Origin of the sequence: Burkholderia sp. KJ006 (assembly GCF_000262695.1) — a bacterium.
GTDB classification, from domain to species: Bacteria; Pseudomonadota; Gammaproteobacteria; order Burkholderiales; family Burkholderiaceae; genus Burkholderia; species Burkholderia vietnamiensis.
The window spans coordinates 1,720,419-1,777,539 of record NC_017921.1 but is presented as its reverse complement, the minus strand read 5'-3'; the positions used below and the strand labels follow the sequence as shown (position 1 = coordinate 1,777,539).

Genomic DNA, 57,121 nt, shown 5'->3' with positions numbered 1-57,121 from the left:
TTGTCCGCTGTCGACCGTGACGGGCAGCTACTGCTGGTCGAGAAACCGTTTCGGGGAGGGTTTGCTATATCGCGCGCGACACGCAGGTCGTCGGCGCGTTACTTGACGCGCTCCATCGCGGCGGGCGAATACCAGAAGGTCCGGTACGTGTCGATTCCGTACGACTTGCCGTCGTATTTGACGACGGTGCGCACGGTGTGCTCTCCCGTGTAGGAGGATTTGGCGCTGTCGCTCTCTGCCTTCGTGACGTGTGCGGTGATCGATAGGGCCGCAAAGCCGGTTTGCTCGATGCGGCTATGCCGGCAGAAGACCAGCGATGCGATAACTTTCAATCAATCCGTCATAGAGAGAAATGTCCGAGCGACTCCTGGCAACGAGCTGAGCGCCGACGACGGCCGCGTAGATGGCGCGAGCACGCCGCTCGATATCCTCGGGGCTGACCACGGCCGCGGCGGACAGCACCTTGCTCAGCCACGCAACATTGACATCCGCAAAAGTCTGAATCTCTTTCACCACCGTTTCCGGTAGGTCATCAGATTCGGCAGCCAGGAAGCTACACAGGCATATGCGATTGCCGCGCTCAAGCGCCTTGCGAAACGTATCGGGATAGTGGCGCAGGCAATCGAGCGGATCTGCGGATTCGGCCAAAAGCGCATCCAGAGTCGCTGCTGATTCCTCCCAATACCGCCTTGCCACTGCTGCGCCGAGATCGGCCTTGCTTGCGAAGTGGTGGTAGATGCTCGCAGCCTTGATGCCGACAGCTTCGGCGAGATCACGGAAATTCAAGCCGCTGTAGCCATGGGCCTGCGCAATCTTTGTGGCTGCCACCAGGATTCGCTCCCTGGAGCTCAGGCCTGAATCATTCTTCACTGCTACCGCCTCCGCGACCGTTGACACGAGCAATTATACGCTCTAACGTAAACCTAACTAACGTTAGGTTGGATGTAGGTGACAGGCCGGATATCGTCCGCCCCCCGTGTGACAGACCGCTTAGAGAGAGGCACGCATGGCTTCCAGCAGCATGAACTTCGACGTAACCAAACTTCCGATCATGACGATCTACGATTTCCCCAAAGGACCCTATCCGACACGCGTCCGTATCGCCCTGGCCGAGAAAGGTCTGCGATCGCGCGTCGAGTTCGTGATGGTCGACCTTTACAAAGGGGAGCACAAAAGGCCCGAGTTCATCTCCGAGAAAAACTACTCGGGAACGCTGCCGGTCCTCGAGCTCGAAGACGGAACGTGCATTGCCGAATGCACCGCCATTACCGAATACCTCGATACGCTCGATGGTGCGCCCACGCTGACCGGCCGGACACCACTCGAAAAGGGTGTGATCCACATGATGAGCAAGCGCGCCGAGCTGGAGTTGCTCGACGCAATCAGCGTCTATTTCCACCATGCCACGCCAGGGTTAGGACCTAACGTCGAGCTCTATCAGAACGCCGAATGGGGGCTTCGTCAGCGCGACAAAGCCCTGAGAGGCATGCACTACTTCAATGACGTTCTGAAAAGGCAGCCATTTGTCGCTGGGGATGCGTTCTCTATGGCCGACATCACCGTTATCGGCGGACTGGTCTTTGCGTCAATCGTGAAGTTGCCCGTGCCTACGGAGTGCGAGGCCCTTGTAGATTGGTACATGAGAATGCAGGAGCGCCCAAGCGTGAGGAACCAGCCGGCGTTCGCGTGAAATAGCAGCCGCGCCCGACCGTCATCGATGATCGGCCAATCTTTGGTTGCAATCGGGGACGGCCTGCCTACGCGACATCGGCGACTCGTCTATTCAATCGATACCGGATCAGACGACGCCAGTGTTGCGCAGTAAATCTGTCGATCGTAACGGTTCCGAGGCCTGCGCGCGGTGGTCGCGTTGCAAAAGCGGGGTGGCAGGACGCGGTGGCGGCACGTGCGTCTACAGATTGCTTGCTCACCCAACCGGAAAACCCGCTTTAGCCACCCGTTCACCAACCGGCCCTCAGCGTCCACATCGCATTCGCCGGTTGGCAAATCAACCAGACGCGTCGCGCTACGCACCAGCCCCCGCCCTGATCACATGCTCGAGCCCCACTGGCCCGACCGGCGCCTCCGCGAGCCACGGAATCAGCGCGGTGCGCTGCGCCAGATCGTCCGCCACGCGGCGCACGAACGGGACCTCGTACGTGCCGCGCTGACACAGCATCGGATCGGTCGTGCCGCTCGCCAACAGCGACTGGTTGATGACCCAGGCATATGGCGTGATCCCGGCACGGGCGAGGTCGGCGCTCAGGCGTTCGGCTTCGTGAACCGGCGTCGCTTCAGGCAGCGTGACGATGAGGATGCGGCTGTAATCCGGATCGCGCAAACGCGGCAGCAACTGGCGGACCGACTCCGGCATGTCGCCCTGCGTGCGCATCACTTCGCGGTGATAAGCCTCGGCGGCGTCGAGCAGCAGAATGGTATGCCCGGTCGGCGCCGTATCGAGCACCACGAAGCCGGACTTGCCTTGATCCACCGTCCGTGCGAACGCGCGAAAGACCGCAATTTCTTCGGTGCACGGCGAGCGCAAGTCTTCCTCGAGCATGGCCCGGCCGCCCGCATCGAGGTGCGATCCCGCTTTCGCCAGCACCTCTTCGGTGTACTGCTGTACTTCGCGCGCCGGGTCGATGCGGGTGACGCTCAGCCGCGGCACCACGCCGTCGACCGTGGCAGCCACGTGCGAAGCGGGGTCGGTGGTCGACAGGATCACGTCGTGTCCGCGCCCCGCGAGCGCGACGGCGATGGCGGCCGCAACGGTGGTCTTGCCCACGCCGCCTTTGCCCATCGTCATGATTACGCCGTGGCCCGTAGCCGACAGCGCGTCGACGAGCCCGCCGAGGCCGGGCGGCAATGCGGTGTCGGGCATGCGGCGCTCGGTCGGCATGCGCACGCGTTCGGGGTGCGCCATGTCGCGCAGCGCGTCCAGTCCGACCGTGCCGCGCGGCAGAAACGGAATGCGCGTCTGCGGCAGCACCGACAGCTCGCGCGGCATGTCGGCCAGTGCCTGTCGCGCGCGCTCGGCCATCGCGGTTGCAATCGCGTCGTCATGCCGCTCGGTGGCAAAGAGGCCATTGATCGCCAGCACCTGGTTGCGAATGCCGAGCTCGGCCAGTTCGTGCCGCGTGCGATTCGCTTCGCGCAACGCGGCGACTTCCGGCCGGCTCACCAGGACGACGGTGGTGTCCACCGCGCTCGACAGTCGTTCGACGGTCGCCGCGTACAGCGCCTTCTGCTTCTCCAGTCCGGCTAACGGCCCGAGGCAGGAGGCGCCCCCGGTCGACGACGAAATGAACTCGTTCCACGCGGAAGGCAACGTCAACAGACGCAGCGTATGGCCGGTCGGTGCCGTATCGAAGATGACGTGATCGAAATCGGCCGTCGCGGCGGGATCGCCGAGCAGTTTGGAGAATTCGTCGAAAGCCGCGATCTCGACCGTGCAGGCACCGGAGAACTGCTCCTCCATGTTGCGGATCGCCGCGGCAGGCAGGACGCCGCGATACGGTCCGACCATGCGCTCGCGGTACGCCTGCGCGGCCGCTTCGGGATCGATGTTCAAGGCGAACAGACTGGACGCGCCGGGCACGGCCGTCGGCGATTGGCTCAGGCCGACGCCGAGTACCTCGTCGAGATTGGACGCCGGGTCGGTGCTGACGATGAGCACCTTCTTGCCGGCATCCGCCATCGCCAGCCCGGTCGCACAGGAAAGCGAGGTCTTGCCGACGCCGCCTTTGCCGGTGAAGAACAGATAGCGGGTCTGCGTGTCAGGGAGGGACATGTGCGCTCCCTAGCAGCAGCCGGAGCCGGGCGAGCAGCAACTGCCGGCCTTGACATGAGGCTTGTCCGCCGTCGTCAGCGCGATGCCCAGCTTCTGCGCAAGCTGCTGGCGGGACGGATACATGCCGGTCGATACGATGTGGCCGTCGATCGCGAGGATCGGCAGCCGCTCCATACCCGCTTCCATTTCCTTGACCACCGCCGCGTTGGCGGCGAATGCCTGCGGCTGCTGACCCAGGTTGTAGCGGGCCACGGTCACGCCGTGCGCCTCGACCCACTTCAGATCGGCGGCGAATTGCGCCAGCACCGGGTCGACGTCCACACCGCAAACGCCCGTCGAGCAACACATCGCCGGATCGAACACTTCGAGCTTCTTCATGGCACTTTCCTCAAGGCAATCGAAATTCAGCGCTTTCCACAGGCACGGATGCGTCTGTGGGCACAGGTGCGTGAATTCGGGCAGACCGCGAATCGCCTCGGGAAGGTGGCGTCGCTCGATCTGCGTGAAGCCGCGCCGCACAAAGAACGCGAGCGCAGGTTCATCGTTCGGAATAAGGTAGAGCGCGCGCAGCGATCGCGTTTGCGCTAGCGCAATGGAGGCGTCGATGAGGCGGCTCCCCAGGCCGGATTGGCGCATTTCCGGCCGAACTGCGACCGAGCGCAACAGGGCCGCATCGCCGGATTGTTCCAGTCCTGCCACTCCGACGATCTCACCGGCGAGTATGGCGACATGGAAGCCGTCGAGGCTCTGTGGTGTGAGATCGCTGGCCGGCAGCCCGCACAGGTTCAGCAACGCGACGATGCGGTCGAAGTCCGTGGCGACTGCCCGGCGAATTTCGTCAACGGGCGTACTCATGACCGCGCTCCTTCAAGTGTGCCGTGATGATTCGTATGCGGAATGGCGATGCATCGCTCGCGATCGTGCCGCTCATCGGGCGCGTGTCCTGGGCGGCGAGATTGGCATCGTTCTGCCCCTCATGTTCGACCGCTTCAGCATCTATCACCCCGCTCGTACCAGTCCTTCGTCCGGTTGACGATACGGACCACGAGCAGCATGACCGGCACTTCGATGAGCACGCCCACCACGGTGGCCAGCGCCGCGCCCGAATTGAAGCCGAACAGGCTGATGGCCGCCGCGACCGCCAGCTCGAAGAAATTGGATGCGCCGATCAGCGCGGACGGGCACGCCACGTTGTGCTTTTCACCCACCGCGCGATTGAGCCAGTACGCGAGCGCCGAGTTGAAGAACACCTGAATCAGGATCGGTACCGCGAGCAGCGCGATCACGAGCGGCTGGTCGAGGATGGCCGCGCCCTGGAACGCGAACAGCAGGACGAGCGTCGCGAGCAGCGCCGTGATGGACCAGGGGCCGATCTTCGCGATGGCTGCGTCGAATGCTGCCTGTCCTCTTGCGAGCAGCGCCTTGCGAAGCAACTGCGCCACGGCTACCGGGATCACGATATAGAGCACGACCGAAGTGAAGAGCGTCGCCCAGGGCACCGTGATGGCCGAGATGCCGAGCAACAGGCCGACAAGCGGCGCGAAGGCCACCACCATGATGCTGTCGTTGAGCGCCACCTGCGACAGCGTGAACAGCGGATCGCCGCCGGTCAGCCGGCTCCAGACGAACACCATCGCCGTGCAGGGCGCGGCGGCCAGCAGGATGAGGCCCGCAACGTAACTGTCGAGTTGCGCTGCAGGCAGCATCGGAGCGAACAGGTGCTTGATGAACAGCCAGCCGAGCAACGCCATCGAAAAGGGTTTGACGAGCCAGTTCACCACCAGCGTGACGCCGATGCCCTTGAGGTGCTGGCGTACCTCGTGCAACGATCCGAAGTCGACCTTCACGAGCATCGGGATGATCATCACCCAGATCAGCAGGCCCACGGGCAGATTGACCTGCGCGTACTGCATGCGGCCAATCGTCTGGAACATCGCAGGGAAAAACTGGCCGGCCAGGACGCCGGCGACGATGCAGAGCGCGACCCAGACGGTGAGGTAGCGCTCGAAGAAGCCGATGGGCGGCTTCGCGGGCGGCTTGTTCGAAGCGGTAAGGTCGGTAGCGGTCATGGGGCGATTCGCAAAAGGAGCGCTCAGCTTTTCAGGATGCCGTCGAGCGCGTGCAGGAGTTCGGCATCGCTCAGACGGTCGAGCGGAAGGGCGAGCAATTGCAGCATGCGATAGCCGATGGCCTCGCGCGTGAGTTCGAACGCCTGCCGCTTGCCGTCATCGCCGCCCGGCGCATTCGACGGATCGGCATAGCCCCAGTGGACCTTGACCGGAGCGCCCGGCCAGAACGGACATTGTTCCGCGGCTGCGCTGTCGCACACCGTGATGACGATGCGCATGCGCGGTGCGTCGTCGGCTGCGAATTCGTCCCAGCTTTTGCTGCGATAGTCGCGCGTATCGACGCCCGCGTTCGCGAGCGCTTCGAGCGCGAACGGGTTGACCCGGCCGCTCGGTGCGCTGCCGGCGCTATATGCGCGCACATCCTTGCCGAGCTTCTGCGCCCAGTGGTTCAGCATGCCCTCGGCGAGCACGCTGCGCGCGGAATTGTGGGTGCAGAGAATGAGTACGTTGGTCGTCGTCACGGGCGTGCCTTATCGCTTGCTGATGTCGCGCACAAGTTGGCGCAGAGCTGCCGCGACGCTGGCCGCCGGATCGCGGATGTCGGCGCGAATGTAAAACCGTCTCATGAACGTGATCCTTCAGCACTTGCAGGAATCGGCGGCCGCGGCGACGCACGGCTCGCCGCGGCAACAGTTCTCGGTGAGAAAGCCGAGCAGCGCGTTCATCTGCTCGAAGGCAGCTCGGTAGATCAGGCTGCGGCCATCGCGCTCCTGCGTGACGAGCGCCGCGTTCGTCAATTCCTTCAGATGGAACGAGAGGGTGGCGTTGGGAATGTCGAGTTGCGCCGCGATGGCGCCGGGCGTCAATCCGGCCGGGCCTGCGACGACGAGCATCCTGAATACGTTCAGGCGCAGTTCGTGAGCAAGCGCGGCGAAAGCGCGGACAGCATCTTTGTTTTCCATATTTCGAATATAGTCGAAATGATGGGCGGGAGCAACAAGGTATTTGTCCGGTCTGCTCGATTCGTTCAAGATCGACTACCCAACAAAAAGGCCCTCACGGGCCTTTTCCTTGACGCAACCTGCAACCACCACTCACCGCGTCAACGCCGTAAACCCCTCCAGCAACCGCTCGACATCCGCGGCCTCGATCGCGCCCATCGTCGAGATGCGGAACAGCTCCTTCGACAACCCGCCTTGCCCGGCATAGATGACGAACCCGCGCGCCTTCAACCCGTCGTGCAGCGCTTCATACGCCACGCCCTGCGGCAACCGGTACGCACGCAACACGACCGACGATTCACCGTCAGGCAACACCAGCGGCATCCCTCGTGCGGCGAGCCCGGCCTGAACCTGATCGGCGAGCGCCTTGTAACGCGCATGCCGCGCGCGCCAGCCGCCGGCTTCGTCGAACTCGCGCAACGCTTCGACGAGCGCGTAATACGCATGCACCGAAGGCGTAAACGGCGTATTGCGCTGATCCTGCAGCTTCGCCAGCCGGCCGAGATCGAGATAGTAAGTCCGGCTCGCGGCCTTCGTGAGCGCGCTGCGACGCACGATCACGAATGCGGCACCGGGCACGCCGTGCAGGCACTTGTTCGCGGTCGCGGCAACGGCATCGATCACGCCGCCGCCGAAGTCGATCGCCTCGGCGCCGAAGCTGCTCACGCCATCGACGAGCATCCTCACGCCGCGCGCACGGCACACGTCGGCGATCGCACCGAGATCGTTCAACCGGCCCGTCGTCGTCTCATGATGAATCACCGCGACGTGCGAATAGCCGCCCGCGTCGAGCCGCGCGGCGACTTCCGCGACATCGGGCGCCTGCATCCATTCGTGCTTCAGCACGTCGTGCGCGATCCCGTACTGCGTCGCGATCTGCGTGATGCGCTCGCCATATACGCCGTTCTCGATCACGAGCAGCTTGCCGTCCTGCGGCACGAGCGCCGCGATCATGCTTTCGACGGCGGCGGTGCCCGAGCCGGTCATCAGCACGGCGGCCCATTCGGCCGGATCGAGCTCATACGCGGCGACGAGCCGCGCGCGCGCCTCGTCCTGCAGATCGAAGAATTCGCTTTCGCGATGGCACAGGTCCGGTTGCAGCAGGCTGCGGCGCACGCGTTCGCTGAGCGTGACCGGGCCGGGATTGAGCAGCAGCATCAATGGGCTCCTTCAACGTGGGCTTCGGTCCGTGCGGCGCCGATATGCCGCATCAGGCGCGTCTTCACTTCGACTGGCGTGACGGTCGGGCGGGGCAGCCCGTCGGGCACACCGGTGCGGATCGCGACCCGTACGAACTGTGCGCCGTCGGCCTGCGCCGCGAGCGTCGCATCGAGCACGTCGAGCGTGTCGCCCTCGACGGCCGACGCGTAACCGCACGCGGCAGCCACGCCCGCGAACGACACATGCTGCGAGACGGTCGCCTGACCGCCCGTCGATTCGTGCGCGCCGTTGTCGAGCAGCACGTGCGTGAGGTTCGACGGCCCATAGGTGCCGAGCGTCGCGAACACGCCCATGCGCATCAGCGCGGCGCCGTCGCCGTCGACGGCCACCACGCGCAGGTCCGGGCGCGCGAGCGCAAGACCGAGCGCGAGCGGCGTCACGCAGCCCATCGAGCCGACCATGTACAGCTGGTTCGGCCGATCGTCGATCGCATACAGCTCGCGGCCGCAGAAGCCGGTCGACGCGAGCACGACGGTCGAATCGACCGGCGTATGCGCGATCACGCGCTGCAATGCGTCGTGGCGCGTCGGCCACGCGGCCGGCGATGCGGCGCGCGCGCCCGACTGCGCGGCGACGTGCGCGCGCGGCGCGGCCGCCGGGTTCGCCTTCAACTCATACGACGCGACGCTGCCTTTCTGCATCACGAGCGCGTACGGACGGCCCGTCGCGTCCATGTGCGCGACCGCGCGGTCGAGCGCCGGGCCGACCTGTTCGGGGTCGGTCGGGAACGTCTCCCACGGAATCTCCATGGTGTCGAGCATCGCCGGCGTGATCGGCCCCATCAGCGCATGCTGCGGCTCGTCGGGCACGCCCGGCTGGCCGCGCCACGTGACGATCAGCAGCTGCGGCAGCCGGAACGTCCACGTCAACGACGTGAGCGGGCTCACGGCGTTGCCGAGGCCCGAGTTCTGCATCATCGCGATGCCGCGCTTGCCGCCGAGCGTCGCGCCGGCGATCAGTGCGACCGCGTCGCCTTCGTTGGCCGCCGACAGGTAATGCAGCGTCGGATCCTGCAGCACGTAGTTGATGAACGGCGTCAGGTAGGAGCACGGCACGCCCGCGTACCAGTCGAACCCGCGCTCGCGCGCGGCCTCGACGAACTGCGCCGCTTCGATCATTGCGCGCCTCCGTTGGTGGTGCCCGGCTCCGACAGCGGCGTCTGGCCGTGCGCGAAGTCGCCCGCGCGACGGAAGTCTTCGAGATCGTTGACGCCGCGCCAGTGGCCGTGCACGTACTGCACTTCGATCTTCTCGCCGGCGGCGATCAGCTCGTTGAGCAGCGACGGGATGTCGAGCGTGTCGAAGTCGGCGCGCGCCTGCAGCGTTGCGAGCATCGCCTTCAGCCGCTCGACGCCCGCGCCGCGCACGTTCAGCAAGCCGATCCAGCGGCCGTGCGGCGCGCCGGCGGCAACGTCGCTCGACACGCGTTGCAGATACGTCTTCTGACCGAACAGCCCGCGATCGTCGGCCGCCGAGCACAGCGCGAAGTCGCGCACGCTCTGGTTGGTTTCGGTCAGCGACGAATCGACGACGACGCTGAACTCCGCCTCGCTCTCCGCGAGGTCGCGCAGGATGTAGCTGCGGAACAGCAGGTCGCCGTACGAGATCACGGTGTCGCCGGTCAGGCGTTCGGCCGCGCATGCGAGCGACGCGAGCTCGCCCGTCTGTGCATGGCGCTCGTTCACGACCAGCTTGATGCCCGACGTGTCGATCGCGTCGGCGCGATAGCCGCCGACCACGGTGATGTCGTTCACGCCATGCTTCTTGAAGCCGTCGACGAGCCAGCGCAGCAGCGGCTTGCCGGCGACCGGCAGCATGACCTTGGGCTTGTCCTCGGTGACGGCCTCGAGCCCCTTGCCGCGGCTCGCGGCGAGCACGATCGCGGCGTTCGACGCACGCGACGACGACGACAGGTAGATGCGCTCGGCCGCCGAGTATTCGTCGGCGTCCTGCAGGCGGAAGATCTCGTTGACCGACGCGACGCGGTCCTCGACGTTGATCAGCGTTTCGTTCTCGTGGATCTCGCGTGCGACGGCCTGCATCGCGGAGGCCGACGCGCGGATCAGATGGTTCGCCCAGATCACGGTGCTGATGCCGGCCTGGCGGAACACGTCGGTCGGCGTGCTGTAGTACTTGGTCGGCACGATCACGAGCGGGGCCTTGCCGCTCCATTCGCGCGCGAACTGCAGAATCTCGTCGGGGCGCGACAGCTTGCTGTGGATCAGGATCGCGTCGGCGCCGGCTTCGGCATACGCGTTCGCGCGGCGCAGCGCCTCGTCCATCCCCCAGCCGGCGATCAGCGCCTCGACGCGCGCGACGATCGAGAAGTCGGGGTCGCTCTGCGAATCCTTGCCGGCCTTGATCTTGCCGCAGAATTCGTCGATCTCGGCGAGCGGCTGGCGTTCGCCGTCGATGAAGCTGTTGGTCTTCGGGAACTGCTTGTCCTCGATGCACACGCCGGCGATGCCGCGCTGCTCGAGCTTCTTCACGAGGCGGCGCACGTTGTTGAAGTTGCCGTAGCCGGTGTCGCCGTCGAGCAGGATCGGCAAGTCGCTCGCATCGGCCATGAACTCGAGCACGTCGACGACCTGGGTCCAGCTCGCTTCGTTGTTGTCGCGCACGCCGAATTGCGCGGAGATCGCGAGGCCCGACGCCCAGATTCCCCTGAAACCGGCTTCGCGCACGATCCGCGCCGACAGGCCGTTGTGCGCTTCCATCAGGAACTCGAGCTGGTCGCTGACCAGCATGCGGCGCAGGCGCGCGCTGCGCGATTCGGAGAAGTTGGGTTCGCGTGCGTTCATCGTGCGGCTCCTGCGGTCGTGCGTTGGATCAGGGGAAGGATGTCTTGGGTCGCGCGTGCGACGTCGTTCGGGAAGTCGATCTCGATCCACGGCATGCCGGTGACGTCGGCGACGTCGAACGAATGGCCGCCCTCGAGCAGCAGATCGCGGACGGCTTCCTCGTGCGGCAGGTTCGCGCGGCCGCTGTCGACGTAGCCGGCGACGATCGTCGCGAGGCGGCGGGCGGTGGCCTCGGTGAAGCGGAAGAAGCCGACCGATTCGCCGATCGTGTCGTAGTCGAGATCGACTGCGAGCTGTTTGCGCAGTTCCACCGGCACGCCGTTCTTCAGGCACAGCTTGACGGGCTCGTCGCCGGCCTCGAAGTCGCGATCGATCAGCAGGCGATCGACCGGGCGGTCCGCGTTCGCCACCAGCGCGTGCAGGATGTTCTCGTCGTACAGCACGTCGGCGTCCATCAGCAGCACGTCGCCGCCGCGCGTCATCGCGTCGGCGACGGTGTGCACGGTCAGCACGCTGCCGAGGTCGTAGCGCTCGTTCAGCACGATCTCGGCGCTGCGGCCGAGGCGCTTCAATTCCTGCTCGACCTTCGCGGCCTGGAAGCCGAGCCCGAGCACGATTTCATCGACGCCCGCGGCGTCGAGCACGCGCAGATGGCGCTCGAGCAGCGACACGTCGTCGAAGCGCAGCAGGCATTTCGGAAATTGCGCCTCGGGTGGTTGTTGCAGGCGCAAGCCGAGGCCTGCCGCAAGAATGATGGCTCGCATGGGTTCTCCAACCAAAAAGCCGGCGATCTGAACGATCAGTCGGCGAGCGGCTGCGGCGCATGGCGCCGTTGCCAGTTTCTTTCACTGAAATGCAGATAGAGCAGGCCGGGCAGGCCGAGCGCGAGTTCGCGCGCGCGCTTTGCGAGCGACAGCGCGAGCGCCGCGTCGGGCGGCAGTCCGACCAGCGGCGCGAGCAGCAGGTAACCGCCTTCCTGCGCGCCGAGCGAGCCGGGGATCGCGAACGCGGCGCCGCGGATCGCCTGGCCGACGCTCTCGAGCAGCAGCGCGTCGAGCCAGCTGACCGGGTGGCCGAGGAAGTGCAGCGCGAGCCACACCTCGGCGGTGCCGACGATCCAGCCGACGAGGCTCAGTGCGAAGGTCTTCGCGACCTTCGCGCGATCGCGGTACAGCGCGCCGACCGCGTGGTCGATCGCGTCGGCGCGCGTCGCGAGCGACGACCAGTCGCGTGGGCCGAGCAGCTTCGACGCGAGACGCATGCCGCGGCCGAACAGCCCGCGCCGCTGCGCCGCGTAGAACGCGACGGCGAGCGCGCCGAGCACGCCGGTGGCGATCAGCGCCGGCGTGCGCAGGTGCGTGACCGATTCGTGCGTCGCATACGCGCTGAACGCGGCGATGCCGATCAACGCGAACGCCATCTGCGCGAGCGCCTGCATCGTCGTGCTGACGGTGACCGTGGCGGCCGCGTCGGCCATCCGCGTGCCGCGCTGCGCGAGGTAGCGCACCATCAGCACGGGGCCGCCGATCTGACCGGCCGGCAGCAGGCTGTTCACCGACTCGCCGACCCAGCGCGCGCGCAGCGCGTTGCCGAGCGCGGCGCCGGGCTGGCCGCGGCGGAACATCGCCGAGATCGCCAGCGCGTCGATCACAAGCGGCACGACGTGGAACGCCGCGACGAGCGCGAGGCCCCAGCCGGCCGCGAGGAACGTCGACGCGACGGCGCCGACGCCTTGCCACGCGAGCAGCGCGACGAACAATGCCGTTCCGACGGACAGCAGGATCAGGCCAGCGCGTGTCATAACCCGGTCGCGCGTCGCGTCGCCAGCTGCTTGAACACCTGGCGGAAGCCGAAATAGGCGATCGCGTCCTTCATGTTCGAGACGAAGCGCTTCCACGGCCGCATGCCGGGATTGGTCACGTATTCGAACGTGAGGGACACGCGCATCTCGTTCTGGCCGAGCGGGGTGACGCGATGGCGCAGCTTGTCGCCGTCGAACAGCACGATGCCGCCGTCGGCGATCTGCACGGAGCCCGCTTCGTCGGGCACGTCCGGGTTGCGGGTGTGCAGTTCGTAGTCAAGCCGGCACGTCGAATCGTCGATCACGCCGAACAGCAGCGTGTAGCGGCGGCCGTCGTAGTACGACGTGTCGTAGTGCCAGCCGATGTGGTCGCCCGGCTTCGTGTAGTAGTACAGCGCGTAAGCGTGCGGATCGTCGTCCGGCGACAGCATCAGCTTGTCGCCGGTGATTTTCTCGAGGAAGCCGATCAGCGCCTTCGAGCGGTACAGCTCGGCGATGTACGGCGCCTGTTCGTCGATCGTGTGCCGGCTCACGCTGCCGCCCTGCTTGTGGCCGGGCAGGTAATTGCGGTTCAGGTCGGCCTGCATCGCGCGTGCGGCGGCCGCGAGTTTCGCGTGCGCGTCGGGCGGCAGGAAGCTGTCCAGATACAGGAACGATCCCTGGCGCGTGTAGTCGCCGCGCAGGCGATCGGCGTCGAGACGGCCGACGCAGTCGGCCACGGTGCGATCGGGATCGGCCGCCGCCGCGCGCGCAGGCGCGGGTCGTGCCGGGCTCAGCACGGAGTCGTCGCGCGTGCTAGAAGTCATTTGGAAGCCTGGATTTCAGTTTGATTTTGAGTGCCGCCCGGCCGGTCGCTGCGTGCGCGGCCGCTCGACGGGGACATGAAGACCTGCGGCGCGGCGTTCGATTGCGCGGCGCCGTCGCGGCGCACGACGCGCCACCAGTCGATCACGACCCATGCGGCGAACAGCGGCGCGCCGATCGACGCCGCGAGCAGGAACGGCTGCACGCCGTCGACGAGCGTGACGAGCGGCAGCAGGTAGAGGACGTCTTCGGTCTCGAAGCCGCCCGCGAATGCCTGTTTGGTGCCTGCCTTGCCGGCGATCGATTCGATCCGCATCCGCAGGAAGAAGATCAGCGCGACGGCCGCGCCGGCTGCGGCGCCCAGCAGCACCGGCGACGCGATCATCTGGCCGCCCTGTGCGACGACGCCGACGCCCATGCTCACGAACAGCGCGACCGTGACGAGCGCATCGGCGGCGAGGTCGTAAAAGTGACCGATCTTGCTCGACTTGCCGCTGATGCGGGCGAGCTCGCCATCGGTATGGTCGACGAAGTTGGACAGCACGATCAGCAGCGCGCCGGCGTTGATCCAGCCGAAGCCGCCTTGCGCGAGGCACCACGCGCCCGCGACGCCGATCAGCAGGCGCAGGGTGGTGAGGTGGTTGGGGGTAACGGGCGTGTCGATCAGCGGTCGGACGAGCGCGCGCGCGAGCCGCGCATCCCAGGTGCGGGGCAGGGGGGGCTCGGAACGGTTGGCGGTTTTTCTTTGGTCCATCGGCGAAATATATACGGAATTGTAATTTGTTGCTTTTCCTTGGACCAATGTCCTGACATGTGCCTGTGTTACGGAGTATTCCGGGTGTTGGCCAGTTGTAATCCGGGCCCGTGAATTGACGTTCCCGCCTGCGGATCGTACCGGTTCCAGCGGGGTTCGCCGGGCGCCGCCGTCAAGGGCCGGCGGGCCGCGCAGCGGCGCTCGGCGCGGATCCGCGCGGGCGTGCGGCTTTGATCTCGGTCACGGGTCGAGATGGGGCGCCGCGCGACAATTCGCAGCAGCGATTCGCGAAGCGCTCGGCGTGCGCGGATTGCCCGGTTGCCGACGCCGGATCCGGACGGTTTTCGCTCGGTCGACGTTCAGCATTTCGTAAGCTGTCCGGGCGAGAATGGCCGTTTTCTTTCGAATTGCTTTCTGTCGCATTCGATCAAATTACGACCGACTGACACAGAAGTGCCGTTCGATATCAGGCGCATCCGGCAAGAATCTTTTTCATTCGGGCTGACATTTCGCGACGACGGCGTCTGCGATACTCGGACCGTGCCCGTGGTGCCGGGCCGCCCTCGCGGCCCCAAGGGCTTCGCGTCGCTCAGGAGACACCCCCCGCGACGTCAACGACAGACCAGAAGCTTCAGATATATAGCCATGTCTTCTTCACGCATCCTTGCTCCCGCTTTGCGTTCGCTCGTCCGCACCGCCGACGAAGCCGCCGCGATGATCCGTCCCGGCATGACCGTCGCGATGAGCGGCTTCACCGGCTCCGGCTATCCGAAGGCCGTGCCGGCCGCGCTCGCCGCGCACATCGAGGCGGCCCACGCCCGCGGCGAAACGTTCCGGATCAACGTGCTGACGGGCGCGTCGACCGCGCCTGAACTCGACGGCGCGCTCGCCCGCACCGACGGCATCTCGATGCGTCTGCCGTACCAGTCCGACCCGACGCTGCGCGACAAGATCAACAATGGCGAAGTCGATTACCAGGACGTCCACCTGAGCCACGTCGCCCAGTACGCATGGTTCGGCCTGTACGGCGATCTCGACGTCGCGATCGTCGAAGTCGCGGGCATCCGCGAGGACGGCCTGCTGATTCCGTCCGCGTCGATCGGCAACAACAAGACGTGGCTGGAGCAAGCCAAGCACGTGATCCTCGAAGTCAACTCGCGCCAGCCGCTCGGCCTGGACGGGATGCACGACGTCTATTACGGCACCGCGCTGCCGCCGCACCGCAAGCCGATTCCGCTCACGAAGAGCGACGACCGCATCGGCGAACCGTACCTGCGCTGCCCGGCCGAGAAGATCGTCGCGATCGTCGAAACCGACGCGCCCGATCGCAGCAACGCGTTCTCCGCACCGGACGCCACGTCGAAGCAGATCGCGACGCAACTGATCGACTTCCTGCGTCATGAAGTGAAGCGCGGCCGGCTGCCGGAAAACCTGCTGCCGCTGCAGTCGGGCGTCGGCAACATCACCAACGCGGTGCTCGCCGAACTGAGCACGGCCGGCTTCTCGAACCTCACCGCGTACACCGAGGTGATCCAGGACGGCATGCTCGACCTGCTCGACGACGGCACGCTGAGCTTCGCGTCGGCCACCGCGCTGTCGCTGAGCCCGCCGGCCGTGCAGCGTTTCGCCGACGAGATCGCGACGTTCCGCGAAAAGATCCTGCTGCGTCCGCAGGAGATCAGCAACCATCCGGAACTCGTGCGCCGCCTCGGCTGCATCGCGATGAACGGGATGATCGAAGCCGACATCTACGGCAACGTGAACTCGACGCACGTGATGGGTACGAAGATCCAGAACGGCATCGGCGGCTCGGGCGACTTCGCGCGCAACGGCTATCTGTCGTGCTTCATGTCGGCCAGTACCGCGAAGGGCGGCGCGATCTCGCGGATCGTGCCGATGGCGAGCCACGTCGATCATACCGAGCACGACGTCGCGGTGGTCGTCACCGAGCAGGGCCTCGCCGATCTGCGCGGCCTGTCGCCGAAGCAGCGCGCGCGCAAGATCATCGCGAACTGCGCGCACCCGGATTACCGGCCGATGCTCGAGGACTACTTCGAGCGCGCGTCGCGCGAGAGCTTCGGCAAGCACACGCCGCATCTGCTCGCCGAGTCGCTGTCGTGGCACGAGCGCTTCGTGCGCACCGGCTCGATGAAGGTCTGAGCCTGACCGGCGCGGAGTGGGGCGTGCGCCGCGCGTGCGCCCCCGCCGCGCCGTTAATTTGTCGCTGCCGCGCTGCATGCGCGGCGGGCGGCTCCAATCACGCCGCAACCCCCGCGGCGGCACGCACGCGTCGCGCTTGTATCGGAACGGTCGAGCGACTATCTTGCGGCTTCAAGTTCACTCGAGGCCAAGCATGAATCGTCTGGATATCGCCGAGGTCGCGCGCCGCTCGGGGCTCCCCGCCTCGACGCTGCGCTACTACGAGGAAAAGGGCTTGATCGTGCCGAGCGGACGGCATGGGCTGCGGCGTCAGTACGACGCGTCGGTGCTGGAGCGTCTCGCATTGATCGCGCTCGGCCGGGAAGCCGGTTTCTCGCTCGATGACATGCTGGCGATGTTCGGCGCGGACGGCCGACCGGCGATCGACCGCGCGACGCTCGAGCGCAAGGCCGACGAACTCGACCGTACGATCCGCCGCCTCGGCTCGGTGCGCGACGCGCTGCGACATGCAGCCGCCTGTCCGGCGCCGAGCCATCTCGAATGTCCGTCGTTTCGCAAGCTGCTGCGCATCGCCGCGCATCGCGCCCCGGCGCGCCGGACGAAACCGGATAGCCCTTGACGAGCCAGAACGGGCTAGAACGCCGTACGGCCCGTCATCCCGCGTGATACACGCGGCATTCCATCTCGCGTCCTCGCACGACCCGCTTGCCGGCGAGCGCGCCGAGCGTCCCGGTGACGACGGTGCGCAACTGTTCGCGCTGCGTTGCATCGTAGAAATAGAGCGCGACCCAATCGGCGGTCGCGGACGGCTCCTGCGCGCGGGCAGGGCACGCGGCCAGGGCGGTGAAATGCCAGCCGCCCTTCGTCATGTGCATCACGGGCGGCGACACGCTGACGTCCGCGTTCAGGCGGCGCGGCACGAGGGTCGGCAGCATGCCGGCGGCCGCCTTGTTGCGGTACAGGCGATCGATATACAGCAGCAGTTCGACCGGCGGTTCGGTGCCGAGGCCGGCGTCGCGCGCATGGCCTTGCCAGCGTCGGCGGCGGCTCAACACGTCGTCGAGCGCGGCGCGGATGCCGGCCGCGCGCCGCGGGCCGACGCCCGCGATCGCTTCGAGCTGGCCGCTGCGCGCGGCGCGCTCCAGCTCCTCGAGCGTATCGATCTGCAACTGGTCGTGAATGCGCAGCGCGAGCCCGTGGCCGATGCCCGGCACGGCCTCGAACGCGGACACGCGCTCGGCGTCGCCGCGCAGCCGGTCGAGCAGACGCCAGCGGCCGCTCACCAGCAGTTCGGCGATCGCCTGCGCGACGCCGGCGCCGACTGCCGGCAGTGCGCCCAGCGCATCCACGCCGCCTGCATCGAACCGCGCGCGCAGCGCTTCGTCGAGCGATTCGATCGTATCGGCGGACGCGCGGTAGGCGGCCACCCGATACGGATTCGCTCCCTGGTCGGCAAGCAACTGCGCGGCCTCGCGCAGATGGTCGGCGATCTGCCGGTTTTCCTCGTCGGTGTGGCTGATGGTCGTTTCCATGGCGCGGGACCGGGGCAAGCGCAAACGGGATGGACGCGGCGCGCAATGCGCGCAGCACGCTTCATTTCAGCACATTGTCGCGGCCCGTGACGGATGGAAATTGACGCGCATCAACGGCGAACGTCGCGGGCGTGCGGTAGCCCACACGCGCGCGTTCGCACCGGCGCGCGGTGCGCCGCGCGCGGCCGCTCATGCGTCGAGGAACGACTGCGCGCCTTCCGCCTGCGCGGCCGTGCGCAACGTCGCGAGCGCGCGCTTCTCGATCTGCCGCACGCGCTCGCGCGACATTCCGGCGTCCTGCGCAATGGCGTCGTAGGTGTCGGGCTCCGCGCCGCCGAGGCCGAACCGGCGACGCAGCACGTCGGCCTCGGTCGGCGTGACCGAGCGCAGCAGCGAGCTCACGCATTCCCGCATGCGCGTGTTCGCCAGCCGTTCGAACGGGCTCGCCGAGGTCTGGTCCTCGATCAGGTCGACGAGGCCGGTTTCCGCGTCCGGCAGCGGCGTATCGAGCGACAGCGGCTCGGCAGGCAACGCGAGCAACGCGCGCAGCTTGTCCTCGGCGAGGCCGGTGTCGGCGGCCAGTTCGGCCGGCGTCGCGCGGCGGCCGTGGCGCTGGCGAAAGCGCAGCGCATGCCGCTGCACGCGCTGCGACTGGTCGCCGACGTGCACCGGCACGCGGATCGTGCGCGAGCGGTCGGCCACCGCGCGCGCGACCGCCTGCCGAATCCACCAGGTCGCGTAGGTCGAGAACTTGAAGCCGCGCCGGTATTCGAACTTCTCGATCGCACGCATCAGGCCGAGGCAGCCGTCCTGCACGAGGTCCGGCAGATCGACGCCGCGATTCACGTACTTGCGCGCGATCGACAGCACGAGCCGCAGGTTCGCTTCCAGCATCGCGCGCGTGCCGTCGCCCAGTTTCTGCTGGCCGTCGCGCAGCGCGGCGCCGAGCGCGCGCCGCGCGGGCGCATCGAAGCACGCCGCGTCGGTGCCGGCGTCGCCGGCCGCGTTGGCGGGCGCGCGCGCCAGTGCATCGACGACGCGGCTCGCGTCGTCGACGGCCGGGACGGCCCAGCCAAGCTCGCCGAGCAGCGCGGCCACGCGGTTGCGCGCGTCGCGGTATTCGGCCGAACGGCAGCCCTGCGCGTGCAGCGCGCCGCGCAGCGTCGCGAGCGCGTCGCGCAACGCGTCCCGGCGTGCGGATGCCCGCGCGCGCGATTCGTCGTTCGGCGTGTCGTCGTCTTCGTCGCCGGCCGCGTCCGTCGCGCTCGCCGCGCCGTGGCGCGCCAGCAGCGCATCGACCGCCGGCGGGTAGCCGGCGAGCGCGTGCAGGATCTGATGGCGGCCCGTTTCAATTTCGCGCGCGAGCACGATTTCATCCTCGCGCTTGAGCAGCGGCACCGCATGGATACGACGCATGTAGAGCGCCATCGGATCGGTGGACGCACTCGCGCCGCGGGCGAGGTCGCCGAGCAGCGCGCGGCTCTCGTCGAGCGTGTCTCGATCGACGTCGACCGGCGTCGTGCCGACGAACGGCGCGGGCGCGGCCGGCTCGTCGAGCACGTCGATGCCGATGTCCGCGAGCGCGGCGCGCACGACTTCCAGCGCATCGGCGCTGTCGGTGTCGGGCGGCAGCGCGTCGACGAGGTCGGCGTGCGTCAGATATCCCTGCTCGCCGGCGCGCGCGAGCAGCTGGATGATCGGATCGAGGGGCGTGTCCGCCCGAAGCGTGGGGCGTGGCAGGGTCATGTCGATAGCGGCGTGAGCCGCGCTCCTGTATGGGCGGGCCGAAGGTCCGCGGGTTTCAGGTCGCCGGGGGCCGCGAACGCCCGTCCGCGCCGGCCAGCCTGACTCGATATCCAACGTGAGGGCGATCGCGCCAACTTCAATGTCGGCGCGGCAGACGCGCAAGCAGGCGGCGTGCCTGTGGGGCCGCATCGGCCCGATTCATGCGGCGAAACAAAAAGTCACCGATCAAACCCGCAGAAATATGTAGGGGACGTAAGCTAGACACAGGCGCGCGCCGCGCGGCGGCGCGCCGATTTCGTACGGAGCATTCGATGATTTCCCTTTCCGCTGCGAAGCGACCTGCGATGGCGTTGGTCATGCTTGCGCTGAGTGGTTGCTATTACACGGGGCCGTACGGTTATGCACCGTATTACGCACCGGCGCCCGCACTGCTGTCGCAGCGCGAGCTTCCCGTCGCGCCGGCGAGCGGGGCGTCCGCGGCTGCACCGGCGCCGACGCCGGCCCCCGCTCGGGCCCAAGCCCAGGTTCCGGCTCCAGCTCCAGCCGAGCCGCCGCCTGATTACACCTACGCGCCGCCCCCCGTTTATGTCGCGCCGGCCTACGTGCCATATCCGGTCTATTACCCCGCGTACTATCCGGCGTACTACCCCGGCTGGTACGGGCCGCCCATCTCGATCGGCTTCGGTTTCCGCGGATACTGGGGCGGCGGCGGGCACTGGGGCGGCGGACACCACGGCGGCCATCGACACTGAAGGACGCGCGGCTGAACCGCGCGGGAGAGCACCATGAGCAAAACGATCATCCGAAGTCTGTGCGTCGTCCTGTTCGGCATCGCCGCGGCGCCGGGCATCGCCGCCGCGCAAAGCAGCGCCTACACGAACTCGGTCGCGGCGCTCTATGCCGGGCCGGCACCCGACTATCCGGTGGTCGCTCAGCTTCCGCCGGGCACCGCGGTGGACGTGTTCGGCTGCCTGAGCGACTACTCGTGGTGCGACGTCGCGCTGCCTGGCGTGCGCGGCTGGATCGACGCGGAGCAGCTCGACTATCCCTACCAGGGCTACTACGTGCCGCTGATCGAATACGGCGCGATCGTCGGCGTACCGGTCACCGGGTTCGCGATCGGCGCGTACTGGGACCGCTATTACCGCAATCGCCCGTGGTTCCACGATCGCGATCGCTGGGAGCATCGCGCCGAGCCGCGCATCGGTCCGGGAGGGCTCCCGCCGGGACAGGGACACCCGCAGCCGGGCGGCCCGATCCAGCGCGCGCCCGGCGGCGCTCCGCCGCCGCAGCACGATACGCGGCCGTCGGCAACGCGCGGCGGCTGGGGTGGACCGAACCGCATGCCGGCCCCGCAGGCGATGCCCCAGCCGGCGCCGGTACCGCACGCGGCGCCGCAACCGGGCCCGGCAGCCGCACCGCACCCGGCGCCGCCACCCGGGCCCGGTCCAGCCATCGTGCGCCCGGCGCCCGGGCCGGGCGGCGGGCCGCGCATGCCGCCGCCGCAGGGAAACCCAGGCGGCGGCGGTTACGGCGGCCGGTCGCAAGGTGGCGGAAATGCCGGCGGCGGCCACGGCGGCGGTGTCGGCAACGACGAGTTTCGCCGCTGACACGCGGCGCCCGCGTTGCCGCGGGACGAAAAAAAGCCGCTCCGAAGAGCGGCTTGGGCAGCTTGCCGATCCGGCCGGCGGGCTGCGGGTGGGGCTCGGGTAGAGGCCGGGAACGAGCCCGTCTCGGCCCGTTCCCGGCCTCTAAGGCGACGGTCAGTCGTCGAGCAGCGACAGGTCGCGAACCGCGCCCTTGTCCGCCGACATCACGAGCTTCGCATAGGCCTTCAGCGCCGCCGACACCTTGCGCGGACGCGGCTGCGCCGGCTTCCAGCCCTTCGCGTTCTGCTCTTCGCGGCGGCGCGCGAGTTCTTCATCCGACACCAGCACGTCGATCGTGCGGTTCGGGATGTCGATGCGAATGCGGTCGCCGTCGCGCACGAGGCCGATCGCGCCGCCCGCGGCCGCCTCCGGCGAGCAATGGCCGATCGACAGCCCGGACGTGCCGCCCGAGAAGCGGCCATCGGTCAGCAGCGCGCATGCCTTGCCGAGGCCCTTCGACTTGATGTAGCTCGTCGGATACAGCATTTCCTGCATGCCGGGGCCGCCCTTCGGGCCTTCGTAGCGCACGATCACCACGTCGCCGGCCTTGACCTTGTCGTTCAGGATGTTCTCGACCGCTTCGTCCTGCGACTCGGTCACGTGCGCGGAGCCCTCGAACACGAGAATGCTCTCGTCGACGCCGGCCGTCTTCACCACGCAGCCGTCGAGCGCGATGTTGCCGGTCAGCACGGCGAGGCCGCCTTCCTTCGAGAACGCGTGCTCGTACGAGCGGATGCAGCCCTCGGCGCGGTCGAGGTCGAGGCTGGGCCAGCGCGTGTCCTGGCTGAACGCGACCTGCGTCGGGATCCCGGCCGGACCGGCCAGGTAGAACTTGCGCACCGCTTCGTCCTGCGTACGGACGATGTCCCACTGGTCGAGCGCATCTTTCAGCGTCGGCGCGTGGACCGTCGGCACGTCGGTGTGCAGCTTGCCCGCACGGTCTAGCTCGCCGAGGATCGCCATGATGCCGCCCGCGCGATGGACGTCTTCGATGTGGTACTTGTTCGTGTTCGGCGCGACCTTGCACAGCTGCGGCACGACGCGCGACAGGCGGTCGATGTCCCTCATCGTGAAGTCGATGCCGGCTTCCCGCGCGATCGCGAGCAGGTGCAGGATCGTGTTGGTCGAACCGCCCATCGCGATGTCGAGCGTCATCGCGTTCTCGAACGCGTTGAAGCCGACCGAGCGCGGCAGCACGCGCACGTCGTCCTGTTCGTAGTACTGGCGGGTCAGCTCGACGATCCGGCGGCCGGCGCGCTTGAACAGCTGCTCGCGATCGGCGTGCGTCGCGACCACCGTGCCGTTGCCGGGCAGCGACAGGCCGAGCGCTTCGGTCAGGCAGTTCATCGAGTTCGCGGTGAACATGCCCGAGCACGAACCGCAGGTCGGGCATGCCGAGCGCTCGACTTCGGCGACGTCGGCGTCGGAGTACGACTGGTCGGCTGCGATCACCATCGCGTCGACGAGGTCGAGCTTCTTCAGCTCGATGGTCTTGGTGACCGGGTTCGCGAGGCGCGTCTTGCCGGCTTCCATCGGCCCGCCCGACACGAAGATCACCGGGATGTTCAGGCGCATCGCGGCCATCAGCATCCCCGGCGTGATCTTGTCGCAGTTCGAGATGCAGACCATTGCGTCCGCGCAGTGCGCGTTCACCATGTACTCGACCGAGTCGGCGATGATGTCGCGGCTCGGCAGCGAGTACAGCATCCCGTCGTGGCCCATCGCGATGCCGTCGTCGACGGCGATCGTGTTGAATTCCTTCGCGACGCCGCCGGCAGCCTCGATCTCGCGCGCGACCAGCTGGCCGAGATCCTTCAGGTGGACGTGCCCGGGCACGAATTGCGTGAACGAATTGACGACCGCGATGATCGGCTTCGAGAAATCGTCGTCTTTCATGCCGGTGGCGCGCCACAGCGAGCGCGCGCCCGCCATGTTGCGGCCGGCGGTGGAGGTTTTGGAGCGGTATGTGGGCATTGTGATGGCTGAAGAAATATCGCGGAAAAGGGTGGAGGCACGGGAATAAAGGCCTCTCTCGCGCCCGTGCGAACAACCTCTTGAGCTGCGCCCTGGGCAAACGGGGCAATTATCCCACAGCCGCCGGGCGTGCGCCGGCCGTGGGAGCGGGTGGTGGGGCGCTGGGTTTGGCCATTCCATCGGCGATGAGCGGCCGCGGGCCGCGGCGCGCAGGGCAGGCCGTGTAGGCCGGCCCGCACCGCCACGCCTCACTCGACCAGCGCGAGAATCTCGTCGTACAGCGCCCGCGGAATCCGCACGCCGTGCGCGATGCTGCGCGCACGGGCGTCGAAGCGCCGCTGCGACGGCAGTCGCGCCCCTTGCGCGGTGATCGCGTCGAACAGCCGTTCGCCGCGCGAGAGACCCGCGTCGAGGTCGTCGCCGAGGAACACCTTCGGGTCGAACGCGACCACGAGCTCGCCGTGGCACGGCGTGGCGCCGACGCCGCCGTCGAACGCCAGCGACTCCTGACTCGTCAGGTCGCCGATCAGCGCGCCGCCGAGCAGCTCGACCATCGCCGCGAGCGCCGAGCCCTTGTGCCCGCCGAACGTGCGCATCGCGCCCCGCAGGGCGGCGTGCGGATCGGTGGTTGGCTGGCCGTCGGCGTCGATCGCCCAGTGCGGCGGGATCGCGTCGCCCCGTTTCGCGTGCAGCTCGATGTCGCCGCGCGCGATCGCGCTGGTCGCGAAGTCGAACACGAACGGCAGTCCGCCCGGGCGCGGCCAAGCGAACGCGATCGGATTCGTGCCGAACACCGGTTCGCGGCCGCCTTCCGGCGCGACCCAGCTGTGGCTCGGGTTCATCGCGATGCCGGCCAGCCCCTCGGCGGCGATCGCTTCGACCTCGGGCCACAGCGCCGAGAAGTGGTAGCAGTTGTTGATCGCCATCGCCGCGATGCCGTGTTGCTTCGCCATCCCGACGAGCACCGGCAGCCCCGTCTTGAAGCTCAGCAGCGAGAAGCCGCGATGCGCGTCGAGCGCGACGATCGACGACGACGGGCGTCGCAGCGTCGGCACGGCGCGCGGATCGACCTTGCCTTTCTTCAGCGTGCGCACGCATACGAGCAGCCGATACACGCCGTGCGAGTGGCACTCGTCGCGCTGGCCCTGCGTGATGACGTCGGCGATCGCATGCGCGTGCGCAAGCGACATCCCGTGGTGTATCAGCACCCGCAGCGCGAGTGCATGGACGTCGTCGAGCGCCAGCACGACGTCGGCGCGCGGCTCAGACATCGCGCGCTGCCCGCGGCACCGGCACGCCGTCGATGCGTTGCGGCACGTTCAGCGGGTTGCGGTCGCGGAGCGCGTCGGGCAGCAGTGCGTCGGGCACGTCCTGATACGACACCGGCCGCAGGAACCGCTCGATCGCGCGCGCGCCGACCGACGTGGTGCGCGTGTCGGACGTCGCCGGGAACGGGCCGCCGTGCACCATCGCGTGGCCGACCTCGACGCCCGTGCCGAAGCCGTTGACCAGAATGCGGCCGGCCTTGCGCTCGAGCGTCGGGCGCAGCGCGGCGAACAGTGGCGCGTCGTCATCGGCGATGTGCGCGGCGATCGTCAACTGGCCTTCGAGCGACTTCAGCACGCGATGCAGCGTATCGGCGTCCGGGCAGCGCACGATCAGCGACGCGGGGCCGAACACTTCGTTGCGCAATTCGGGGTGCGCGACGAACGCGTCGGCCGACGTCGCGAACAGCGCGGCGCGCGCCTGATAGCGGCCGCCCTCGGCGCCTTCCGCAAGCAGCTCGACCGCGCCGTGCGCGCGCTGCGCGATCACGCCGCGCGTGTAGCTCGCATGCATGTGCGGCGTCAGCATCGTCTGCGCGGCGCTCGCCTGGATGGCGGTGACCGCCGCGCCCTCGAACGCACGCAGGGCCGGGCCGTCGATCGCGAGCACCAGGCCGGGGTTCGTGCAGAACTGGCCGGCGCCGAGCGTGAGCGACGCGACGAACTGCGTCGCGATCGCATCGTGGCGCGTGGCGAGCGCGGCCGGGCACAGCAGCACCGGGTTGATCGAGCTCATTTCCGCATAGACGGGAATCGGCTCGTGGCGCACGGCCGCGATGTGCATCAGCGCGACGCCGCCGCCGCGCGAGCCGGTAAAGCCGACCGCCTTGATGCGCGCGTCGGCGACGAGCGCCTGACCGATCTCGCGCGACGCGTCGAACAGCAGCGAGAACACGCCGGCCGGCAGCGTGCAGTCGCGCACGGCCTGCTGGATCGCGCGGCCGACGAGCTCGGACGTGCCCGGATGCGCCGAGTGCGCCTTGACGATCACCGGGCAGCCGGCGGCCAGCGCCGACGCGGTGTCGCCGCCCGCCACCGAGAACGCGAGCGGGAAGTTCGACGCGCCGAACACGGCCACCGGGCCGATCGCGACGTTGCGCAGCCGTAGGTCCACGCGCGGCAGCGGCTTGCGCTCGGGGCGCGCGGGGTCGATGCGCGCATCGATGTAAGCGCCGTCACGCAGCAGCGCCGCGAACAGCGCGAGCTGGCCGACCGTGCGGCCGCGCTCGCCTTCGATGCGCGCGCGCGGCAGCCCGGTTTCGACGACGCAGCGTTCGATCAGCTCGTCGCCGAGCGCGACGATGTTGCGGCCGATCGCCTCGAGAAACGCGGCGCGTTGCTCGGGATGCGTGTCGCGATAGGTGTCGAAGGCGGCGTCGGCGAGCGCACAGGCCGTGTCGAGGTCGTGCGGGCTCGCGCCGCCGAATGCGGGCGCGAGCGGCTCGCCGGTCGCGGCGGCGATCGCGTGAAAGGTGCCGTTCCGTCCGGCGACGGCCGTCTGGCCGATCAGGAGCTGGCCTGTGAGTTGCATGGGGTTCCTTGGAAAATGCGGCGCCGCGCGCACTGCGTGCGGCCGGAGTGGGAAGGGGCGGATAGAAGCGGAAAGCGGGGCGTCAGCCTTCGTCGTCGTCGAGCTGCAGCTCGTCGGCACGGATGCCGGTGCGGGCGCCCCAGTAATGGAGGACGAGCGCGACGGCCGCGACGACCGCCGTGTCGTACGGATGCGCGAGCCGGCCGATGCCGCCGAAGCCGCCGCGGATCGGGACAACGGGACGGGCGGATGGGCGTTGCGTTGCGCTGGCATGGGTGCGTCTCCTGGGATGTATCGGGGCCGGGGCCGGGGCCGGTGCGGGTGGCGGCCGGTCCGGACGAGCGGCGGGGGCGCCGGCCATTCATGCGCCGCGCGCGGCGCGCTGCGGCGAACGGGCTCGGCGCCGGCGATGCCGGGCACGCAAATGGCGAAGCGGCGGTGTGCCGCCGCCGCGCTGCCGGCACGCACCTGCCCCGCACATTCGGCGGTTCGCCCGATGACCGCTGACCAATGACGCACGGCCGGCGCGCTGCGCCGTGACGAAAGCGGCGTAGCGCCGCCCGCGCACCGGCCGGCTGCCGGGCGCGGCGCGAAGTCCGTCGCTTGTGGCCGACGTCCCGGCGCACTGCGCACGCCTGCGGCATCTCGATCGACGACCGGCGCGGCGACCTGCAACCAGTATCGCCGTGCCGACGCCCATCACGCTTGAGCCGTATCGCGGAGCGGAATGACGAAATCGGCACAATGCGCGGCGCGCGTCCGGGCGGCGCCCGACGCTGTGCCGATTTCGTCGTCGGCCTCATCGAAAACCCACAAGCGGGCCGACGCGCGACGGAGGAAGCTATGCTCCTTTCCCATCTCGGACGGCTCATGATGAAGCGCATTCAGATCATCGATTCGCACACGGGCGGCGAACCCACGCGGCTCGTCGTGTCCGGCTTTCCTTCGCTCGGCAACGGCACGATGGCCGAGCGTCGCGACGTGCTCGCGCGCGAGCACGATCGCTACCGCACCGCCTGCATCCTCGAGCCGCGCGGCAGCGACGTGCTGGTCGGCGCGCTGCTGTGCGAGCCCGTGTCGCCCGACGCGGCGGCCGGCGTGATCTTCTTCAACAACAGCGGCTACCTCGGGATGTGCGGGCACGGCACGATCGGCGTCGTGCGCACGCTGCATCACATGGGCCGCATCGGGCCGGGCGTGCATCTGATCGAGACGCCGGTGGGCACCGTCGAGGCGACGCTGCACGACGACCTGTCGGTCAGCGTGCGCAACGTGCTCGCGTATCGCCATGCGAAGGCGGTCGAGGTCGACGTGCCGGGTTACGGCCCGGTGAAGGGCGACATCGCCTGGGGCGGCAACTGGTTCTTCCTGATCAGCGAGCACGGCCAGCGCGTCGCCGGCGACAACGTCGCGGCGCTGACCGCGTATTCGTCGGCGGTGCGCGCGGGGCTCGAGCGCGCCGGCATCACCGGCGCGAACGGCGGCGAGATCGACCATATCGAACTGTTCGCCGACGACCCCGAGCACGACAGCCGCAGCTTCGTGCTGTGTCCCGGCCATGCGTACGATCGCTCGCCGTGCGGCACCGGCACGAGCGCGAAGCTCGCGTGCCTCGCGGCCGACGGCAAGCTCGAACCGGGCGTCGTGTGGCGGCAGGCGAGCGTGATCGGCAGCGTGTTCCATGCGAGCTATGCGCTCGCCGACGGCGGCATCGTGCCGACGATTCGCGGCAGCGCTCACCTGAGCGCGGAAGCGACGCTGTTGATCGACGAAGACGATCCGTTCGGCTGGGGCATCGTGTCGTGAGCGGGACGACGACCGACGTCGTGGTGATCGGCGCCGGCATCGTCGGCGCGGCATGTGCGCACGAGCTGGCGCAGCGCGGGCTGCGTGTGCTGGTGGTCGACGACGCCAGCGGCGGCGCGACCGGCGCCGGCATGGGCCATCTCGTCGCGATGGACGACAACGCGGCCGAGCTCGCGCTGAGCCATTATTCGATCGGGCTGTGGCGCGCGCTCGCCGACCAGATGCCGCAGGGCTGCGCGTACCGCAACTGCGGCACGCTGTGGCTCGCGGCCGACGCGAACGAGATGGATCTCGCGCGCGCGAAGCAGGCGACGCTCGCCGCGCACGGCGTGGCCGGCGAGCTGATCGACGCGGCGACGCTCGCGCGGCTCGAGCCGATGCTGCGCGCGGGCCTCGGCGGCGCGCTGAAGATCCCCGGCGATGCGATTCTCTATGCGCCCGTCGCAGCCAGCTGGCTGCTGCAGCGCGCGCCGGGCGTCGCGTTGCGCCGCGATCGCGCGGTGGCGGTCGACGGCGCGAGCGTGACGCTCGCGAGCGGCGACACGCTGCGCGCGCAGCGCGTGGTGGTCGCCAACGGCGTCGCTGCACGCGCGCTGTTGCCCGAACTGCCGTTGCGCCCGAAGAAGGGCCACCTGTTGATCACCGACCGCTATCCCGGCCGCGTGTCGCACCAGCTCGTCGAGCTCGGCTATGCGGCGAGCGCGCACGCGAGCGACGGCACGTCGGTCGCGTTCAACGTGCAGCCTCGGCCGACCGGCCAGTTGCTGATCGGCTCGTCGCGCCAGTTCGACACCGACGACGCGCGCGTCGAGCCGCCGGTGCTCGCGCGGATGCTGCGCCGCGCGGCCGGCTATCTGCCGGAGCTGGCCGACTTGAACGGCATTCGCGCATGGACGGGCTTCCGTTCGGCGAGCCCCGATGGCCTGCCGCTGCTCGGCGAGCATCCGGCGCGGCCGGGCGTGTGGCTCGCGGTCGGGCACGAAGGGCTCGGCGTGACGACCGCGCCGGGCAGCGCCCGGCTCGTCGCCGCGGCGATGACCGGCGAGCGGCCGCCCATCGACATCGAACCGTATTTGCCGGGACGTTTTCTCGCGACGTCCCCCGTAGCCGGAGCGCATTCTTCATGATCATTCATCTGGACGGCCGCGCGCTGACCGTGGCCGACGGCGCGACCGTCGCGGCCGCCGTCGCGGCGAGCGGCGACGATACGACGCGCGTGTCGTGCACGGGCGCCGCGCGTGCGCCGTTTTGCGGCATGGGAATCTGCCAGGAGTGCAGGATGACGATCGACGGCCGGCGCCGGCTGGCTTGCCAGACGCTGTGCCGCGACGGGATGCGGGTGGAGCGCACGCGATGAAACAGGAACGACTGAGCGTCGACGTCGCGATCGTCGGCGCGGGGCCGGCCGGGTTGTCGGCCGCGGGCGCCGCCGCGCGCAGCGGCGCGACGGTCGCGATCGTCGACGACAACCCGCGCGCCGGCGGGCAGATCTGGCGCCAGGCAGTCGACGCGACGCCGGCGCCGGCCGCCGCCGAACGTCTCGCGGTGCTGCGCCGGCCGAACGTCACGCATCTCGCAGCTACGCGGATCGTCGCCGAAACGCAGCCGGGCACGCTGCTGCTCGAGGACGACGAGCGCGGCTTGCTGCTGGAATTCCGCACGCTGATCGTCTGTAGCGGCGCGCGCGAGCTGCTGCTGCCGTTCCCCGGCTGGACGCTGCCCGGCGTAACCGGCGCGGGCGGCCTGCAGGCGCTGATCAAATACGGCCTCGACGTGCGCGGACAGCGCATCGTGATCGCCGGCAGTGGCCCGCTGCTGCTCGCGAGCGCGGCGACGGCCCGGCACGCCGGCGCGCGGGTGTCGCACGTGCTCGAACAGGCCGCGTGGCGCGATGTCGCCGGCTTCGGCGCAGGGCTGTGGCGCTGGCCGTCGAAGCTCGCGCAGGCCGCGAAGCTCGCCACGGCCGTCTATCGGCCGGATGCGTACGTCGTCGAAGCGTTCGGCGACCAACGGCTCGAGCGCGTGCGGATCCGGCAGGGCGAGCGCGAGTACGAGGTCGACTGCGATCGGCTCGCGTGCGGCTTCGGGCTCGTGCCGAACACCGTGTTGCCGAGCCATCTCGGCTGCCGGATCGAGCACGGCGCGGTCGTGGTGGACGCGCACCAGCGCACGAGCCGCGACGGCTGTTTCGCGGCGGGCGAATGTACGGGCGTCGGCGGCAGCGAGCTGGCGATGGTCGAAGGCGAAATCGCCGGTCATGCGGCGATCGGGCAGACGGCGCCGCTCGCCGCGCTGGTCGAACAGCGCGCGCGCTGGCAGGCATTCGCGGATGCGGTGCGCGAGCGCTTTGCGATCCGCGAGCCGATTCGCCGGCTCGCACGGCCCGATACGTTGCTGTGCCGTTGCGAGGACGTGCGCTACGACGCTGTCGCGCCGGCCCACGGCTGGACGGCCGCGAAGCTGCAGACGCGCTGCGGGATGGGCGCGTGCCAGGGCCGCGTGTGCGGCGCGGCCGCGCACGCGCTGTTCGGCTGGACGCCGCCCGCGCCGCGCACGCCGCTCGTGCCCGCGCGGGTCGGCACGCTGATGCTCGACGATACCGATACGGCGTCCTGCGACGGCGTCTGAGCCGTCGCAGCGAAGCAGCACGCGGCGCGGCGCAGCGCAGTTGTCGCGCCGCACATCCCTCCGTTTGCCTTTTCCGTCTCGCTGCGGCCGAGTGCCGCGCGAGCGCACTGCCGACAAACAATATATAAAACGATATAATATTCGAACTGAAATCGTAGTGAGGGTACCGATGAACGACGATTCCGCCGCAGGCCTGCCCGAGCCCGACGAAATGCGCGCCGCCGCCGAGTCGGCGTGCGCGTTGCTCAGGGTGCTGTCCAATCCCGACCGGCTGCTGCTGCTGTGCGAACTGTCGCAGGGCGAGCGCTGTGTGAGCGATCTCGAAGCGCGGCTCGACATTCGGCAGCCGACGCTGTCGCAGCAACTCGGCGTGTTGCGCGACAACGCGCTCGTCCAAACGCGTCGCGAAGGCAAGAACATTCACTACTCACTCGACAGCCCGGCCGCGATCGCGGTGATGGGTGTGCTCTATGAACAATTCTGCGGCCCGGCCGCGACGAGGAGGCGTCATGCAGATTGATACGTTTCATTTCACGCCGGCGCTATCGCTTGCCGGTGGTGTGCTGATCGGACTTGCCGCCGCGTGGCTCGTCGCGTTCAACGGGCGTATCGCGGGGATCAGCGGCATCGTCGGGGGGCTGCTCACGGCCCGCGGCGGCGAGCGCGCGTGGCGCGCCGCATTCGTCGCCGGGTTGATCGCCGCGCCGCTGATGATGCGCGTCGCCGGCAGCGGCGCGATGCCGCAGGTCAATGCCGGCTGGGGCGAACTGCTGGCGGCCGGGTTGCTGGTCGGCATCGGCACGCGCTATGCGGGTGGATGTACGAGCGGTCACGGGGTGTGCGGGTTGTCGCGCGGCGCGGTCAGATCGATCGTCGCGACGGCGGTGTTCATGGTGGCGGGTTTCGCGACCGTATTCGTGCGCAGGCACGTGCTCGGAGGCTGACATGCAGGCAGGATTTGCGTTTCTGGCGGGACTGCTGTTCGGCGCGGGGCTCATCGTGTCCGGGATGGCGAATCCGGAAAAAGTGCTCGGTTTTCTCGATTTGGCCGGTCGCTGGGATCCGTCGCTCGCGTTCGTGATGGCCGGCGCGATCGGCGTTGCCGTGTTCGCGTTCGCATGGGCGAAGCGCCGCACGCTATCGCTGCTCGGCTTGCCGATCCAGTTGCCGGCTGCGCGGGCGATTACGGTGCGGCTCGTCGCGGGCAGCGCCGTGTTCGGCATCGGCTGGGGGCTGGCCGGATTCTGCCCGGGGCCGGCGATCGTATCGGTCGGGTTCGGCTCGCTCAAGGGCAGCGCGTTCGTTGCCGCGATGCTGGTCGGGATTGTGTTGTTCGAATGGATCGAGCGGCGGCGGAACGCTTAGTGGCAGGGAGGCGGGGAGCGGGCGGGGTCGGGCGGTGTTCATCGCTGGGCGGTGACAGCGGTGGGGTCGCTCGTTTGAATTGCTTCTGCAGGTGCACGGACGCACGGTGACACGGCAGACGGCAGACGGCGCGAAACGCCGAGGGCACGCGGCAACAGGGCGTACGGGGTCGTGACGAGGCGGCCGCCTTTAAGGCCGTTCCCGCGCATGACGCGCGCCGAGCGCCTGCGCCACGCACCGCCGCAGCCATGCTTGCAACATCGCGAACACACCGGGCCGCGGCGCAGGTGGCGCGATGCTCGCGCCGCTCGGCCGCGAGCCGTCAGCGGACAACATCAGGTGGCCGGCCGTGTCGATCGCCATGCATTCGCCTTCGTCGAGCACGCGGCGCATGTACGGCGGCGTCTCGGGCAGCCAGTCGAGACCGCCGTGGCGCCAAGTGACCGCGAGCGCGCCGTCGAGCACGACGATCCGGCTGCCTTTGTCGAACCACGCAAAGTGGCTTTGCCCGGCGTCGAGCCGGATATGTTCCGTGCGCATGGCGAGTCGTTTTCCAGGTTCCGCGGCCCCGCGACGGCGGGACGATAGCGTGAGACAAGATTAAGAAAACGCGTGCGAGCGGGACAGATTCAGCGAGCCGCGATCTGTTGCGGTGCAGACGGCGATTTGGTCGCGCTGTATCGGTGGGTTTTCCTGACATCTGTATCTGGCGCCCGGGAAGGCGCGCGGGCACGATCGCTCGCATGACGCCCATCGACGCCCCGTCCCGCACGCCCTTGCCGATGACCGGCGCACCGCTCTATGAGCGGCTCGCCGAGCATTACCGCCGCATCATTGCGGCCGGCACACTGTCGCCCGGCGACCGGATGCCGTCGGTCCGCGCGTTCATGGCGCAACATGCGGTGAGTTTGTCGACCGCGATCCAGACGTTCCGGCGGCTCGAGGATACGGGCTGGTGCGAGGCGAAGCCGCGCTCGGGCTATTTCGTGCGACGCCGCGCCGCGGCGGCGCTCGGCACGTTGCCGGAAACCGAAGCGCCGCCGCTGAGTGTCGCGCCGCCGTTCGCGGGGCTGCACGAGCGCGTGTCGCGCGTAATCGATCGCGGCAATGCGGCGTCCGATGCGCTGAACCTCGGTGGTGCCTCCGCGTCGGCGACGCTCTATCCGGCCGAGCCGCTGCAGGCGCTCGCGATCCGGCTGCTGCGGCGCAAGCCGACGCTGCTGACCGATGCGGGGCCGGTGGGCGGGTCGCCCGAATTCCGGCAGACGATGGCCCGACGCGCGCTGTCTTACGGCGTGACCGTCGCGCCGGACGACGTGATGTCGACGAGCGGCGGTGTCGACGCGGTGAATCTCGCGCTGCGTGCGGTCGCGCAGCCCGGCGACACGATCGCGATCGAATCGCCGGCCTTCTTCGGCCTGATCCAGATGCTCGAGAGCCTCGGGCTGCGCGCGCTCGAGATTCCGGCGAGCCCGACGACCGGGCTGTCGATCGAAGCGCTCGACGTGGCGCTGACCGCGTATCCGGACATCCGCGCCGTGGTGGTCGTGCCGAATCTGCAGAACCCGCTCGGCAGCGTGATGCCGGACGAGCGCAAGGCCGCGCTGGTCGCGCTGTGCTCGCGACACGGCGTTGCCGTGATCGAAGACGAACCGTACCGCGAACTCGTCGAGGCGCCGCACGCGGTGAAGCCCGTCAAGGCCTGGGATCGCGACGGCACGGTGATCTACTGTCCGTCGTTCAACAAGGTGCTTGCGCCCGGCATGCGGCTCGGCTGGATCAGTGCGGGCCGCTGGCACGCGCGCGTGAAGATGCTCAAGTTCGCGCACAGCCGGCACAACGCGGCGTTGCTGCAGGCCGTCGCGGCCGAGTTCGTCGGCTCCGGCGCGTTCGATCGCCATCTGCACCGGTTCCGCGAACAGCTTCGCGTGCAGCGCGACGTGACGATCGATGCGATCGCGCGGCATTTTCCTTCAGGCACGAGAATGAACCGCCCGCCGGGCGGCATGCTTCTGTGGATCGCGCTGCCGGACGGCGTGCATTCCGAAGCCTTGTTCGACGTGGCGCTGGCCCAAGGGATACGGATTGCGCCGGGTTCGATCTTCTCGAATTCCGACCGCTTCGACGCGTACATTCGGCTTGCCTGCACGCGGGTATTCGATGCGGCGCACGAAGAGGCGATCCAAACGCTTGGCCGATTGATACGCGATGCGGCGGCCGCTGCGTAAGCGCGGGCGCCGGCTCGGCACGGGCGTAGCCTTCCGCGCCCGTTTGCCGCGACGGCGGGACGGGGCGGCCGATATGGCGGGTCGTGCTTGCGCCGGTCGCGCGCCGTGCGACGCTGCGCCACCGGTATGACTTCGGCGCGTTCATCGACCGACCGTATGCGTGGCGAGGTGCTGACGGATCAGCGACAGATAGCGATCGCCGACGGAGAAGTCGCGCGCGACACGCGACCGCTCGGGCTGGCGCAGCGTTGCCGGCGCGCTCACGCCCAGATAGCGGCAAAGCGCGGACGGAAACGGCTTGCGCGTATGGCCGAGCTGGCGCGCCGCGCGCTCGACGCGGGCGTCGCCGACCTGTGCACGCAGCCAGGCGAGCACTTGCCGATCGGTGTCGTTGACGATACGGACCAGATGTTCCGCTTTAAACAGGGACCCTTGTTGCATAAGGCTCTCCGGGTGTTCTCGTCGATCGACCGGGCCGGCCGCGATGCAACGCTACGCCGGACCCGGAGCCGACAACCAGTCCTGCCGACGGTGGCGCGTGCTTCGTGCCGGTGCCGCCAATACTGGTTGGTTATACAGCTGGTTATCCATACAGTATTTGGGGCGAAGCGGGTTGTCAAGTGCAATGACGAGCTATGTGGGGCTTAGGAGGTGCGGGAGGTGGCAGGAAGGGCCGCGCTGTAGGAGCGCGAAAGGGGCAGTTGAGCGGCGTCCGTTGCAGGCCATCATCACCTCGACGCTTTCGACGCTGATGCCGCTAGCGCTCTCGCAGCGTGACAAGTTTCAGCGTTCCCTGGTCGACGCGGCGATAGACCGATGGTTAGGGAACTGCTGAGCAAATGACCGCCTTGACGCGGTATGGCTTCTTCAAGGTGGTAGTGGTCAGAGCGCGTCTGGCATGGGCGCTCTGGCACGTCGCAACCCGACCCAGGTGACTTTCGGATAGTCCTCGCCCTCAGCCGAAGAGGCCCAACGAAGGTACGGCGTAAGTGCCGAGATAGAACAACACGGCGAAGAGCGTCACGACGGCAAATACAACGCCCCATTTCCGACTCGACCATCGCTTATAGGCGACTGCATTCAACGCGCAGAACAAGAGCGCCGGCCAAAGCAGCAGTCCTAGCGTCGTCAGAAAAAAGGCGGCATGAGAGCCACAATGCTCGAGATCGTTACAGCCCGTGAAATGTGACGGAGGCGCGGGCCAGTGCATATGGCTGAATGTATAGCCGGACGTCCATGTGACCAGCAAACCCCACACGAACCCCGACAACGCGAGCCCTGTACGTTTCATTTCACTTCCCAAAAAAGGATTTCTTTCGAGTTGGCCAGATCGGAGAACGCGTTGTCTCTTCGACCTCGCAACCACGACAACGGGTTCGGCATGGAGGACATACCCACGCGGAACCGAAGAAACGACGCCCAGTTGGGGGTCAACGTGTCCTTGTTCCACAAGTCGATGTGTCCGCCCGTCAGGGTGCTGTCGGAGGAATCGCCTTCTTGTCGCCAGTAACCGAAAAAGTAGATGATGCCCGTTCGACCTTTTACCGTGCTCTGTCAATCCGTGCCAGTGATGTTCTCCGGTTTGCCCAGTCCCAAGAACGGTTGCAATTTCAACCACTCGGCCAGCTCATAGGCGGGGGTCGCCGTAGCCTTGCCGTTGAGTATGAGACGGCCCAACTCTTTCTTCCCTGGCATGGGCTTCACGACCTTCTGCGAAAACGACTTCATATCGCTTCCGATATTGTGAAAGGTGACGCTCATGCGGATGGCACATTGATTCTCGTATTGACCCGTCGGGTCGTCGTATGGATCTTTGCCTGGATAGGCGTTCCAAAGCGCCTGAAACGTGATCGATTTCAACTGGACCGGCTTGACTGAATCAGGCGTATTGTTCGAGCGAATCTTCAGCGGTTTGTTCGGCATTGTTAAGCCTCGTTTTGCTTGGCGATAGCATCGTCTCCCCAGTAGACCGTGTAGTCATTTGGGTTATGGCCGGTATGGATGCGCGGTAGCATGCCGCTTGCGTCGAGTTGCCCTTGAAACATACGACCTTCCGTTGTTTCAACGTAGTAAGGGTAGCCTTCCGGAGCATCAGCAGTCACCTTCACTTGCTCGTCGTAGGCATCGGCCAAAGGGGGCGCTACGGTCCCGGCTGCGGCAACATCACCAGCAGCGAAACGGGAGTAGCTGTGCTGCCCGCTACCGCCCGGGTCGTCATCGCACCATGACTCACCGCTGAGCGCCGCAATAATACGCGGCGGCCGCGGGCATCTGCACAGTACGATGTCGCCGTCCAGCGCGACCTCCGCTATGAACCGTATGCGGTAGTGTCCCCCGGACTTGGCAATGACGCCGTTGCTTTCACACGCTGTGCAAAATGCTTGACCGCCAATCAGGGCGACTTGGTGGCCCATGAAGATCATTGGCGGCCCGTCTGCCGGTAGGACAGTGCCGCCACTGGATAGCGTGTCGCCCACAGACGCGATTCTTCTTTTCATTATTTGGCCCTCGCGGAAAAAGCGAATCGTAGTCGCGTGGCTCCGCAATTCGTCTCAATATTGCCGAGGGCCGCTATATCGTTCTTTTGAAGAATCAGTTGATCTTCTCGCGGGGCATTGGGCCCGTCAGGAATCTGGGACCTATCCGTGATTTCGTGGGCGGGGCATATCATGAGGTGTAAAAGTCATGGATATGCCAATGAAGAAGAAAAGGCAAACTGTAGCGCGTCAGGCAGCGGCCCGCGGGCCGCTGCCTGAACTGCCCAAGGAACTGCTGGACCAGTTGGTCAAGGGGCCGATGACGCCGGCCGAGGTTCAGGACCTGATGCTGGCGTTCAACAAGGCAGTCATCGAGCGCGCGATGGGCGCCGAGATGAATCTGCATTTGGGCTACCGACCAGGCCAGTCCAAGCCGCCCGGTCAGGCCAACGAGCGCAATGGCGCCAGCGGCAAGACGGTCATCACCGATCGTGGCCCGGTTCGGGTCGAAGTCCCCCGCGATCGCGACGGCAGCTTCGAGCCGATCCTGATTCCCAAGCACGAGCGCCGCTTCACCGGCTTCGACGAACGCATCATCGCGATGTACGCTCGCGGCATGAGTGTGCGCGAGATTCAGGCCTTTCTGGCCGAGAGTTACGGCACCGAGGTATCTCCCGATTTCATCAGCTCGGTCACCGACGAGGTGATGGCCGAAGCGCTGACTTGGCAGAGCCGCCCGCTCGAAACGATGTATCCGGTGGTGTTCTTCGATGCCCTGCGGGTCAAGATCCGTGACGATGGTGTGGTCAGCAACAAAGCCGTCTATCTGGCCCTGGGCATCCAGGCCGACGGCCAGCGCGACGTGCTGGGCCTCTGGATCGAGCAGACCGAGGGCGCCAAGTTCTGGCTCAAGGTGTTCAACGAACTCAAGACGCGTGGCTGTCAGGACATCCTGATCGCCGTCGTCGATGGCCTGAAGGGGCTGGCCGAGGCCATCAGCGCAGCCTATCCCCGCACGACCGTTCAGACCTGCATCGTGCATCTGATCCGCAACAATCTCGAATACGCCAGCTACAAGGACCGTAAGGCGCTCGCCGCAGCGCTGCGCCCGGTCTACGCGGCCGCCAGCGAGGAGGCGGCAAGGCAGGCACTGCAAGACTTCGCTGACGGCCCTTGGGGCGCGAAGTACCCGACCATCGTGCAGTCGTGGCAGCGTGCATGGGAGCACGTCATACCGTTCTTCGTGTTTCCGCCGGAGATTCGACGAGTTGTCTACACAACGAACGCCATTGAAAGTCTGAACATGCAGTTGCGCAAGATCATCAAGACTCGTGGTCACTTCCCGAATGACGAGGCCGCGATCAAGCTGCTCTGGCTGGCGCTGCGCAACGTGCTGGCCAAGACCGTGCGGGCCGCCTTCGACTGGAAATCAGCGATGAACCAGTTTGCTATCCTGTTTGGCGAGCGATTCACGCAGGCGCGCGGATAACGCGCTGTTCAACCGCCTCGCCCACAAAAATGCGGACAGGTTCGGAATCTGGTGTGTTGAGGTCGTTTAAAAAGCTCTGCCGATACGCGAGATGAATCACTCGCCGACGACACGGTAGACCGCGTGCGCAGCGACTCTCGCCCCCTTGGCCGTCGCATCCGAGGCACTACAACGCGAAGCAACCGCCCAACGTGCAGACACCCCGTTCGCCCCGCGCCTTCCCGCCAGGTTCGCTTCGACAACCTCGCGCGACAAGGCAACGGTACGCGGGCTCCGGCGAGCCCGCGCGCCCATACGCGCCCATCCCCCCCACTCAGCGCGTCCGCGCCGCGCCCCGGGCCACTCCATCGGAACCGCCCCGCGGCACGAGTTCCGCATAGCGCGCATCGGTGAGCGTGCCGAGGAAGGCGACGATGTCGTCGATCTCGGCGTCGGTCAGCGCCGGCGGCGTGCCCGGCCGACGATTCAGCGGCGTCGAATTGACGTTGATGTTGCCGCGATAGGCCACCGGCACGTCGTCGAACGTCCGTGCGCCGTGATACCAGAACGCAGGGTCGGTCGAGCGCGTGTTGTAGAACGCGACGGCGTCGCGCAGCGTGCGGAACACGCCGTTGTGCATGAACGTCTGCTTGACCGCGACGTTGCGCAGCCCCGGCGTGCGCAGGTAGCCGCACCATTGCGTCGGCTCCGGCCAGCGCAGGCGCGCGGCGGTGTCGCACAGTCCGTTGTCGAAATGCCGCGGATCGCGGTTCGCGGCGAGCGCCCGGTTGCGCGACACCGCAATCGCGTCGTAGCCGAAATCGGTGAACAGCGAGCGCTCCGGCCGGCTGGACGTCTCCGACAGCGTATGGCAACTCATGCAGTTGCCCTTGTCGGGATTGCGAAACAGCGCCAGGCCGCGCATCTCGGCCGGAGCAAGCGGCGCACGCGTGCGCAGAAACGCGTCGAAGCGCGACGTGAACGGCGCCATTTCATCGCTCTGCAGATAAGCCTCCATCGCCGACCCGAGCGCCTGCACCAGCCGTTCGGGATCGCGCCGCACCGACGCGCCGAACCTCGCGGCGAGATCGCCGGCCAGTTCGGTGCCGTCAACCTTGCGCAGCAGCGCGGCCGGCGACCGGTTGTTCATTTCGTTCGGATCGAACAGCGGCCCGCGGATCTGTTCGGCGAGCGTATCCGCGCGGCCGTCGTCGAACAGCCCACCGAACGGCGCCGGCGCCGGCGCGTCGTCGTCCTGGTAGAAGTGGCGGCGCGGCACGTAGCGCACATACAGCAGCGACGGCGCGTTGCGCCGGCTGAAGCGGCCCGGGCGGCTGCCTTCCGGCACGCCGGGCCCCGCGAGTGCGGCGGCCGACAGCGTCGGCGCGAATGCGCGCGCCGGATCGTGGCAGCCCGCGCACGACATGCCGCGCGGCTCGGACAGCCGCGAATCGAAGAAGATCCGACGGCCGAGCGCGACGAGCGTCGGGTCGGGCGCGAAACGGGCGGTAGCCGCATCGATCTTGCCCGCCACCTGCGGTGTGCCGTCGCCGATCGTGCCGACCACGCGCGACGGCGGTGCGCCCGCCAGCAGCGTCGTTTCCGGCGGTGCGGCCCGCGTCGACGGCGCCGCCGATAGGGCGATCCCAACGAGTGCCGCTGCAGCGGCCATGCGTATCGTCCGGCTGCCGACGCTGGAAGTCGAGGCAGTCGCCGGACCGGCGACTGCGCCGTTCGCCCACCCATATGCGCCCGCCGATCCGACCATAACCGCGCGCCGCACGAGCACCTCGCCGCAATCCCTCGGCGAACGACCCGTCGCTCGAATCGCGTCGATCACGGCGTGATGAATCCGGTCTTGTCGCAGGCGAGCGTCGTGCCCGACTGGCTGCACGACGCGAGCAGCTTGCCGGCCGCCGAATAGGCATGGAACAGCCAGCCCGTCGCGGGCGCCGGGCGCCGCTCCATGATCAGGAAGCCAAAGCTGTTGTTGTGCGACAGCCGTTCGATCACGGCGCCCGGTGCAGGCGTGAGGCCGGCCGGGAACGGATCGGGCAGCGCGACGTCGAGGTTGTCGCCGCCGTTGCCCGACACGATCGTCGCCGGATGTCCCGACGAGAAGTTGATGGCCTGGAAGTCGTGCACGTGGCCGTGCAGCGCGACATGGATGCCGGGCGGGTAGTACGCCTGCGCGTTCAGGCTCGCCATCACCGACTGCAGCGCGAGGTTGCCCGGCGCCGGCGTGCTGCCCGCGATCGGCGCGAACGCGAGGATCGGATGATGGTTCGTGAAGATCGTCGTCGACATCCCCGCCTTCGAGGCGAGCGACGCCACCGACTGAAACTGCTTCTGGTAGATGCGAAATTGCGCGTCGGTCGTCTTCAGCGGATTGCGCCCGACCTTCGCGCTGTCGAACACGATCACCTGCGTGCCGCCGCCGAGCGATACCGCGTACGGCTCGGAGTAGTTCGCGTCGGCGTCGTTGGCCGGATCGTCGCACGTGCGCGTCGCGGTATGCGGGCGCGGATCGAGGAAGCGATACCAGCCCTGTCCCGCGCGCGCGCATTCCTCGTGGTTGCCGCGCACGACCACCCACGGCGCCTTGGCGAACAGCGGGGCGGCCGGGCGGAACAGGTCGGCCTGCCACGCATCCCAGCCGTAACCCCATGGGCTGTCCTTGCAGCCGGCGATGTCCGGCGGGCAAGCGTTCTCGCGATAGTGGTAGTCGCCCACGTGCAGCACCAGGTCCGGCGACAGCTTCGCGACGCTCGCCGCGATCGTGTCGAACGGCCAGACGGTCGCGTCGTTGCACGCCTGCCATGCGTTGTCGGCCTTCTTCATCCGGCAGCCGGTATCGGCGATGATCGCGACGCGCTGGGGTTGCGCCTTCGGCAGCGGCAGCGTGCGGCCCGCGACGCTCGCCGCCTGCGCATCGGCCGGCAACGTCGCCTCGCAAACCGACACGGGGAAGCTCGACGGCTTCGAGTCGGCCGGGTCGCTGGCCGTCGGCCGTTGCGCGACGGTCGCGGCGCCGGCGCGCAGCGTCATGCGCGACTGCTTGCCGTCGACCGATAGTTGCGGACACACCGGATCGCTCGCGGAAGCCGGGCTGTAGTTGGTGATCACGCGTGCGATCGCCTGGTTCGCGTCGCCGATCTCGACCCATGCGGCCTGGACGTTGATCGCGGCGCTCGCGGGGTCGGCGGGCGAGTCGATGTGGTTCGAGCACGCGGACAGGGCGACCGCGGCGAGCGCGGCGCAGCGCGCGAACAGCGCGGATGAGAGCAGTCGTGGCATGGAAGGCACCGTAGGAAAGCCGTCAACGATACGCAGCGCGAATGTAAGAAATATGAACGGTCGGCGAGCGCAGCCTTGACTTCAAGCCGGCTTGAAGCAGCATAGTCGCGATTCCGATCAACGCTGCAGCGCAAAGGATGACGATGATGACAGACAGCCGCCCCAACGAAGCACAGAGCGCGCTATGGAACGGCCCGTCCGGGCTCGCATGGGTCGAGGCGCAGCGCACGCTCGACCGGATGTTCGAGCCGTTCGAGACGCTGCTCGCGGACGCGGCGGCAGCCACGTCCGCGCATGGCGTGCTCGACGTCGGATGCGGGACCGGCGCGGTCACGCTCGCGATCGCGCGACGGCTCGCGAAGGACGCGCAGTGCACGGGCGTCGACATTTCGGCGCGGATGATCGCCGCGGCACGCGGGCGGGCCGAGCGCGACGGCGTCGCTGCCGAATTCGTGCATGCCGACGCGCAGACGCATCGGTTTGCACGCGAGCGCTTCGATCTGATCGTGTCGCGTTTCGGCGTCATGTTCTTCGACGATCCGGTTCGCGCGTTCACCAACCTGCGGCATGCGGCGCGCGCGAACGCGCAACTGCGGTTCGTCGCCTGGCGCGCCGCGGCCGACAATCCGTTGATGACGACGGCCGAACGCGCCGCCGCGCCGTTGCTGGCCGATCTGCCTGCGCGCCAGCCGGGCGCGCCCGGGCAGTTCGCGTTCGGCGACCGGCAGCGCGTCGTGTCGGTGCTGTCGGACAGCGGCTGGGCCGACCTCGCGGTCGAGCCGGTCGATGTCGCGTGCGCGTTGCCGACGGCCGCGCTGGACGACTACGTCGCGCGGCTGGGCCCGGTCGGGTTGGCGCTGCGGCAGGTGGATGTTGCGACGCGGCAGCGTGTGCTCGACGAAGTGCGCGGCGCGTTCGATCGCTACGTGCAGGGCACGGATCTGCGCTTCGATGCAGCGTGCTGGCTGGTCACGGCACGGGCGCCGTCTGCGTGAGGCGGCCACGGGGCAGCGCTGCCAGGCATATGCGTCGTCGCTCACGCGTGACGGATATGCGGATGACACCGCCGGTATCAGCCGCGACGCCCGATCGCTACGTGCAGGGCACGGACCTGATTTTCGATGCCGCGTGCTGGCTCGTCACCGCACGGGCGCCGTCTGCATGACGCATCCGCAGCTCAGCGCTGCCCGGCATATGCATCGTCGTTCACGCGTGACGGACGCGCGGCTGACACCGCAGATATCAACCGCGACGCCCCCGCAACATCACCCAAGCGCAACCGGCGGCAACGAGTGCGAGCCCGAGCAGCACCGCTTCGACGCCGAGCGCGAAACCGGGCGGCATTTCCCCGTGGTCGTGCTCCGGCGACAGGTTTTGCGTGATCGCCACGGCGCCGCCGGCCAGCAGCGCGATACAGACGATCCAGTAGAGCTTGCCGCGCGGCGCGGCCGCGCGAATTCGCCACAGCGCGAGCCCGACGCCGCCGAGGTAAAGCACCGCGAGCGTCGCGAGCGCGACGATGTCGCCGGTGCTGTCGTACAGGAGCTTGCTCATCGCGTTGCTCCGTCGGCCGGCGCGCGCCGGCGCGGCGCGATCGCGACGGCATGCGCGTTCGTGCGGCGTCCATCGCGTGTTCGGGCGCACGGCGCGGCAAAGACGCGCGCCGGCCGGCCGCCGGCGGCACGCGACGCCTGCGGTGACGCGACAGCCTCGAATGTCGTGCGAGGCAAAGAACGGAAATCCGGCATGGCTGGTATTCAGTTGTAGGCGCAACGAGACACGGCGCGTGTGTCGCGGTGTGAGGGCTGCAAGAACGGAACCTGCAGCGACGATCGAACCGGACGAATTGTAAGTGATCGCAGCGGGCGGGAAGGGCCGTGTGACGGGCGCGCCGCAGGCGCTGCGCAGCGCCCGCCGTGCATCGTTGCCGCGACCATCGATTCGCACGCCCGACGACGCGCGAAAGCGGCTCGCTCGCCGCCGCACGGGAGCAAACGACGTGCCTCCGCGAAGCGGCGCGTTTTTCGTAACCACCAGGCAATAATCGGCGCGCAGATGTTATATTGCGCGCGCGTGCGCCCGACCGATGGGCCAGAAAAATCAGTATCCGCGGACCGGCGCGCAACAGAAGAAATTCAACTAGAACGGGTCCGTCGCGCCATCGGTCCAGCGTCTCCTGGACCAACGCCCGGCCCATGCGTCTACGCACCGAGGGGACCGACATGAACCGCGTTTACCGGCTGGTCTGGAGCCGCAGCTTGCGCGCTCCGCAAGTGGTATCCGAGCACACCAAAGCATCCCACGGCGGGGTCGACGCCAGCCATGGCGCCACACCCGCGCGCCGCTGCGCTTCCATCGTTTCCATTGGCGTGTCGCTGGGTTTGGCCGGCGCGGCCGTCCCGGCCTGGGCCGTCACATGTGCGCCCAGCACCATCGCTAATTGCAGCGCCGCGGGCGGCAGCGGCACCCCTGACCGCAGCGGCAACGGGGGCAGCGGTAACGGCGGCGGCGGCGGTGCATCTACGCTGAGCGGCCCCAACACGGTCCAGATTCCGGGCGGCGCCACGTCGGGCGGGACAGGCGGCACCGGCGCGATGAACGACAGCGGCCAGGGCGGCCCGGGCGGAGCCCCTGCCGCGGCGCTCGCCGGCGATGTGGTAATCAACGCGAACGTGCAGGGCGGCGCAGGTCAGGCGTTCGACGGCTTCAACTTCGCCGGCGGTGGCGGTGGTGGCGGCGCGGGTGTGTATTCGACCGGCACCAGCGTGACGGTCAACAGCGGCGTGACGGTGCAGGGCGGCACCGGCGGCAATGGCGGGGCCGGCACGTCGGGACCGGTGTCGAACGGCGGCGGTGGTGGCGGCGGCGGCGCGGCGTTGGTCATGGTGACGCCCGCGGCCGACGTGTCGAACCAGGGCACGCTGATCGGCGGGAACGGCGGCAACGGCGGCGGCGGTGGCTTCGCCGGCGGCGGCGGCGGCGGTGGCGACGGGTTGCTCACGCTCGGCAGCGGCTCGCAGGTGACCAACATCGGCACCATCGTCGGCGGCGTGGGCGGGGCCGGCGGCGGGGGCGCGAGCACGGCCGGCGCCAGCGGCGCGGGCGTCAACCTGGCGAGCGGGTTCACCGTGCTGACCAACGTCGGCACGATCACCGGCGGCGCCGGCAATGGCGGGGCCGCGGGAGCCGGCATCATCGTGAACGGCACCAGTGTCATCGTCAACGGCGGCACGATCGCGGGCGGCTTGTACGCCGACGGCGTGACGCGGGCCGCAGCGATCCAGTTCAACGGCACGAACAACACGCTGCAGTTGGTCACCGGGTCCAACATCGTCGGTGACATCGAGGTGTTGGCGGGGGCGGCGACCAAGATCACCGCGGGCTCCGCGGGGCTCACGCTGTCCAACCAGATCACGCTCGGCGATGCGGCATCCCGCGTGACCTTCGATTCGACCACGACCAACCTCGTGGTGTCGGGCGTGGTATCCGGGGCCGGCGGCGTGGCCGTGAGCGGGAGCCGAACGATCACGCTCACGGGCGAGAACACCTATACCGGCGGCACCACGATCAACGCCGGCACGTTGCAGATCGGCAATGGAGGGACCACCGGCTCCGTCGCCGGCGACATCGTCAACAACGGCACGTTGGCGTTCAACCGCAGCGACACGGTCGCGTATGGCGGCACCATCAGCGGCACGGGCAGCATCGTACAGGCGGGCAGCGGCACGCTCGCGATCTCCGGCGCCGCAGGCTATGCGGGCAGCACCAACATCAACGCCGGCACGCTCGCGTTGATTGGCGCGGGCAGCATTGCGGGGTCCAGCGGCGTCGTCAACAACGGCACGTTCGATATTTCGGCGACGACCGCCGGCGCCGCGATCAATGCGCTCACCGGCTCGGGCACGGTCGCGCTCGGCGGCCAGACGCTGACGCTGGCCAACGCGGCCGGGACGTTCGGCGGAACCATCGGCGGCACGGGCGGGCTGACGGTTGCGGGCGGCACGCAGACGCTGTCAGGCGCCAATGGCTACGCCGGTGCAACGTCGATCAATGCCGGCACGCTGGCGTTGAGCGGGGCGGGCAGCGTTGCGGCATCGAGCGGGATCGTCAACGACGGCACCTTCGACATCTCGGCGACGACTTCCGGCGCCACGATCAATGCGCTCACCGGCTCAGGCACGGTCGCGCTCGGTGGCCAGACACTGACGCTGGCCAATGCGGCCGGCACGTTCGGCGGCACCATCGGCGGCAGCGGCGGGCTGACGATTGCGGGCGGGACGCAGACGCTGTCGGGTACCAACGTCTACACCGGTGCAACCTCGATCAATGCCGGCACGCTGGCGTTGAGCGGATCGGGCAGCGTCGCTGTGTCCGGCGGCGTCGTCAACAATGGCACGTTCGATATTTCGGCGACGACCTCCGGGGCCGCGATCAATGCACTCACCGGCACGGGCGCCGTTGCGCTCGGCGCTCGCACGCTGACGCTCACGAATGCGGTCGGCACGTTCGGCGGCGCCATCAACGGCAGCGGCGGACTGACGGTCGCGGGCGGTACGCAGACGCTGTCGGGCGCCAACGGCTACACCGGTGCAACGTCGATCAATGCCGGCACGCTGGCGTTGACCGGCTCGGGCAGCCTTGCCGCGTCCAGCGGCATCGTCAACAACGGTACGTTCGATATTTCGACGACGACCTCCGGGGCCGCGATCAATGCGCTCACCGGCACGGGTACGGTCGCGCTCGGCGGCCGGACGCTGACGCTCGCCAATGCGGCCGGCACGTTCGGCGGCGCCATCAACGGCACGGGCGGGTTGACGGTCACGGGCGGCACGCAGACCTTGTCGGGTGCCAATGGCTACACCGGTGCAACCTCGATCAATGCCGGCACGCTGGCGTTGACCGGTTCGGGCAGCCTCGCGGCATCGAGCGGGATCGTCAACGACGGTACGTTCGACATCTCCGGCACCACCTCCGGGGCCGCGATCAATGCGCTTACCGGTACGGGCACGGTCGCGCTCGGCGGCCGCACGCTGACGCTCGCGAACGCCGCCGGCACGTTCGGTGGAACCATCAACGGCAGCGGCGGACTGACGATCGCGGGCGGCACGCAGACGCTATCGGGTGCCAACGGCTACACCGGTGCGACGTCGATCAATGTCGGCACGCTGGCGTTGACCGGGTCGGGTAGCCTTGTGGCGTCCAGCGGCGTCGTCAACAACGGTACGTTCGATATTTCGGCGACGACCTCCGGCGCCACGATCAATGCGCTCACCGGCACGGGTACCGTTTCGCTCGGCGCTCGCACGCTGACGCTCGCCAATGCGGCCGGCACGTTCGGCGGGACCGTCAACGGCACGGGCGGGCTGACGGTCGCGGGCGGTACGCAAACGCTGTCCGGCGTGAACACCTACACCGGGGCGACGATGGTCGACGCGGGCACGCTCGCGTTGTCCGGCGCCGGCCAGCTCGCGTCGTCCACGTCGGTCACGCTCGCCGGCTCGACGGCCGCGCTCGACCTGTCCGCGGCCGGCAGCCAGACGGTCGCGCATCTGTCCGGCGTGACGGGCAGTCGCGTGATGCTCGGCGGCAGCGCGCTCACGCTGTCCGACGACTCGTCGCAGACCTTCGGCGGCAGCCTCGTCGGCACCGGCGGCCTCGTCAAACAAGGCGCGGGCACGCTGACGCTGAACGGCGTCAGCACCGCGTTCTCCGGGACGACGACGGTGGCGGGCGGCACGATGGCCGTCGGCGACGCGGCGAATTCCGGGGCGGTGCTGGGCGGCAATGTCGTGGTGAATGCACTCGGCACGTTGCGCGGCCACGGCACGGTAGCGGGCGACGTCAGCAGCAGTGGCGTCGTGGCGCCGGGCGGCTCGATCGGAACGCTGTCCGTCGGCGGCAACTATGCGCAGGCGGCGAGCGGCACGCTGTCGATCGAGGTCAGCCCCACCGAAGCGTCGCAGCTGCGCGTAGGCGGCGCGGCGACGCTCGGCGGTTCGTTGGCCGTCCTGTTCGATCCCGGCACCTATACCGCGCGCCGCTACACGGTGCTCAGCGCGGCCAACGGCGTGACCGGCCGTTTCGCGAACATCGGCGCGACCACGGCCGGCGCGAATCTCGGCGCGTTGCAGCCGTCGGTGGACTACGGCGCGAACGCGGTCGATCTGCTGCTCGCGGAGCCGGGCGGCCCTGGCACGCCGACCGGCCCGACGGTCATCGCGCCGACCAAGACGTCGATCTACACGGCGCTCGGCACGACCGCATTGCTGCAGGCGCAGGACGCCAGCTCGACGCTGCTCGGCCGTCTCGCCGGCCCACAGGACGACCCGGCGGGCTCCCGCAACGTATGGGCCGTCGCCAGCGGTTCGAGCACCAAGGTGGGCGGCACGGGCGGCGCGCCCGGCTTCCTCACGCACGCGTACGGGTTCCTCGCGGGCGCGCAGGGACGGCTCGGCGGCGCGACGGTCGGTGGGGCCGGCGGCTACACGCACACCACGCTCGGCGAAGACACGACCGGTGCATCGGGCGCCATCGACACGCTGCGCGTCGCGCTGTACGGCGCGCAGCCGGTCGGTGCCGTCAACCTGTCGGCCACGCTCGGCTACGGACTCGATTTCCTGTCGCAGAAGCGGCCGTTCGGCAGCGCGGGTACGGCCGAAGGCGACCATCTCGGCCACGAGTTCACCGCGGCGACGCAGGCGAGCCTGCCGATGGAGGCGGGCGGTTTGCGCTTCACGCCGCACGTCGGGCTGCGGTATGCGTACGTGCGCGGCAGCGGCTTCGGCGAGAGCGGCGCGAACGGGCAGAACCTGAACGTCGGCCCCGACAACGCGCGCAGCCTTCAGCCTTATGTGGGCGTGTCGCTCGACAAGGCGTTCGGCGATGCCATGCGGTCGCTCGACGTGCAGCTTCGCGTCGGCTATGCGCACGAGGTGCTGCGCGGCAGCCGCGTCGTGCAGGTGCAGAGCCAGGACGGCACCGTGTTCGCCGCGCCGGGCACCGACCTGCCGCGTTCGTTCCTGACCACGGGCGCCAGCGTCACGCTGCAGGCCGCGAAGACGACCACCGTATCGCTCGGGTTCGATGCGACGATCGACACGAGTCATGTGTCGGCGCAGTCCGCGTATGTGCGGGTGAATCACCGGTTCTGATGTCGTTGCCCAGGGGAACGGGGGCGGCCGCTCGCGTGACGGCAATCGACGAACTGCTGTCACGCGACGGGCGGACGTTGTCGAGCGGCGGTGGTTTCAAGTTGACGCTGCCGATGCCCCCCCGAAGCCGAAGCCAAAGCCAAAGCCAAAGCCGAAGCCGAAGCCGAAGCCAAAGCCGCCAACCGCACCGATATCGAAGCCAACACCACAGCCAACTCCGCTCCTCCCACATCCGCACGCGAACCGACTTGCTCGGGGTTTTCCCGAGGGCGCGCGGTTCGATCCCACTCCCTCTCTGCACCGGCCGAACGCTCTACGCCCGCGCGCACGCGGGCGCGCCGCCGCCCACCCACCGCCGCAAAACCGGTCCGTCGTACTAAACGCGACGAGCACGTGACACCGCCGCTGAAAATTTATTTTTTTTCTCCCGGTGGATTGTGTAAATTGATTTTCATCCACCTTCCAGTCAGCATTCATGACGCCACTCGTTCCGCCCGAAGCAAATCACGACGAGTCCGCGATCGCGGAGCGCATCGCGTCGGCCATGCCGAGGATGACGCCGATCCACCGCCGGATGGGCGAATACGTGCTCGCGAATCCGTTTCGCGCAGCGACGATGCGCATCGATGAACTCGCGCAAGCGGTGAACGCGTCCATCGCGACCGCGAACCGCTTCGCGAGGGCGCTCGGCTTCGACGGCTATCCGGCGATGCGCGCGGCGCTCGTGCGCGGCTTCGAGGCGACGCTCGGCCCGGTCGAGCGGCTGCGCTCCGCGCAGGAACAGGAGCAGGGCGTGCGCGGCGCGGCGTGGATCGACGCGGTGTTCGATCAGGCCGTCGCCAACATCGAGAACACGCGCACGCAACTGGATGCGGCCGACGTCGAGGCGGCGGTCGAGGCGATCGTCGGCGCGCGGCGCGTGCTGATTCTGGGCGCGGGCTCCAGCGCATTCCTGGCCGGGCTGATGGAGCACGGCCTGTCGGTGTGTCATGACAACGTGCAGTCGCTCGCGCTGCTCGGCGGCCCGACGCACGCGGCGCGGCGTCTGTACACGGCCGATTCGCGCGATCTGGTGATCGCGCTCGCGTTGCCGCGCTACGTGAAGGACACGGTCGAGCTCGCACGCCGCGCGGCCGCGCGCGGCGCACGCGTGCTCGGCATTTCCGACGGCCCTGGCTCGCCGTTGGCCCCGGTCGCCTCGCTGAATCTCTACGTGAAGGCCGAGCGGCGCTTCGCGGCCACCTCGGAAGCGGCCGTGTTGACGATGATCGAAGCGCTGATCGACGCGGTCGCGCTGCGCACGCATCGCTCGGCGAAGTCCGCGGCCGAGATGACCGAATTCCTGTTGCCGTGGCTGCTCCAGCCGCAAGCCGCACCGTCGGCGCCGAGCCCATCTTCCACCGATCGGAACAAGACATGACTTCACGCGCGATCGTCGCGATTCACGGCGGCGCAGGCACGATCCTGCGCGACGCGATGGACAGCGATACCGAACGCCGTTACCGCGCCGAGCTCGACGCGATCCTGCAAGCCGCGCAACGCGTGCTCGCCAGCGGCGGCAGCGCGCTCGACGCGGTGACCGTCGCGGTGCGGATGCTCGAAGACTGCCCGTTGTTCAACGCGGGGCGCGGCGCCGTCTATACGGCCGAAGGCAAGCACGAACTCGACGCCGCCGTGATGGACGGCGCGACGCTCGCGGCCGGCGCGATCTGCTGCGCGACCCGCGTGCGCAATCCGGTGCTGGCCGCGCGGCGCGTGATGGAAGCGAGCGAGCACGTGCTGTTCGCCGGCGCGGGCGCCGATGCATTCGCGGCCGCGCAGGGGCTCGAACTCGTCGAACCCGGCTACTTCGACACCGAAGCGCGTCATGCGCAATGGCTGCGGGCGCGCGCGGCGGCCGGCGCGATGCTCGACCACGACGCGGCGACTTTCGCGTTCGGCGCCGGCCGGCCGCCGGAGCCGCCGCAGCCACATGAACCGCTCGACCCCGACCGCAAGCACGGCACGGTCGGTGCGGTTGCGTGCGACGTGCACGGCCATGTCGCGGCGGCGACGTCGACGGGCGGCATCACGAACAAGCAGCCCGGCCGCGTCGGCGATTCGCCGATCATCGGCGCCGGCTGCTACGCGGACGATGCGACCTGCGCCGTGTCCGCGACCGGCACCGGCGAGATGTTCATCCGGCTCGCGACCGCGCACGACGTGGCCTCGCAGATCGCGTATCGCGGCGCATCGCTCGCCGACGCCGCGCACGACGTCGTGATGAACAAGCTGCCGCGCCTGGCCGGCCGCGGCGGGATCATCGCCGTCGATGCGCACGGCAACGTCGCGATGCCGTTCAACACGGAAGGCATGTATCGCGGCTACGCGCGTGTCGGCGCGGCGCCCGTGGTCGGCATCTACCGCGACGACGCGGCGTGATTGCCGATCGAACCAGGAGACCTTCGCGATGACTTCGAGCCGAACCCCGTCCGCGCTGGTGCTGCCGGAGCAGCGCGTGGTCGCCGTCGACGGCCTGTCGGTGACGTTCCGCCGGGAGAACGCGACGTTCGACGCCGTGCGCGACGTGTCGTTTCACGTCGATCGCGGCGAGACGCTCGCGATCGTCGGTGAATCGGGCTCAGGCAAATCGGTCACGTCGCTCGCGCTGATGCGGCTCGTCGAGCACGGCGGCGGCGAGATCACGAGCGGCCGGATGGTGTTGCGGCGTCGCGGCGGCGCGCTCGTCGATCTGGCTGCGGCGAGCGCGGCGGCCATGCGCGGCATCCGCGGCGCGGACATCGCGATGATCTTCCAGGAGCCGATGACCTCGCTGAACCCGGTGTTTACCGTCGGCGACCAGATCAGCGAGGCGATTGCGCTGCACCAGTCGAAGGGCGCGTCGGAAGCGCGCGCGGAGACGCTGCGCCTGCTCGATCTCGTGCGGATTCCCGAGGCGCGCCGCGTGTTCGCGCGCTATCCGCACCAGTTGTCGGGCGGGATGCGCCAGCGCGTGATGATCGCGATGGCGCTGTCGTGCCGGCCCGCGCTGCTGATCGCCGACGAGCCGACCACCGCGCTCGACGTGACGATTCAGGCGCAGATCCTGCAATTGATCCGCGGGCTGCAGGACGAAATGAAGATGGGCGTGATCTTCATCACGCACGACATGGGCGTGGTCGCCGAAGTGGCCGATCGCGTGCTCGTGATGTATCGCGGCGAGAAGGTCGAGGAGGGCGCGTCGGAGCGCATTTTCGCGACGCCCGCGCATCGCTACACGCGTGCGCTGCTCGCGGCCGTGCCGCGGCTCGGCTCGATGCAGGGCACCGATACGCCGGAGAAATTCCCGTTGTTGAGCGTGGATGGGACGCGTGCGACCGTGTCGGCGGAGGATGCGGCCGCAACGGCCAACGCAGCCAACAAAACCAGCGCAGCCAGTACACCCAACGCACTAAACCCCGTCGACGCCTCCCATCCCGCCACCGACCTTAGCGCACACGCCTCGCTCGATCGCGCCGCGCCGCCGATCCTGCGCGTGCGCGATCTCGTCACGCGGTTTCCGGTGAAGAGCGGCGTGTTCGGCCGCGTGTCGCAGTACGTGCATGCGGTCGAGCGCGTGAGCTTCGATCTGCACGCGGGCGAGACGCTCGCGCTCGTCGGCGAATCGGGCTGCGGCAAGTCGACCACCGGCCGTTCGCTGTTGCGCCTCGTCGAATCGCAGAGCGGCTCGATCGAATTCGACGGCCGCGACATCAGCGCGCTGAGGGGCCATGACCTGCAGGCGCTGCGCCGGAACATCCAGTTCATCTTCCAGGACCCGTTCGCCTCGCTCAATCCGCGGCTCACGGTCGGCTTCTCGATCATGGAGCCGCTGCTGGTGCACCGCGTGTCGAGCGGCCGCGACGCGCAGGCGCGCGTCGACTGGCTGCTCGACAAGGTCGGCCTGCCGCCCGACGCCGCCCGTCGCTATCCGCACGAATTCTCGGGCGGCCAGCGTCAGCGGATCGCGATCGCACGCGCGCTCGCGCTGAACCCGAAGGTCGTGATCGCCGACGAATCGGTGTCCGCGCTCGACGTGTCGGTGCAGGCGCAGATCGTGAACCTGATGCTCGACCTGCAACGCGAACTCGGCGTCGCCTACCTGTTCATCTCGCACGACATGGCCGTCGTCGAGCGCATCAGCCATCGCGTCGCGGTGATGTACCTCGGCCAGATCGTCGAGATCGGCCCGCGCCGCGCGGTGTTCGAGGCGCCGCAACATCCGTACACCAGGAAGCTGATGAACGCGGTGCCGGTGGCCGATCCCGCGCGCCGGCATGCGCCGCGCCAGCTGGCCGCCGACGAGATGCCGAGCCCGATCCGCGCGATCGGCGACGAGCCCGTCGTCGCGCCGCTCGTCGCGGTCGGCCCCGATCATTACGTCGCGGCGCATCGCGTCGGCGGCGCGTATTAGCCGGGATGTCCCGTCGAACCGGATTTGAATCGAGTGCCCGCGGGCCCACGGTTCGGGGTCGCCCCGGCAGCGCATCCGATGCGCGTCACGCAGCAGGAAGTCGAAACCGAAACGCCCGTTGGGCGTCGTCGATCCACGTAGAGGAACGTAAAGGAGCCCAGCAACATGAACCAGCCGCATCCGTTTCCGATGTTTCGTCCGCGCGCATCCTTCGTCGCGCTCGCCGGCGCGTTCGCGCTGACGGCCGCCGTGCCGGCCTTCGCGCAGCAGAACGTGGTGGTCGCGGTGTACTCGACGTTCACGACGATGGACCCCTACGACGCGAACGACACCGTGTCGCAAGCGGTCGTCAAGTCGTTCTACGAAGGGCTGTTCGGTTTCGACAAGGACATGAAGCTCGTCAACGTGCTCGCGACCGGCTATGAGGCGAGCCCCGATGCGAAGACCTACACGGTCAAGCTGCGCTCGGGCGTGAAGTTTCACGACGGCACCGACTTCAACGCGGCCGCGGTCAAGGCGAACTTCGACCGCGTGACCGACCCGGCCAACAAGCTGAAGCGCTACGGGCTGTTCCGCGTGATCGAGAAGACCGAGGTGGTCGATCCGCTGACCGTGCGCTTCACGCTGCGCGAGCCGTTCTCCGCGTTCATCAACACGCTCGCGCACCCGTCGGCGGTGATGATCTCGCCGGCCGCGCTGAAGAAGTGGGGGCGCGACGTGTCGCTGCATCCGGTCGGCACCGGGCCGTTCGAGTTCGTCGAGTGGAAGCAGACCGACGACATGAAGGTGAAGAAGTTCGCCGGCTACTGGAAGAAGGGTTATCCGAAGATCGACTCGATCGACTGGAAGCCGGTGGTCGACAACAACACGCGCGCGGCGCTGCTCAAGACCGGCGAGGCTGACTTCGCGTTCACGATCCCGTTCGAGCAGGCCGCCGACCTGAAGAACAACCCGAAGGTCGACCTGATCGAGCGCCCGTCGATCATCCAGCGCTACATCTCGCTGAACACGCAGAAGAAGCCGTTCGACAATCCGAAGGTGCGCGAAGCGCTGAACTACGCGGTCAACAAGGAAGCGCTCGCGAAGGTCGTGTTCGCCGGCTATGCGACGCCGCAGACGGGCGTCGCGCCGGTCGGCGTCGAATACGCGACCAAGCTCGGGCCGTGGCCGTACGATCCGGCCAAGGCGCGCGCGCTGCTGAAGGAGGCCGGTTATCCGAACGGCTTCGAGTCGACGCTGTGGTCCGCGTACAACCACTCGACCGCGCAGAAGCTGATCCAGTTCGTCCAGCAGCAGTTGGCGCAGGTCGGCGTGAAGGTGCAGGTGCAGGCGCTCGAGGCCGGCGAGCGGGTCGCGAAGGTCGAGAGCGCGCAGGACCCGGCGACGGCGCCGGTGCGGATGTACTACAGCGGCTGGTCGGCGTCGACCGGCGAGGCGAACTGGGCGCTGTCGCCGCTGCTCGCGTCCACCTCCGCGCCGCCGAAGCTCTACAACACCGCGTACTACAAGAACGCGGCGGTCGACGACGATCTCTCGAAGGCGCTCGAGACGACCGACAACGCGAAGAAAGCCACGCTGTACGCCGACGCGCAGAAGCAGGTGTGGGCCGATGCGCCGTGGATCTTCCTCGTGCAGGAGAAGATCGTGTACGCGCGCAGCAAGCGGCTGCACGGCATCTACGTGATGCCGGACGGCTCGTTCAACTTCGACGAAATCTCGGTGAAATGACGGCGCCTCGCCTGCCGCGCGGCGCGGGTGGCGCACGTTGCCCGCGCTGCCCGCGCGCTGATTCGATCGGTGCCCCATGCTGAATTTTCTCGTCAAACGCCTGTTCGGCCTGCTGCCCACGCTCGCGCTCGTCGCGGTGCTGGTGTTCCTGTTCGTGCACCTGCTGCCGGGCGACCCCGCGCGGCTCGCGGCCGGCCCCGAAGCCGACGACGCGACGGTCGCGCTGGTGCGCGCCGATCTCGGGCTCGACCGGCCGCTGCCCGCGCAGTTCGCGAACTTCTTCGTGAAGATCGCGCACGGCGATTTCGGCACGTCGACGCGCAGCAAGCGGCCGGTGTCGACCGAGATCGGCGAGCGCTTCATGCCGACGCTGCTGCTGACGCTCGTCAGCATGGTGTGGGCGACCGCGTTCGGCATGGCGATCGGGATCGCGTCCGCCGTGTGGCGCAACCGCTGGCCCGATCGTCTCGGGATGACGATCGCGGTGTCGGGCATCTCGTTTCCGGCGTTCGCGCTCGGGATGCTGCTGATGGAGATCTTCTCGGTGAAGCTCGGCTGGCTGCCGGTCGTGCCGGACGGCACGTGGAAGAGCTACGTGCTGCCGTCGCTGACGCTCGGCGCGGCGGTCGCGGCCGTGATGGCGCGCTTCACGCGCGCGTCGTTCGTCGAGGTGCTCAACGAGGACTTCGTGCGCACCGCGCGCGCGAAGGGCGTGCACGAGCCGATGGTGGTGCTCAAGCACTGCCTGCGCAACGCGATGATCCCGGTCGTCACGATGATGGGGCTGCAGTTCGGCTTCCTGCTCGGCGGCTCGATCGTCGTCGAGGCCGTGTTCAACTGGCCGGGGCTCGGGCGCCTGCTGGTCGATGCGGTGACGATGCGCGACTACCCGGTGATCCAGGCCATCGTGCTGCTGTTCTCGCTCGAGTTCATCCTGATCAATCTGACCGTCGACGTGCTGTACGCGGTCATCAATCCGACCATCCGGTTCAAGTGAGGCGCGCATGAACGCGACTGTCCAGCCGGCGGCGACGGCCGCATCGACCGCGATCCGCACGCCGTGGCGCGAATTCTGGCGCAAGTTCCGCAAGCAGACCGTCGCGCTGGTGGCCGGCGGCTTCGTGCTCGCGCTCGTCGTGCTCGCATTCGTCGGCCCGCATATCGTGCCGTTCGATCCGGAGAACTATTTCGACTACGACGCGCTGAACGCCGGGCCGTCGGCCGTGCACTGGTTCGGCGTCGATTCGCTCGGCCGCGACATCTTCAGCCGGATCGTCGCCGGCACGCGCATCTCGCTCGCGGCCGGGTTCTTCTCGGTCGCGCTCGGCGCGCTCGTCGGCACGTTGTTCGGGCTGCTCGCCGGCTACTACGAAGGCTGGTGGGACCGCATCACGATGCGCGTGGCCGACGTGCTGTTCGCGTTTCCGGGCATCCTGCTCGCGATCGGCGTGGTCGCGATCCTCGGCAACGGGATGGTCAACGTGATCTGCGCGGTCGCGATCTTCAGCATCCCGGCGTTCGCGCGGCTCGTGCGCGGCAACACGCTGATGCTCAAGCACATGACCTACGTCGAAGCGGCGCGCAGCATCGGCGCGTCCGACTGGACCATCATCATGCGGCACATCCTGCCGGGCACCGTGTCGTCGGTGGTCGTCTACTTCACGATGCGGATCGGCACGTCGATCATCACGGCCGCGAGCCTGTCGTTCCTGGGCCTCGGCGCGCAGCCGCCGACGCCCGAGTGGGGCGCGATGCTCAACGAGGCGCGCGCCGACATGGTGAGCGCGCCGCACGTCGCGATCTTCCCGAGCCTCGCGATCTTCCTGACCGTGCTCGCGTTCAACCTGCTCGGCGACGGGCTGCGCGACGCACTCGACCCGAAGCTGGAGCGCCGCTGATGGCTGGCGTACCGATGTGGTCGGCGACGCTGCCGGCCGGCCCGCGCGGCACGCTCGCCGACGTACCGGGCGTGACCGTCGGCCACGCGACGCTCGCGGCCGGCGACGTGCAGACGGGCGTCACCGTCGTGAAGCCGCACGCGGGCGACCTGTATCGCAGCAAGGTGCCGGCGGGCGCTGCGGTGATCAACGGCTTCGGCAAGAGCGTCGGGCTCGTGCAGGTCGACGAGCTCGGCACGCTCGAGACGCCGATCGCGCTGACCAACACGTTCGGCGTCGGCGTGCTCGCCAACGCGCAGATTCGCGCGGCGATCGCGCAGAACCCGCAGATCGGCCGCGACTGGCCGACCGTCAACCCGCTCGTGTTCGAATGCAACGACGGCTATCTGAACGACATCCAGGCGTTCGCGGTGACGGCCGCGCATTACGACGCAGCGTGCCTCAGCGCGTCGCGCGACTTCGCGCGCGGCGCGGTGGGGGCGGGGC

Annotated in this window: 49 protein-coding genes and 1 pseudogene (1 of these 50 running past the window's edge); 23 read left to right on the top strand and 27 right to left on the bottom strand. The window is 68.3% G+C overall.

Annotated features, from left to right (window positions below; genetic code table 11):
* Positions 1–294: 294 nt before the first annotated feature.
* A complete protein-coding gene (locus MYA_RS21835) occupies positions 295–870 on the bottom strand; it encodes a TetR/AcrR family transcriptional regulator (RefSeq protein ID WP_011881966.1) in 576 nt (191 codons plus the stop codon).
* Positions 871–1,006: 136 nt separating this feature from the next.
* On the opposite strand from MYA_RS21835, the gene MYA_RS21830 reads away from it, so the two are divergent.
* Positions 1,007–1,690 (top strand): glutathione S-transferase, encoded by a 684-nt coding sequence (locus MYA_RS21830; protein WP_014725086.1) that lies wholly within the window; start codon positions 1,007–1,009, stop codon positions 1,688–1,690.
* 336 nt (positions 1,691–2,026) lie between these two features.
* On the opposite strand, the gene arsA is transcribed toward MYA_RS21830, so the two are convergent.
* From arsA to MYA_RS21770, 12 genes are all read right to left on the bottom strand, one after another.
* Positions 2,027–3,790 (bottom strand): arsenical pump-driving ATPase, encoded by a 1,764-nt coding sequence (gene arsA / locus MYA_RS21825; RefSeq protein ID WP_014725085.1) that lies wholly within the window; start codon positions 3,788–3,790, stop codon positions 2,027–2,029.
* 9 nt (positions 3,791–3,799) lie between these two features.
* On the bottom strand, positions 3,800–4,645 hold the full coding sequence (gene arsD / locus MYA_RS32525) for an arsenite efflux transporter metallochaperone ArsD (RefSeq protein ID WP_014725084.1): 846 nt from the start codon (positions 4,643–4,645) through the stop codon (positions 3,800–3,802).
* Positions 4,646–4,779: 134 nt separating this feature from the next.
* Positions 4,780–5,859 (bottom strand): ACR3 family arsenite efflux transporter, encoded by a 1,080-nt coding sequence (gene arsB, locus MYA_RS21815; protein WP_014725082.1) that lies wholly within the window; start codon positions 5,857–5,859, stop codon positions 4,780–4,782.
* Between the two features lie 23 nt (positions 5,860–5,882).
* On the bottom strand, positions 5,883–6,380 hold the full coding sequence (locus tag MYA_RS21810; protein WP_011881971.1) for an arsenate reductase ArsC: 498 nt from the start codon (positions 6,378–6,380) through the stop codon (positions 5,883–5,885).
* 117 nt (positions 6,381–6,497) lie between these two features.
* Positions 6,498–6,821, bottom strand: a complete 324-nt coding sequence (locus MYA_RS21805; RefSeq protein ID WP_014725081.1) for an ArsR/SmtB family transcription factor — start codon at positions 6,819–6,821, stop codon at positions 6,498–6,500.
* A 132-nt stretch (positions 6,822–6,953) separates the two neighbouring features.
* Complete coding sequence (locus tag MYA_RS21800) at positions 6,954–8,018, bottom strand: 2-aminoethylphosphonate aminotransferase (protein WP_011881973.1); 1,065 nt, start codon at positions 8,016–8,018, stop codon at positions 6,954–6,956.
* Positions 8,018–9,199 carry a phosphonopyruvate decarboxylase gene (aepY, locus tag MYA_RS21795; protein ID WP_011881974.1) on the bottom strand — a complete coding sequence of 394 codons (1,182 nt, stop codon included), beginning with the start codon at positions 9,197–9,199 and terminating at the stop codon, positions 8,018–8,020. Before aepY ends, MYA_RS21800 begins: the two co-directional genes overlap by 1 nt.
* Entirely contained in the window at positions 9,196–10,881 is a 1,686-nt protein-coding gene (gene aepX, locus MYA_RS21790) for a phosphoenolpyruvate mutase (protein ID WP_014725080.1), read from the bottom strand. Before aepX ends, aepY begins: the two co-directional genes overlap by 4 nt.
* Positions 10,878–11,645, bottom strand: coding sequence for a phosphocholine cytidylyltransferase family protein (locus MYA_RS21785; RefSeq protein ID WP_011881976.1), 768 nt, complete (start codon positions 11,643–11,645; stop codon positions 10,878–10,880). The genes aepX and MYA_RS21785 overlap by 4 nt, the downstream gene beginning before the upstream one ends.
* Before the next feature lie 35 nt (positions 11,646–11,680).
* Positions 11,681–12,682 carry an HpnL family protein gene (locus MYA_RS21780; RefSeq protein WP_011881977.1) on the bottom strand — a complete coding sequence of 334 codons (1,002 nt, stop codon included), beginning with the start codon at positions 12,680–12,682 and terminating at the stop codon, positions 11,681–11,683.
* Entirely contained in the window at positions 12,679–13,488 is an 810-nt protein-coding gene (locus MYA_RS21775; protein ID WP_041494164.1) for a HalD/BesD family halogenase, read from the bottom strand. The genes MYA_RS21780 and MYA_RS21775 overlap by 4 nt, the downstream gene beginning before the upstream one ends.
* The gene (locus MYA_RS21770) at positions 13,485–14,240 is read right to left on the bottom strand and encodes a CDP-alcohol phosphatidyltransferase family protein (RefSeq protein WP_011881979.1); all 756 of its coding nucleotides are present in this window, start codon (positions 14,238–14,240) and stop codon (positions 13,485–13,487) included. The genes MYA_RS21775 and MYA_RS21770 overlap by 4 nt, the downstream gene beginning before the upstream one ends.
* Before the next feature lie 645 nt (positions 14,241–14,885).
* Between MYA_RS21770 and MYA_RS21765 the strand changes: the two genes are divergently transcribed.
* Positions 14,886–16,400, top strand: coding sequence for an acetyl-CoA hydrolase/transferase family protein (locus MYA_RS21765; protein WP_011881980.1), 1,515 nt, complete (start codon positions 14,886–14,888; stop codon positions 16,398–16,400).
* 193 nt (positions 16,401–16,593) lie between these two features.
* Positions 16,594–17,019, top strand: coding sequence for a helix-turn-helix domain-containing protein (locus MYA_RS21760; RefSeq protein WP_011881981.1), 426 nt, complete (start codon positions 16,594–16,596; stop codon positions 17,017–17,019).
* 34 nt (positions 17,020–17,053) lie between these two features.
* Here MYA_RS21760 and MYA_RS21755 read toward each other — a convergent pair whose 3' ends face one another.
* A complete protein-coding gene (locus MYA_RS21755; RefSeq protein ID WP_011881982.1) occupies positions 17,054–17,932 on the bottom strand; it encodes a helix-hairpin-helix domain-containing protein in 879 nt (292 codons plus the stop codon).
* 189 nt (positions 17,933–18,121) lie between these two features.
* Entirely contained in the window at positions 18,122–19,678 is a 1,557-nt protein-coding gene (locus MYA_RS21750; protein WP_014725074.1) for a sigma-70 family RNA polymerase sigma factor, read from the bottom strand.
* A 311-nt stretch (positions 19,679–19,989) separates the two neighbouring features.
* Here MYA_RS21750 and MYA_RS30175 point away from each other — a divergent pair, with 311 nt between their 5' ends.
* Positions 19,990–20,430 carry a hypothetical protein gene (locus MYA_RS30175; RefSeq protein ID WP_081056119.1) on the top strand — a complete coding sequence of 147 codons (441 nt, stop codon included), beginning with the start codon at positions 19,990–19,992 and terminating at the stop codon, positions 20,428–20,430.
* 33 nt (positions 20,431–20,463) lie between these two features.
* On the top strand, positions 20,464–21,288 hold the full coding sequence (locus MYA_RS21745; protein WP_014725072.1) for an SH3 domain-containing protein: 825 nt from the start codon (positions 20,464–20,466) through the stop codon (positions 21,286–21,288).
* Between the two features lie 153 nt (positions 21,289–21,441).
* On the opposite strand, the gene ilvD is transcribed toward MYA_RS21745, so the two are convergent.
* The 4 genes from ilvD to MYA_RS30170 form a co-directional block, all read right to left on the bottom strand.
* Entirely contained in the window at positions 21,442–23,301 is a 1,860-nt protein-coding gene (gene ilvD, locus MYA_RS21740; protein WP_014725071.1) for a dihydroxy-acid dehydratase, read from the bottom strand.
* A gap of 248 nt (positions 23,302–23,549) precedes the next feature.
* Entirely contained in the window at positions 23,550–24,572 is a 1,023-nt protein-coding gene (locus MYA_RS21735) for an Ldh family oxidoreductase (protein ID WP_014725070.1), read from the bottom strand.
* A complete protein-coding gene (locus tag MYA_RS21730; protein WP_011881988.1) occupies positions 24,565–26,157 on the bottom strand; it encodes an aldehyde dehydrogenase (NADP(+)) in 1,593 nt (530 codons plus the stop codon). Before MYA_RS21730 ends, MYA_RS21735 begins: the two co-directional genes overlap by 8 nt.
* Before the next feature lie 82 nt (positions 26,158–26,239).
* Positions 26,240–26,518 (bottom strand): hypothetical protein, encoded by a 279-nt coding sequence (locus MYA_RS30170; protein ID WP_014725069.1) that lies wholly within the window; start codon positions 26,516–26,518, stop codon positions 26,240–26,242.
* 512 nt (positions 26,519–27,030) lie between these two features.
* On the opposite strand from MYA_RS30170, the gene MYA_RS21720 reads away from it, so the two are divergent.
* From MYA_RS21720 to MYA_RS21690, 7 genes are all read left to right on the top strand, one after another.
* Positions 27,031–27,963: a 4-hydroxyproline epimerase gene (locus MYA_RS21720; RefSeq protein ID WP_034193876.1), complete on the top strand. Its 933-nt coding sequence runs from the start codon at positions 27,031–27,033 to the stop codon at positions 27,961–27,963.
* The gene (locus MYA_RS21715) at positions 27,960–29,090 is read left to right on the top strand and encodes an NAD(P)/FAD-dependent oxidoreductase (RefSeq protein WP_014725067.1); all 1,131 of its coding nucleotides are present in this window, start codon (positions 27,960–27,962) and stop codon (positions 29,088–29,090) included. The genes MYA_RS21720 and MYA_RS21715 overlap by 4 nt, the downstream gene beginning before the upstream one ends.
* Complete coding sequence (locus MYA_RS21710) at positions 29,087–29,320, top strand: 2Fe-2S iron-sulfur cluster-binding protein (RefSeq protein ID WP_011658575.1); 234 nt, start codon at positions 29,087–29,089, stop codon at positions 29,318–29,320. The genes MYA_RS21715 and MYA_RS21710 overlap by 4 nt, the downstream gene beginning before the upstream one ends.
* Positions 29,317–30,591, top strand: coding sequence for an NAD(P)/FAD-dependent oxidoreductase (locus MYA_RS21705; RefSeq protein WP_014725066.1), 1,275 nt, complete (start codon positions 29,317–29,319; stop codon positions 30,589–30,591). Before MYA_RS21710 ends, MYA_RS21705 begins: the two co-directional genes overlap by 4 nt.
* Positions 30,592–30,760: 169 nt before the next feature.
* Positions 30,761–31,111, top strand: a complete 351-nt coding sequence (locus tag MYA_RS21700) for an ArsR/SmtB family transcription factor (RefSeq protein ID WP_011881992.1) — start codon at positions 30,761–30,763, stop codon at positions 31,109–31,111.
* Complete coding sequence (locus tag MYA_RS21695) at positions 31,101–31,535, top strand: YeeE/YedE family protein (RefSeq protein WP_014725065.1); 435 nt, start codon at positions 31,101–31,103, stop codon at positions 31,533–31,535. The genes MYA_RS21700 and MYA_RS21695 overlap by 11 nt, the downstream gene beginning before the upstream one ends.
* A gap of 1 nt (position 31,536) precedes the next feature.
* Positions 31,537–31,956 carry a DUF6691 family protein gene (locus MYA_RS21690; RefSeq protein WP_014725064.1) on the top strand — a complete coding sequence of 140 codons (420 nt, stop codon included), beginning with the start codon at positions 31,537–31,539 and terminating at the stop codon, positions 31,954–31,956.
* Positions 31,957–32,145: 189 nt separating this feature from the next.
* Here the strand turns inward: MYA_RS21690 and MYA_RS21685 are convergent, their stop codons facing one another.
* Positions 32,146–32,496: a hypothetical protein gene (locus MYA_RS21685; protein ID WP_011881995.1), complete on the bottom strand. Its 351-nt coding sequence runs from the start codon at positions 32,494–32,496 to the stop codon at positions 32,146–32,148.
* Between the two features lie 203 nt (positions 32,497–32,699).
* Between MYA_RS21685 and MYA_RS21680 the strand changes: the two genes are divergently transcribed.
* Positions 32,700–34,184 carry an aminotransferase-like domain-containing protein gene (locus tag MYA_RS21680; protein ID WP_085954507.1) on the top strand — a complete coding sequence of 495 codons (1,485 nt, stop codon included), beginning with the start codon at positions 32,700–32,702 and terminating at the stop codon, positions 34,182–34,184.
* 141 nt (positions 34,185–34,325) lie between these two features.
* Here the strand turns inward: MYA_RS21680 and MYA_RS21675 are convergent, their stop codons facing one another.
* The 4 genes and pseudogenes from MYA_RS21675 to MYA_RS21665 form a co-directional block, all read right to left on the bottom strand.
* Positions 34,326–34,625, bottom strand: coding sequence for a hypothetical protein (locus tag MYA_RS21675; RefSeq protein ID WP_011881997.1), 300 nt, complete (start codon positions 34,623–34,625; stop codon positions 34,326–34,328).
* A gap of 514 nt (positions 34,626–35,139) precedes the next feature.
* On the bottom strand, positions 35,140–35,475 hold the full coding sequence (locus MYA_RS30165) for a hypothetical protein (protein ID WP_083854911.1): 336 nt from the start codon (positions 35,473–35,475) through the stop codon (positions 35,140–35,142).
* Positions 35,472–36,107 (bottom strand): annotated as a pseudogene (locus tag MYA_RS21670) (type VI secretion system amidase effector protein Tae4). The gene MYA_RS30165 and the pseudogene MYA_RS21670 overlap by 4 nt, the downstream one beginning before the upstream one ends.
* A 2-nt stretch (positions 36,108–36,109) precedes the next feature.
* A complete protein-coding gene (locus MYA_RS21665) occupies positions 36,110–36,682 on the bottom strand; it encodes a PAAR domain-containing protein (protein ID WP_041494163.1) in 573 nt (190 codons plus the stop codon).
* Positions 36,683–36,875: 193 nt separating this feature from the next.
* Here MYA_RS21665 and MYA_RS21660 point away from each other — a divergent pair, with 193 nt between their 5' ends.
* On the top strand, positions 36,876–38,150 hold the full coding sequence (locus MYA_RS21660; protein ID WP_443101904.1) for an IS256 family transposase: 1,275 nt from the start codon (positions 36,876–36,878) through the stop codon (positions 38,148–38,150).
* Positions 38,151–38,463: 313 nt separating this feature from the next.
* On the opposite strand, the gene MYA_RS21655 is transcribed toward MYA_RS21660, so the two are convergent.
* On the bottom strand, positions 38,464–39,801 hold the full coding sequence (locus MYA_RS21655; protein WP_014725061.1) for a cytochrome-c peroxidase: 1,338 nt from the start codon (positions 39,799–39,801) through the stop codon (positions 38,464–38,466).
* Between the two features lie 164 nt (positions 39,802–39,965).
* On the bottom strand, positions 39,966–41,426 hold the full coding sequence (locus tag MYA_RS21650; RefSeq protein WP_014725060.1) for a metallophosphoesterase family protein: 1,461 nt from the start codon (positions 41,424–41,426) through the stop codon (positions 39,966–39,968).
* Positions 41,427–41,572: 146 nt separating this feature from the next.
* Here MYA_RS21650 and MYA_RS21645 point away from each other — a divergent pair, with 146 nt between their 5' ends.
* A complete protein-coding gene (locus tag MYA_RS21645) occupies positions 41,573–42,421 on the top strand; it encodes a class I SAM-dependent methyltransferase (protein WP_041494300.1) in 849 nt (282 codons plus the stop codon).
* Positions 42,422–42,668: 247 nt separating this feature from the next.
* Here MYA_RS21645 and MYA_RS21640 read toward each other — a convergent pair whose 3' ends face one another.
* A complete protein-coding gene (locus MYA_RS21640) occupies positions 42,669–42,980 on the bottom strand; it encodes a hypothetical protein (protein ID WP_041494299.1) in 312 nt (103 codons plus the stop codon).
* A 668-nt stretch (positions 42,981–43,648) separates the two neighbouring features.
* On the opposite strand from MYA_RS21640, the gene MYA_RS21635 reads away from it, so the two are divergent.
* From MYA_RS21635 to MYA_RS21600, 8 genes are all read left to right on the top strand, one after another.
* On the top strand, positions 43,649–48,577 hold the full coding sequence (locus tag MYA_RS21635; protein ID WP_041494161.1) for an autotransporter-associated beta strand repeat-containing protein: 4,929 nt from the start codon (positions 43,649–43,651) through the stop codon (positions 48,575–48,577).
* 475 nt (positions 48,578–49,052) lie between these two features.
* Positions 49,053–49,997 (top strand): MurR/RpiR family transcriptional regulator, encoded by a 945-nt coding sequence (locus tag MYA_RS21630; RefSeq protein ID WP_011882003.1) that lies wholly within the window; start codon positions 49,053–49,055, stop codon positions 49,995–49,997.
* The gene (locus MYA_RS21625; RefSeq protein WP_014725052.1) at positions 49,994–50,998 is read left to right on the top strand and encodes an isoaspartyl peptidase/L-asparaginase family protein; all 1,005 of its coding nucleotides are present in this window, start codon (positions 49,994–49,996) and stop codon (positions 50,996–50,998) included. Before MYA_RS21630 ends, MYA_RS21625 begins: the two co-directional genes overlap by 4 nt.
* A gap of 28 nt (positions 50,999–51,026) precedes the next feature.
* Complete coding sequence (locus tag MYA_RS21620) at positions 51,027–53,009, top strand: dipeptide ABC transporter ATP-binding protein (protein WP_014725051.1); 1,983 nt, start codon at positions 51,027–51,029, stop codon at positions 53,007–53,009.
* 165 nt (positions 53,010–53,174) lie between these two features.
* The gene (gsiB, locus tag MYA_RS21615) at positions 53,175–54,737 is read left to right on the top strand and encodes a glutathione ABC transporter substrate-binding protein GsiB (RefSeq protein ID WP_011882006.1); all 1,563 of its coding nucleotides are present in this window, start codon (positions 53,175–53,177) and stop codon (positions 54,735–54,737) included.
* 76 nt (positions 54,738–54,813) lie between these two features.
* Entirely contained in the window at positions 54,814–55,734 is a 921-nt protein-coding gene (gsiC, locus tag MYA_RS21610; protein WP_011882007.1) for a glutathione ABC transporter permease GsiC, read from the top strand.
* Positions 55,735–55,741: 7 nt separating this feature from the next.
* On the top strand, positions 55,742–56,635 hold the full coding sequence (gene gsiD, locus MYA_RS21605; protein WP_011882008.1) for a glutathione ABC transporter permease GsiD: 894 nt from the start codon (positions 55,742–55,744) through the stop codon (positions 56,633–56,635).
* Positions 56,635–57,121: the 5' end (the start) of a DmpA family aminopeptidase gene (locus MYA_RS21600; RefSeq protein WP_014725050.1), read on the top strand. 614 nt of this gene lie beyond the right edge of the window; 487 of the gene's 1,101 nt are visible here — the first part of the coding sequence; it begins with the start codon at positions 56,635–56,637; its stop codon lies off the right edge, out of view. Before gsiD ends, MYA_RS21600 begins: the two co-directional genes overlap by 1 nt.

Excerpts from the sequence above, each read along its gene's own strand:
- MYA_RS30175 (WP_081056119.1), top strand. The coding sequence starts at position 19,990 with ATGATTTCCCTTTCCGCTGCGAAGCGACCTGCGATGGCGTTGGTCATG.
- aepX (WP_014725080.1), bottom strand. The coding sequence starts at position 10,881 with ATGAACGCACGCGAACCCAACTTCTCCGAATCGCGCAGCGCGCGCCTG.
- MYA_RS21625 (WP_014725052.1), top strand. The coding sequence starts at position 49,994 with ATGACTTCACGCGCGATCGTCGCGATTCACGGCGGCGCAGGCACGATC.
- MYA_RS21745 (WP_014725072.1), top strand. The coding sequence starts at position 20,464 with ATGAGCAAAACGATCATCCGAAGTCTGTGCGTCGTCCTGTTCGGCATC.
- MYA_RS21720 (WP_034193876.1), top strand. The coding sequence starts at position 27,031 with ATGAAGCGCATTCAGATCATCGATTCGCACACGGGCGGCGAACCCACG.
- MYA_RS21780 (WP_011881977.1), bottom strand. The coding sequence starts at position 12,682 with ATGACACGCGCTGGCCTGATCCTGCTGTCCGTCGGAACGGCATTGTTC.
- MYA_RS21700 (WP_011881992.1), top strand. The coding sequence starts at position 30,761 with ATGAACGACGATTCCGCCGCAGGCCTGCCCGAGCCCGACGAAATGCGC.
- MYA_RS21655 (WP_014725061.1), bottom strand. The coding sequence starts at position 39,801 with ATGGCCGCTGCAGCGGCACTCGTTGGGATCGCCCTATCGGCGGCGCCG.
- gsiC (WP_011882007.1), top strand. The coding sequence starts at position 54,814 with ATGCTGAATTTTCTCGTCAAACGCCTGTTCGGCCTGCTGCCCACGCTC.
- aepY (WP_011881974.1), bottom strand. The coding sequence starts at position 9,199 with ATGATCGAAGCGGCGCAGTTCGTCGAGGCCGCGCGCGAGCGCGGGTTC.
- MYA_RS21680 (WP_085954507.1), top strand. The coding sequence starts at position 32,700 with ATGACGCCCATCGACGCCCCGTCCCGCACGCCCTTGCCGATGACCGGC.
- MYA_RS21630 (WP_011882003.1), top strand. The coding sequence starts at position 49,053 with ATGACGCCACTCGTTCCGCCCGAAGCAAATCACGACGAGTCCGCGATC.
- arsB (WP_014725082.1), bottom strand. The coding sequence starts at position 5,859 with ATGACCGCTACCGACCTTACCGCTTCGAACAAGCCGCCCGCGAAGCCG.
- MYA_RS21695 (WP_014725065.1), top strand. The coding sequence starts at position 31,101 with ATGCAGATTGATACGTTTCATTTCACGCCGGCGCTATCGCTTGCCGGT.
- gsiD (WP_011882008.1), top strand. The coding sequence starts at position 55,742 with ATGAACGCGACTGTCCAGCCGGCGGCGACGGCCGCATCGACCGCGATC.
- MYA_RS21635 (WP_041494161.1), top strand. The coding sequence starts at position 43,649 with ATGAACCGCGTTTACCGGCTGGTCTGGAGCCGCAGCTTGCGCGCTCCG.
- MYA_RS30165 (WP_083854911.1), bottom strand. The coding sequence starts at position 35,475 with ATGAAACGTACAGGGCTCGCGTTGTCGGGGTTCGTGTGGGGTTTGCTG.
- MYA_RS21755 (WP_011881982.1), bottom strand. The coding sequence starts at position 17,932 with ATGGAAACGACCATCAGCCACACCGACGAGGAAAACCGGCAGATCGCC.
- MYA_RS30170 (WP_014725069.1), bottom strand. The coding sequence starts at position 26,518 with ATGGCCGGCGCCCCCGCCGCTCGTCCGGACCGGCCGCCACCCGCACCG.
- MYA_RS21640 (WP_041494299.1), bottom strand. The coding sequence starts at position 42,980 with ATGAGCAAGCTCCTGTACGACAGCACCGGCGACATCGTCGCGCTCGCG.
- MYA_RS21830 (WP_014725086.1), top strand. The coding sequence starts at position 1,007 with ATGGCTTCCAGCAGCATGAACTTCGACGTAACCAAACTTCCGATCATG.
- MYA_RS21770 (WP_011881979.1), bottom strand. The coding sequence starts at position 14,240 with ATGGACCAAAGAAAAACCGCCAACCGTTCCGAGCCCCCCCTGCCCCGC.
- MYA_RS21735 (WP_014725070.1), bottom strand. The coding sequence starts at position 24,572 with ATGTCTGAGCCGCGCGCCGACGTCGTGCTGGCGCTCGACGACGTCCAT.
- MYA_RS21750 (WP_014725074.1), bottom strand. The coding sequence starts at position 19,678 with ATGACCCTGCCACGCCCCACGCTTCGGGCGGACACGCCCCTCGATCCG.
- MYA_RS21685 (WP_011881995.1), bottom strand. The coding sequence starts at position 32,496 with ATGCGCACGGAACATATCCGGCTCGACGCCGGGCAAAGCCACTTTGCG.
- MYA_RS21800 (WP_011881973.1), bottom strand. The coding sequence starts at position 8,018 with ATGCTGCTGCTCAATCCCGGCCCGGTCACGCTCAGCGAACGCGTGCGC.
- arsD (WP_014725084.1), bottom strand. The coding sequence starts at position 4,645 with ATGAGTACGCCCGTTGACGAAATTCGCCGGGCAGTCGCCACGGACTTC.
- MYA_RS21660 (WP_443101904.1), top strand. The coding sequence starts at position 36,876 with ATGCCAATGAAGAAGAAAAGGCAAACTGTAGCGCGTCAGGCAGCGGCC.
- MYA_RS21760 (WP_011881981.1), top strand. The coding sequence starts at position 16,594 with ATGAATCGTCTGGATATCGCCGAGGTCGCGCGCCGCTCGGGGCTCCCC.
- arsA (WP_014725085.1), bottom strand. The coding sequence starts at position 3,790 with ATGTCCCTCCCTGACACGCAGACCCGCTATCTGTTCTTCACCGGCAAA.
- MYA_RS21765 (WP_011881980.1), top strand. The coding sequence starts at position 14,886 with ATGTCTTCTTCACGCATCCTTGCTCCCGCTTTGCGTTCGCTCGTCCGC.
- MYA_RS21690 (WP_014725064.1), top strand. The coding sequence starts at position 31,537 with ATGCAGGCAGGATTTGCGTTTCTGGCGGGACTGCTGTTCGGCGCGGGG.
- MYA_RS21675 (WP_011881997.1), bottom strand. The coding sequence starts at position 34,625 with ATGCAACAAGGGTCCCTGTTTAAAGCGGAACATCTGGTCCGTATCGTC.
- ilvD (WP_014725071.1), bottom strand. The coding sequence starts at position 23,301 with ATGCCCACATACCGCTCCAAAACCTCCACCGCCGGCCGCAACATGGCG.
- MYA_RS21620 (WP_014725051.1), top strand. The coding sequence starts at position 51,027 with ATGACTTCGAGCCGAACCCCGTCCGCGCTGGTGCTGCCGGAGCAGCGC.
- MYA_RS21645 (WP_041494300.1), top strand. The coding sequence starts at position 41,573 with ATGACAGACAGCCGCCCCAACGAAGCACAGAGCGCGCTATGGAACGGC.
- MYA_RS21710 (WP_011658575.1), top strand. The coding sequence starts at position 29,087 with ATGATCATTCATCTGGACGGCCGCGCGCTGACCGTGGCCGACGGCGCG.
- MYA_RS21650 (WP_014725060.1), bottom strand. The coding sequence starts at position 41,426 with ATGCCACGACTGCTCTCATCCGCGCTGTTCGCGCGCTGCGCCGCGCTC.
- MYA_RS21775 (WP_041494164.1), bottom strand. The coding sequence starts at position 13,488 with ATGACTTCTAGCACGCGCGACGACTCCGTGCTGAGCCCGGCACGACCC.
- MYA_RS21730 (WP_011881988.1), bottom strand. The coding sequence starts at position 26,157 with ATGCAACTCACAGGCCAGCTCCTGATCGGCCAGACGGCCGTCGCCGGA.
- MYA_RS21785 (WP_011881976.1), bottom strand. The coding sequence starts at position 11,645 with ATGCGAGCCATCATTCTTGCGGCAGGCCTCGGCTTGCGCCTGCAACAA.
- MYA_RS21665 (WP_041494163.1), bottom strand. The coding sequence starts at position 36,682 with ATGAAAAGAAGAATCGCGTCTGTGGGCGACACGCTATCCAGTGGCGGC.
- MYA_RS21705 (WP_014725066.1), top strand. The coding sequence starts at position 29,317 with ATGAAACAGGAACGACTGAGCGTCGACGTCGCGATCGTCGGCGCGGGG.
- gsiB (WP_011882006.1), top strand. The coding sequence starts at position 53,175 with ATGAACCAGCCGCATCCGTTTCCGATGTTTCGTCCGCGCGCATCCTTC.
- MYA_RS21805 (WP_014725081.1), bottom strand. The coding sequence starts at position 6,821 with ATGGAAAACAAAGATGCTGTCCGCGCTTTCGCCGCGCTTGCTCACGAA.